Source organism: Chitinophagales bacterium (genome assembly GCA_041392475.1).
In the GTDB taxonomy this organism is placed as follows: domain Bacteria; phylum Bacteroidota; class Bacteroidia; order Chitinophagales; family UBA2359; genus JAUHXA01.
The window spans coordinates 3,517,962-3,575,632 of the sequence record JAWKLZ010000001.1 but is presented as its reverse complement, the minus strand read 5'-3'; the positions used below and the strand labels follow the sequence as shown (position 1 = coordinate 3,575,632).

Sequence of the window (57,671 nt, the reverse complement as noted above, 5' to 3'; positions counted from 1 at the left end):
GCAATACATATAGCAAGCCGTCTGCCCCAATTTTCATTCTCGTAGGCCCACTAATACCCGTTTTGAAAATCCCCAAATAATGCCCATCCTTGGCATCATATTTATTGATTCGATTGGTACTAAAGTTGGAAATCAGCACAATGCCTTGGTCTTCCAAAAATAAAATGTCTTGTGGCCAAGCCAAACTTTCACTGATAAACACTTCTGGATTTTCTCCATTTTCATCAAATTTCAATATTTGCCATGGTGGAAGATTGAAGTTACCCGCATCGCTGACATAAATTTCTAAATTCTGAGCCAAAAGACTTGAAAAAGAAGCTACTACTAGAAAAACTGCTGTCAAAATTAAGGTTGAAAATCTCATTTTATTTGATTTTACTGTGTGATTTCAACCGATCCGAAGGGCAATTTAAAACAAAAAAGTGTGAGTTTTAGATATTGAAAGGATAATTTTCATTCATCACTCATTATTTTATTTTCTAATTGGAAAAATGAATTATGAAACTACATAAATGGGGAATCTTCAACTTTTAATGGTGATTGATTAAGCGAAAACTTTGAAGTCAACAAGTGAGGAAACAAAAAAACTCCCTCCACTGCTATCTGCAATGAAGGGAGTAAACCTAATTTTATCAACCCTAAAAAATTCTTCTTGTTCAAACTCTATACTGTTTCAACTGTTGCCAAAGTTGGCAAAGTTTCCACTTAGTTCCCAAAATCCTCTGTGTCTCAGTGCTTTTGTGTTCAAACCAAAACGGCATCTGTCACATTCCGAAACACCAAGCCTTCTCCTTCAAAAGCATCAATCAGGACTTTACCTTCTCTATTTACATCCCCCTTCAATACCCGCATACTCAACTCATTGACCACATACTTTTGAATCACTCGCTTAATCGGACGTGCGCCAAACTGCGGCTCATACCCCTCTTTGGCAATCCAATCAATCGCCTCATTGGTGAACTCAATCTGCAAACCATTCTTAGCCGCCAAAGCCGTCACTTTCTTCAATTGAAGCTGGACGATGTTGCGAATTTGAGGCATCATCAATGGATGAAACATCAAAATATCGTCAATGCGGTTCAAAAACTCAGGGCGAACCGTTTGTTTCAATCGTTGCATCACCTCCGCTTTAGTTGTTTCGGCAGCCTCCTCCAATTGTTCAGGTTGGATACCTTCAAAATTGCGTTGGATGATGTCCGAACCGATGTTCGAGGTCATGATCACAATTGTATTTTTGAAGTTAGCCGTTCTACCCTTGTTGTCGGTCAAATGCCCTTCGTCTAGGACTTGCAGCAAAATATTGAAGACATCAGGATGCGCTTTTTCAATTTCATCCAATAGAATCACCGAATAAGGTTTGCGGCGCACAGCTTCAGTCAATTGACCGCCTTCTTCATAGCCCACATAACCTGGAGGCGAACCAATCAAACGAGAAACGGCATGGCGTTCCTGAAATTCCGACATATCAATTCGGGTCATCAAATGTTCGTCGTCAAACATAAACTCCGCCAAAGCCTTCGACAATTCCGTTTTTCCCACACCCGTAGTTCCCAAAAACAAAAAGCTACCAATCGGACGATTTGGGTCTTGAAAACCCGCACGGCTTCTGCGAATCGCTTCTGCCACAGACTGAATTGCTTCCTCTTGCCCGACTACACGTTTTGCCAGTTGTCCTTCAAGTTTAATCAATTTGTCACGTTCACCCTCCATCATTCGAGTGACGGGAACACCTGTCCACTTCGATACAACGGCTGCAATTGCTTCTGCATCAATTTCCTCCCTCAACATTCGACCTTCTCCCAAATCTTCCAATTTTGCTTCCAAAGCTTGAATTTCTTTCTCCGCAGCTTGGATTTTGCCGTATCGAATCTCGGCTACTTTCGTATAGTCGCCCATTCGCTCAAACTGCTGCGCTTGGATTTTGAAGTCTTCAATGGCTTTCTTTTGGGTTTGAATGTTGTCAATCAACACCTTTTCGCTCTGCCATTTTGCCTTCAATCGGTTGCGTTCTTCGCTCACATTGGCGATACGCTCATTGATAGAATCCAATTTGGCATCGTTGCTTTCCCGCTTAATCGCTTCTCTTGCAATTTCCAATTGCATCAATTCACGCTCTTTTTTGTCCAATTCTTCGGGCATGGAGTCAATCTCAATCCGCAAACGGGCTGCTGCTTCGTCAATCAAGTCAATCGCCTTGTCTGGCAAATGTCGCTCGGTAATATAGCGGTCAGAAAGCGTGACGGCTGCAATGATAGCATCATCTTGAATCCGCACTTTATGGTGATTCTCATAGCGTTCCTTCAATCCTCGAAGAATCGCAATGCTGTCCTCCAAAGTCGGCTCGTCAATCACAACAGGCTGAAAACGCCTTACCAAGGCCTTGTCTTTTTCAAAATGCTTTTGGTATTCGTCCAAAGTCGTTGCTCCAACTGCTCTTAGTTCACCCCTCGCCAATGCGGGCTTCAAAATATTGGCAGCATCCATCGAACCTTCCGATGCGCCTGCGCCAATGAGTGTGTGAATCTCGTCAATGAACAATACGATGGTTCCGTCCGATTCGGTGACTTCCTTCACGACAGCCTTCAATCGTTCTTCAAATTCGCCTCGGTATTTTGCACCTGCCATCAATGCGCCCATGTCGAGTGCATAAATGATTTTGGACTTCAAATTTTCGGGAACATCTTGGTTAACAATTCGATAGGCGATACCTTCTGCAATCGCTGTTTTACCCACCCCAGGATGTCCAATCAAAATCGGGTTGTTTTTGGTGCGCCTCGCCAAAATTTGCATCACTCTCCGAATCTCCTCATCTCGTCCAATCACAGGATCGAGTTTACCCGAACGAGCCATTTGATTCAAGTTTTTGGCGTATTTATCGAGCGCATTGTAGCTGCTTTCGGCGTGTTGATCGGTGATTTTTGAGCCTCTGCGGAGTTCGTGTAATGCCGCTTTGAAGTTGCTTTCCTTGATGCCCAAATCCTTCAATAGCTTTGAAGTAGAATCGCCTACTTTCAATAAAGCCCAAAACAAATGCTCCAAGGAAATGTATTGATCACCAAACTCTTGCGCCAGTTGATTGGCAGTCATAATGACTTTGTTCCAAGCGTCAGAAGTATATTGTTTCTCTGTTCCGCTTACTTTCGGCAATTTACTCAGTGTTTCTTCTACTTTTCCCAACAAAATGTTTTTGTTAACCTCCATTTTGTTCAGCAAAAACGGAACAACATCTTGGTCGACTTCCAATATTCCTTTGAGAATGTGGGAGGTATCAACGTTGGGATGACTACCATTGAAGGCGACTTGTTGTGCCGCTTGTAGCGCATCCAATGCTTTGATGGTGAAATTGTCTTGTTTCATATTGTTAAATTGATTTTTTACTTGTTGTTGTTTGGTGTATTGAAGTCAATTGTTGTGCCATTGAAGAAAATCAGAAAAAATGGCAGTGAAAACTTTTTTTGAATGACAAAAAGTCACTTTGTATCTCGTTGTCTTATTTTCAGTAACTCTTTGCAATATCGCTCAATAGAGTAAAACTCTCTATTTATCAAAGCATTGTCTCTCATTTTGAAGTACTTCTCATCACTCATCTCGATTATCTGCTGTATGGCGGATAGGAAATCTCCTTTTTCTTTACAGAGAAAACCATTTTGTCGATGTTTCACAAACTTGTTATTTTCTCCCACATCACTTGCAAGAACTGGCACGCCAGCCGAAAGATACTGCTTGGCTTTGAAGGCAGATTTGGAACGATTGAAGGGGTGATTGACCATTGGAGAAATACCGATGTCAAATTTGGAGATTTCAGGGTACAGCCAATCATCTGATTGCCAATCAAGGTGAGTTGGAATGACCAGTTCTACATTTGGTGTTTGTTCGAAATAGTTTAGGATTTCGGGAATATCAGTTTTGTTTTTAACTCCAATGAGACTCAATTTTACAGGTTGTTGTATCTTTTGAAGTTCAGGAAAAAACAGTTTGAACATGCTTGTTTTGTGAGAAAATGCTTTTGATATTTCTTTACCATTTCCGAAATCTCCAACCCAACCAATATGTATTTTTTTGTTTCTTTTCGTCTTTCTGATTGTATGATTTTTTACAGGTGAAGTAAGAACAAATACGTTGGGATTGAAGGGTGTACAATATTCTTTGAGGGCATCACTGCCCACTGAGACTTTTTCACAGTTCCTCAGAAAAAAATGAAGGGATGCACTGTTTTGTCTCAAATATTCTGCATCGTCAATATCATATAGTGTATTTTTGGGTCGAAGGGAAATGAGCAACTTCAAAGCTTTTGCATACCAACCATTGCTACAAATTTTTTGAATGACAATCAGTGAATTAGGTTTGCGGAACAAAAGTGCAGCGAAAAATACTCGAAAAAACTTCCATAATCCATTTGCAGATCTATCTGGATAAATAAAATCATATTCAATACCCATATTTTTTGCTAAATACTGCAATGGCAATTGCCCTCGATAACGGGTACTTGGACAGTCTAAATGGTAATGAGCAAACCAATAAATGTGTTTGATATTCGATTGAATTTTCATGGTACTTGTAAATAAAAAAATCCCCTCTTTTATTTTTCAAGCTTGTTATTTAACTAGTTGTGATTGTATAAACCACTTTCTTTTCTTTTGTCCACCAAGTCCCGCAACTTTACAAAGGTGCTTAACTGCCCTATTTTGCGCTCGTCCAATGCCACCCATTCAATCCAGCCAATCTGCATGACCACATCGTATTCGCCAATCAAACTATCCAACAATATAAAAACTGCCATTTTTTCTTGGTCAGAATCTTCAAATCCTCGGATGTTCAATTCAATTCCCAAAGTATCGTCCACTTCTGCAAACCGAAAATAAATGTCCGAAACATCCATTTCTACGTCACCCATTTGTATGGTCAAATCCTCTGTATCAATCCTTTGGCGAAAGGCTACAAATTCCCAATGTGGATGTTTGGGAGCTTGCTCAATTAGGCTAATCACACTTGGAAAAACATCTCTAATGCCGTCTGCCGAAAGGGTGAATTGCTTGACTTCTCCCTCCAATATCGGACTGAATTCAAAGGCCAAATCTTCGCTGATTTCCTTGATTTTTGCGTCCAACTCGACAAACAGTTCCTCTCTCAAGGTATCTTCTTCGGTGCCATAGTAGAACGTGTGTTCATTGGCTATGAACCAGTTCCAGAATTCTGCTATTTTTGTATTGTTCATTTTTTATTCTCTTTCTCATTCACCAATTTCTTAAACACCGACTTCGTAAACCGCACAAACTCCTGCTCGGCTTTGTCGAATCCAATCCATTGATAGTGATTCCCAAACGGACAAAGGGGAGCGTTTGGTTCGCTCCCCGATTTGAGTTTATATCTATTGGGGTCGGAAAGGAAGTCCGACATGTTTACCCGTTTCATTGCAGTATTAATTTTTGTCTGATATCCCTGTACCCATCTTCCTCTAAAGACATTATTTTCTCCCTCCAATCGCTGCCATTGTAAAAAACAGTATAATCATCATTCAATAAAAAATCATTATCCTTTTGAGTTGAATCATCAATTTTAGAACTTACTAACAAATTAATATCAATATTAGCCTCTGCAATATTAAATTTATTTGACAAAGAATGTTGAAGAGCTTTAAGTTCATACAGATCACTTATCACATAATAATGCTTTTTAGATAGGTTGATTTTTTTAAACAACTGAATTTTATTATTTTTGTAATATCCTCCTATAAGAGTAATTGTTTTCAGTATTCCACTTATCATTTCGGGACGAATAGTTAATTTTTTATTCCTTTGAGGATATTTAGTTCCCTTCTTTAAATTATTAATATTTTCTACATCTGCATTCTCTTCAAAAGAGGTTAAATTAACATCTTCCCCGATAAATCTTGACAACACTTCTTCCAGTTCTTCCTCACCAAAACCATTATAGATAGGTTTCAGTTTTTCAAACAAAATTAATCCTTGACTATACTTATTCAAATATTCAAAATAATCTTTGTTCAAAATACCCTTATTAGAACTGTCTAACTTCAATTTCTCATTTATTGCATTGATTTTATTTTCAAATAAATGAATATTGCTTCTTAAAAAAGAGCTTACTTCAGCATTCGTTAAATACTTTACCAAATCTATCTTTTTTTCTGAAACTCGCAGTATAGCTTTGTCATCAGAAAAATAAATTACCCCAATAGATAATTTTTCATCTGTGATAGAATTTGTTTTTGCATACAGAATACTGATGTAAGATTTCATATACTACCTATAATTTGTTCATTAACAATCCTTATTAAAACCTCTAATCTCTCACCACTCGAAAGATATGCTATTATTTTGTCTTTCAAGCCTTCAATACGTTTCCAATCAACAGGTAATTGACTATAAACTGAAGAAACAACAGCATCTACATCCATTTTTTGTATCTTTTCAATAAATGCTATTGCTATTTGTCTTCTTTCCTCTAAAGTTATGTAACTCAATATATCATTAAAAAATTGAGTCCCAAATAGCTTGCCCTTTATATCTGGCAAGAATTTTTCGTTAAAAATTCCAAGTCCGTGTTCTCCATCAAAAGCAAAACCGTGGTCAAAGGCAATGATTTGCTTTTTATTTCCAAAAGGCATTGTCAATAAATTATAATTATTGGATCGCCCAGGTGCAAAGTTGCTTCCGCCTTTTCCCCTATCTGTATTGCCTACCCATAAATCAAAAATAGCAACCCGTATTAAATCTTTCGGGTTTTCAAATTTTTCAAAATCTTCTGTTTTTGAGATTTTGTCTAACTCTGTAACCAATTGAGCATTGGGAAGTTCCTTAGAGCCAAAACAAATAATACCAGGTTGTGTATATAATTTGTTTTTTATTAAATCCTCTTTGTTATAAGAACCTGCTTTGACTTCAACGAAAGCGATGTTTGGTGTAGGAATCTCCAATTTGCGTAATAGGATACTACAAATTGCTTCATACACCAAACAATCAATTTCGATTTTTTTTGGAGAAACTCGGTATTTGCAAAAATATATTTCACGGTCTGTACATATAAACTTCAATGGGCTGTGTCCGTCAGTCGGTATTTCTTCAATCAAATAGGCAGTTTCTTTTTTAGGTATCATGATTTGTATTCTTAAAAATCAAAACTAATCCCCTGTGCCAAAGGCAACTGCGTGCTGTAATTAATCGTGTTTGTTTGACGACGCATATACGCCCTCCAAGAATCAGAACCCGATTCACGTCCGCCTCCTGTGTCTTTTTCACCACCAAAAGCACCGCCAATTTCAGCACCCGAAGTACCGATATTCACATTCGCAATCCCACAATCAGAACCCTCATGTGACAAAAAACGCTCCGCACTTCTCAAGTTGGTGGTCATAATAGCAGAAGACAAACCTTGAGGCACATCATTTTGCATCGCAATCGCTTCTTCAATCGTACTGTACCTCAATAAGTATAAAATCGGCGCAAACGTTTCGTGTTTCACAATATCATATTGTTCAGCTACTTCTGCAATACAAGGTTTTACATAGCAGCCCGATTCATACCCTTCACCTTCCAAAACGCCCCCTTCCACAAGCATAGTGCCGCCTGCTTTTTTGATTTCACCAATCGTATGCAGGTAACTTTTCACTGCATCGTGGTCAATCAAAGGCCCCACATGGTTGTTTTCATCCAATGGGTTGCCAATACGAATTTGTTGGTACGCATTCGCCAATTTTTCTTTCACCGTATCGTACAGACTTTCATGCACAATCAAGCGACGGGTAGAAGTACAACGCTGCCCGCAAGTACCAACTGCACCAAAAACAGTTCCGATAAGCGTCAAATTGAGGTCGGCATCTTCTGTCACAATAATCGCATTGTTGCCGCCCAACTCCAACAAACTGCGTCCCAATCTTGCCGCTACGGTTTGACCCACGATTTTGCCCATCCTCACCGAACCCGTTGCAGAAACCAAAGGCACACGAGGGTCTGTCGTCATCATTTCACCCACTTTGTAGTCGCCCACTACCAAACAATTGATACCTTCTGGCAAATCGTTTTCCTTCAATACTTCCGCCATGATGTTCATACAAGCGATTGCAGAAATTGGAGCTTTTTCGGAGGGTTTCCACACGCACACATCACCACAGATCCAAGCCAAAGCCGAATTCCATGCCCATACTGCCACAGGGAAATTGAAGGCAGAAATAATGGCCACTACACCCAAAGGATGCCATTGTTCGTACATTCTGTGTTTGGGTCTTTCGGAGTGAATCGTCAAGCCATACAATTGACGCGACAAACCCACTGCAAAGTCGCAGATGTCAATCATTTCTTGTACTTCCCCCCAACCTTCTTGCAGGCTTTTGCCCATTTCGTAAGATACCAATCTACCCAATTCATCCTTGTATTGACGCAATTTTTCGCCGTATTGTCTCACGATTTCGCCTCTTTTTGGAGCAGGCATCATGCGCCAAGTTTTGAAGGCAGCTTGTGCCTTTTCGATTACTTTGTCGTAGTCCTCACGGGTAGCAGTGCTTACTTTTGCAATCAATTCACCGTCCACAGGCGAATAAGAAGCAATCACATCTCCACCTCCTTCTATCCATTCTTGTCCTGTTGAAACTCCAGAATTTAAGTCGGTTATTCCTAATTTTGTCAAAAAATCCGTTGAAATAGCTGTACTAGTCAAGCTCGGCATGGTTTTTATGCTTTTTAAATTGTTGTAATTAGACTTAAAACCACTAAAATCCGTTAATGGTTTTGGGACTGCAAAATTAGACAATAATTCTGCAAACAGTTTGCAGATATGGTAAATTCAATATAGTCCGAAAAAGTCTATTTTTGCAGCTTTGATAAACAGAGAATAGACTTGTCTTTGTATTGAGAAATATGCTGAGATGATTCTAAACATTGAAAGTATTCTACAACAAGCCACCTAAAAAAGAACCGAAAATATTGAATATCATGTACTTTAGATTATTACTTTTTATTTGTTTAAGCCTATTTTTTTTTCCCTCTAACTCCTTCGCCCAAATCCGCCAAAACATCTACGGTGGTACTGGCAATGAAAATATCAATTCTATCCTGCCGACTAACAATGGTTTCATGTTGGCTGGCTCGACAACAAGTAGCGGAGCTGGACAGGCAGATGTATTGGTGATGGAAATGGACAACAATGGCAATATAGTGTGGGCAAATACTTATGGCGGAATCAATGATGATACAGCCTACGATATCACAGTTACCAACGATGGAGGTTATGCGGTTGTAGGTAGTTCAAAAAGTATTACTCCTTTCAATGAGCAAATTTATGTGTTGAAAATCAAAGCGGATGGTAGTATTGTTTGGCAAAAATTTATCGGTAATGACAATAGTACCGAAAAGGCTTATGCTATTTTGCAGGTCTCTGCTAATGGGTATTTGTTAGGAGGTTCATTGCAGAGCAACAACAACCCACCAAATGCTTGGGTAGGTAAACTTCGATGGGATGGACAGACTCTTTTGTGGTCTAAAGCATTGGGCAGCACAGGTTTTGAGGCTATTTATGATTTGCAGGAAAAAGCAGACGGGACAATCGTGGCTTCTGGTGTTGAATCGAGTTTTACAGGCAATGGCGAGAACATGCTGGTGCTGGACATTGATGAAGCCAACAATGGTACTTTGCTGCGTGCCTTGTCAATTGGGAGTGCTAATCGAGACATTGCATATCGAAATATTTTGACGAGTGATGGAGGTTATTTGTTGTACGGAAAAACGCTAAGCTGTGGAGGCTCAACCTTCAATGAAGTAGTCGTAAAATTGGATGATACAGGAGCGTTGTCATGGACAAAAACGCTGGGACCAGCCAATGAGGATGTGATTGTAGATATGGTAGAAATGCTAAATAGCGATTATGTATTTGCTTCTTCAGTTAAAAATGGCAGTCACCTTGACCTTCAATTAACTCAAACAGATGTACAGGGAAATGTATTGAATGCATATAGGTACGGCAGTACAGGTAATGAATCGGTGAAAGTTCCTGAATCTGCTAAAAAAATGGTTCTGATGGGTACAAGTATTTTGATGGCTACAACTACCAATGGTTTTACTGCAAATGCAGAAGATCTATACCTTTTACAAACAGACCTTCAAAGCATAGATGACTGCAATTCAGAAGTCCTCAATATCAGTAGTTCAAATTGTACATTCAGCAATACAGCTATCAATCCGAATTTTAGCAATGTACCGCTTCCTATTCTTCAAGATATTCTCATTTCACCTCAATCAGCAATTTTTCAGTCAAAGTCTGTTTGCTGCGATTTGGAGGCAGAGGCAACTCAAAATCAATTGACCGTATGTGAAGGTGAAAGTGTTGGTTTGAGTGTAGAGGTTCTCAATGCAACGGGTGATCTCACGTATGAATGGTTGCCAAATAATGACTTAGATGATGCTTCGGCTGCAATGCCACAAGCAAGCCCAATGGTAAACGGCACTTACTCTGTGACGGTTACAGACGGTGCGGGTTGTACAGCTACGGCTTCCATGATGGTAGATGTTTTGGGAAGGCCAATGCCTGATTTGGGCGACCCTATTGACGAATGTGAAGGAACAGATGTTGTATTGACTGCTGGCGGCGTTTTTGCAGGTTATTTGTGGCAAGATGGTTCTCAAACTGCTACTTTTACTGCAACGGTTTCTGGTACTTATGCTGTAACGGTAAGCAATGCAGATGGTTGTACGGCAATGGATGAGGTGGAAGTAAATTTTGCTGCAATGGTCAACCCTACAATTGACTTGGGACCCGATACTTTGACGATTTGCGAAGGCGAAAATACGGTTTTGGATGCAGGAAATGGTTTTGAATCGTATCTGTGGTCGGACGCTTCTACGGTTAGTCAATTGACGGTCAATCAAGCAGGTACATACTCCGTTACCGTTTTTACCGATTGTGGCAGTGGCAGTGATTCGATTGTCATCGAATTAGAAACCTGCGAAAACCCTGAACCCAATAACCCACAACGTGTCATTGTACCAACGGCTTTCTCTCCAAATGGGGATGGAGTGAATGACCAAATTCTTCCTGTATTGAATCAAGGTGTGGAATTGATTAAATTTGCAATTTACAACCGTTCGGGTGAGCCTGTATTTGAAACCTCCAATCCTCTGGAAGGATGGGATGGGATATTTAAAAATGACAAACAAAATGTGGGCGTGTATCCCTACTACTTGGAAGCAGTGGATAGAAATGATCAGGATAAACCTTTGTTGGTGAGAGGAAATATAACTTTAATTTGGTAGTTTTGGGAATTGCAAAACCTTGAAATAAAATAGATGTCAGTCTTTGGTATTCATTTTTTTTCTATATTGGCATGTCATAACCGAAAAACGAAAAAAGTTAAATTTCCACTCCAATGATGAAAAACTCCATTCTCTCCTTTTTTCTTGTTGTTTGTTTGTTTTCCAGTTGTCGGCAAGTACCCGACTCCAATTTGCAAACCGAATTAGAGGGTTTACAAACCCAGTTACAACAAAAAACGACTGATTTGGCCAATCTTCGAAAAGAAATGTCATCCATCGTTTCGGCACAACAAACGCCATTGGTTCACCTTGTATTTTTGAAGGTAAAAGACGATATTTCGGCAGAAGATAAAACTGCTTTGATGAACACATTGAAGAGGTTAGCCGACATTGCAGAAGTGAAAAATTTGCATGTAGGAGATTTCGAAGATTTGGGCGATGAAAGGGCTTTATCGGATTATGATGTGGTAATGCAAATGGGTTTTCAAACGAAAGAGGATTACCAAAAATACCAAGCAGATGAGCGACATATCCAAGCCAAAGCAGCCATGAAGCCTTTTTTGGCAGGGCCGCCAGCGACCTATGATTTTGTGGTGGAATAGTAGAATTCTGTGAGCATCAACAACTCTGTATTCCTAAATCTAATTCGCCCTCCAAAAATAAGGCGTGAACAAAATCAAGACGGTGAACAATTCCAATCTTCCAACAAGCATCAAAAACGACAAAAACCATTTGCCCACCGATGATACACCACTAAAATTATCCATCGGGCCAATCGTACCAATCCCAGGGCCTACATTTCCTAAGGTCGTAGCAACAGCACCCATTGAAGTAGGCAAGTCCAAGCCTACCATGCTCATAATGATAGTACTGATGACAAATACATTGAGGTACAATATCAAGAATACCAAGACATTGGTGACAATATTGGGCGTCAATCGTTTTCCATTGACGGTAAGTGGAACAATGGCACGAGGATGTAATAAACGTTTGAATTCAAGCATTCCGTTTTTGACCATCACATAATGTCGAATCATTTTGATACCGCCACTTGTAGAACCTGCAGATGCTCCTAAAAACATCAACGCGAAACAAATAACTGTCAAATAAGGTGCCCAGCTTGTGTAGTCGGCTGATACAAAACCCGTTGTAGTTATCAAAGAAACAACTTGAAATAAAACATCTCGGAAAACTTGCTCGAAAGGGGCTTCTCGTACACTGTAAGCGCCTAAGGTGATGAGAAAAGTCATGAGTAGAGAAACAAATAGATAGGTTCTAAACTCTTCGCTCTCCCAAATCTTTTTGGGCGCACCCTTCAATCCAAAATAAATCAAGGAAAAGTTGGTGCCTGCAAAAAACATAAAGACTACCAAAACATATTGAATGAAAGGAGAGTAGTTAACAATACTGGCGTTTTGGGTAGAAAAACCACCAGTGGCCATTGTAGTCAGTGCATGGTTGATGGCATCGTAGAAAGACATTCTTCCTGCAATGAGCAAGAGCATCAATGAAAACGTCAGAAAAACGTAAATTCCCCACAAACGTTTTGCTGTTTCTTTAATACGAGGGTGCAGTTTATCGGAAGTAGGCCCAGGTGCTTCTGCAACGAACAAATCCATTCCACCAATTCCCAAAATGGGTAAAATAGCAATAGTGAGTACGATAATCCCCATTCCTCCAATCCATTGCGTCATACTTCGCCAAAAAAGGATTCCTTTCGGCATCCCTTCAATGTCGTTTAAAATAGATGCCCCTGTAGTTGTAAACCCCGACATGGTTTCAAAAAAAGCATCGCTAACATCTGGGATTGATCCACTGATTATATAAGGCAACATTCCAAATAGAGACATCACCACCCATCCCAAGGTCACGACCAAATAACCTTCACGTTTGCGAATATTAGGAGGAGTATTTGTATTTTCTTTGAATTTCCACAATGCGCCTCCAATTACAATGCTAATGCCGCTGGAAATCAACAGGGTGTAATGGTCACCGCTATGAAAATAAAAGGAAAAAGGAAGGGCAGTAAGCATCAATACCCCAACAATTAGCAACAACACACCCAACAAATTGCCTATAATTCGGAAGTTTATCATTTAACTTATCAATTGAATAGCCGTTCAATGGTACTGATAGCGTTGGGCATTGCAAAAACAACTACTTTATCTCCTTCAGCAATGCGAAAATCACCTCTTGGAATATGACTTTCATTACCCCTAATCACCCCACCAATCAGGGCATTTTCAGGAAATGACAAGTTTTTGATTTCTTTTTTGGTGACAGCTGAATTTTTTTTCACCACAAATTCAATTACTTCTGCATCTACACCATGCAAGCTTGTAATGTCTTCAATTTGCCCCCTTCTGATGTAGCGGAAAATATTGTTGGCAGCAATCAATTTGCGGTTAATCAAAGTGTCCACCCCAATGTTTTGGGAGAGGTGAATGTATTCGATGTTTTCGACCAAAGCAATCGTACGTTTTACGCCATGTTTTTTTGCAATTAGGCTGGTGATGATGTTGGTTTCAGAGTTTGGTGTCACTGCAATAAAGGCATCCATTCCTTCTAATCCTTCTTCTTCAAGAAGTTGCACATCCCTGCCATCACCATAAATCACCAATGTTTTAGGGAGTCTTTCTGCCAAATTGTAGCATTTTTCCTGATTGTTTTCCACCAAAATCACCTGATACTTATCTTCAAGCATTGAAGCAGTCAATCGCCCAGTGATTCCGCCACCCAATATCATCACTCTTTTGACCGAAATAGGTTCTTTTCCCGTTACTTGCAGGATGGTATCAATGTATTTTTTCTGTGTAATAAAGTAAACATGATCATTCACCTGAAAAACCGTATTGCTTCTTGGAATGATGGTTTTTTGCTCACGAAGAACTGCAATAGGCTGAAATACCAAGTCGGGATTGAGGTGTGCCGTTTCCAAAACAGAAAGATTGATGATAGGAGAATTGCTATCGAGGGTAATTCCAATCAAAAACAATTTACCTTGCTCAAACTCAAAAACATCGGTCAATGCAGCTCGATTGATAAGTCTTGAGATTTCCTTTGCAGCCAATTTTCGAGGAGAAATAAGCGCATCGATACCAAGTTGTTCAAAAGTTCCAACATGCTCTGGCAAGGTATATTCTTCATGATCTACTCTGGCTAGGGTCATTTTTGCGCCCATTTTTTTACCAAGAATGGCTCCAATCAAATTGTTTTCCTCCGATGAAGTGACAGCTACCAATAAGTCCGCTCGATGTACTTCGGCTTCTTGTAGGGTTTTAATGGAAGTGATGTTTCCCTTTAGAACAAAAACATCCAAATGTGATTGTGCGTAATCCAATACTTGTTGATTGGTATCTATCAATATAATATCTTGCGATTCACTCGCCAACAAACGTGCAAGGTGAAAACCCATGTCTCCAGCACCTGCAATAATGATTTTCATAAGTGCAAAAATACAAATAATCACTTAGAGATAGGTGATAAAAGCTACTTATTCCAATATTCGTGGAAGCGGTGTAAGCGTTTATTGAGTTTTGCTACTTTTTTATCAATAAAGCGGTCTTCCGCCTTCACATAATAAGGGAATGGGCGGCGAAGCTGTTGAAATTCAATATCTTTAATGATTAATAGGCTTTCTGACATTCCTGAGTTAGGGGCATATTCTGTACCATCAGGATCCATTGAAATGTGATCTTTGACAATGTTTCCAACCTCTGCTGTCAATATAAAATCTTCCTTCAGCACAATTCCCGCATCTTTCTCTAAATTCTTATTCAAGAAAATACCTTCGTACGTTTCTTCTAATATTTTTTTAGAATCCTCACTATAAAAAAAATAGACTTTGCAGAAATTAAAATTTTGTCGAAAAGCATCCATCAATTTTTTATTTTTTTCCTTTTGATCCATTTCTACCTGGTTTGCCATTTTTAAATAGCCATTTTTTTTGAAGGCATCAATAGTATTTTGACGAGTTTTCAAGCGCACCAATAGTGCGCCGTTCTGCAATTTTTGAATATTAGAAATCGCAGTTGCTTTGTCACGTATAGGGTCTTCTTCTCCCATCAGTAGGCTTGTTTTGTAATAGTCGTCGAGATTTGATTGCCCAAACACATTGATTCCTAATAGCATCCCAAGCAATAAAGTCCATAAGCTAAAATTTTTCATACGGTTAAAATCATTTTTAAAAATCCCCTCGCTAAAGGGAATATACAAACATTTTCTACAAACCCAAAATATTTTTTACTCAATCACTAGCAACTGTTAGTTGATTTTCTTAACTTTGCACTGCTATTTTAGTATATGCCTAACAACAAACACATTAAACAAACGTATTATGGTTGGACAACAAATGAAAGTTATCAAACAAGTAGGAACACAATGTCCTCGTTGTCAGTCTGCACACATTATCAAGAGTGGACGCGTAAAAGACCGACAAAGATTTTTGTGCAAAGATTGCGAATACCATTTTACCGTCAATAAGATGGGAAAACGAATAGACGATTATTATGTAGTGAAAGCTCTTCAATTATACCTTCAAGGAATGGGATATCGCCAAATTGAGCGTATTTTGGGGGTAAGTCATGTAACGGTGATGAAGTGGGTCAAACAATATTTTAATGAAGTGCCACAACGCCAACATGAAAACGTTGAATACGAAATAATGAACGTAGATGAACTGTCTCAGTATATGCAAAATCGAGAAAATTTGGATGGTTATGGCTATGTGTTGACACATCTGGGCTGCAAAATGCTTGTTATTAAATGGCAAATTGAAGAAGCTGCTTAGACTTTAGACCAATGTCATTCAATTAAGCAAAAAATATCCTCTAATGCGAACAGTGTATTTGGAGATTATCTCGGAATTTTTGATGTGAAAACTTATTTCGGGTTGTATAGAGAGAGAGAAAGTAACGAGGAGATAGGTAATTTGCTATGATATTTTATAATGTGTAGACATGTAGAGTCAATAAAATCAAACAGAAGTTTTCCTTGAATAAAAAAGATTCAGTGCTTAATATGGAAAACTTCTGTTTTTTGAGTTTGAAGTTTTATTAACCCTGTCCCAAGACCCGCTTCACCCTCAGCAACAATTCGCTCAAGCTAATGGGTTTTTTCACAAAATCCTCTGCTCCTTCTTGAAAAGCAGTCAATATCACCTCTTTTTGGTCTAAGGCAGACACGATGATAATCGGAATTTTTTTGTTCACTGCCTTGATGGCACTCAGGAGTTCGATACCTGAAATATAGGGCATCATAATATCCGAAATCACCAAGTCAAAATCTTCTTCTTGGATGGTTTCCAGCGCATCTTCCGCATCTGTTGTCGCAAAAACTTTGTAACCTTCTTTGGTCAGCATCGTTTTGATGGCCTGCAACATAATGACATCGTCATCTACAACTATAATTTTCATTGGTATGAAATTGTATTTATATTTGAATAAGGTTTAGTTAAAATTTAATGGTAAATTCAAATCACAAAAATAGTTAAATACTTATTATTGAGCCTATATTTGGGAACTGAATTTGAGCTTTTTAGGCCGATTGGGTTAAATTGGCTAATTCATCTTTTAGCTGCTCATGAGCTATCCTACAAACTTCGTCAATTTTTTTAATTTGACCACCTATCTCGTCTAAATTTTTCTGTTCCCAAGCATTATTTTCCACTGTTCGACACAATTCCACTGTTTCTGCCAAACCCAAATAACCACAAGTAGACTTCAATTTGTGAGCAGATTGTTTGACTTTCTCCCAATTTCGATGCTCAAAATCACCCATCAGCGTAGCAATTTCTTGTGGCATATCTCGAATCAATGTTTCCAAGAAGGTGATTTTCACGTCTATCTGTCCACTTGTCAAAGTATCTAGGTACTCAAAGTTGATGATTTTTGGAGATTTTGTCTGTGGTTTTTGTGCCATTTTAGGAGCAGCATCTTTGTTTGTAGCATAATCTTGTGAAATCGCACTCAATTTGTCCGCCAATATTTTGTTCAATTTTTTATATAAAATATTAGGGTCAATGGGTTTCGCCACAAATTCATCCATTCCCATGTCAAAACATTTCTGGGCATTTTTCTTGAAGGCGTGTGCTGTCATCGCAATGATTGGAATATCCTTGGTAGGGCTTGGAAACTTATTGCGAATATACTCAGTGGTTTCATAACCATCCATTTCGGGCATCGAAATATCCATCAAAATGACATCATAAGCCGAAAATTCTTGGAGCATGTCAATTGCTATCCGACCATTGTCTGCAATTTGTAGGTTAACATTGGGTGACCATTTGTGAATCAAATCAGTTGCAACCAATTGATTGAGTTTGTGATCTTCGACCAACAAAATATCTATTTTCTCCCGCACATCTTGCACCACATCTTTTGAACTCACATGCTTGATGTTGTTGTCAGAAGTGTAAACCATCGTCAAATCATCTCGCTCATTAGAGCCCTTAGAATCGTTGGTGACAACAGCGTATTCGGATTCAATGTATTTCTCAAACTTGATGTGAAAACTAAAGGTAGAACCTCTTCCATATTCACTTTCCAATTCCATTTCACCGCCGAAAAGTTCTACAATCTTCTTGACAATACTCAAGCCTAGACCCGTACCGCCTCTATTTGCAGCACCATGTGCTTGTTCAAAACTCTCAAAAACAGTAGCCTGTTTGTCTTCAGGAATACCAATACCTGTATCTCTAACCGAAAATTTGATTTCCGCAAATTCGCTCGATTCATCCAATACTTCTACACGTATCAATACCTCTCCTTTATCGGTGTATTTGATGGCGTTGCTTACCAAATTGTTAAGTACTGAATACAAACGAACCGAATCGCCAATTACTTTATCTGGTAAACTCACATCCAACTGTGTGAAAAGGTTGATTTTGTTTTCTTTTGCCTTGTATTTGTGTTGTTGCACCAGATCTTGAATCAAATCTTGAATACGAATCGGCTGCAATTCCAATTCCAACTTACCTGCTTCAATTTTAGAAAAATCAAGAATGCTGTTTATCAACTTCAATAAGTTGTCAGCAGAAAGTTTCAAGGCACGGATGTATTCTTGTTGTTTATTGGTCAAAGCAGTATGCTCCAATAAATGGGTCATGCCAATCACGACATTCATAGGAGTACGAATCTCATGACTCATATTGTCTAAGAACTGACCCTTGAGCATTGCAGAACGTTCGGCTATTTGCTTAGCCTTCTCCAATTCTTGTGTTTTTTTTCGAATGGTGACATCTCGAATCATTCCGTGATAACCCGTCAATTCCCCATCAATCGAACGCCAAGCAGTTGAAGTAAACAAACAATCCAATACCGAACCATTTTTTCGCTTCAGTCTGGCTTCAAAATCTTTTACTACGCCCGTTCTTTCCAGTTCCTCATTGAAGATATCTAAAGATTCTTTGTCATCAAATAAGGATTCTTTGGTAAGGCTCGTAAATTCTTCTCTCGTATAACCAAACATTTTAAGGAGCGACTGATTGAAGTCAGAAAATTGACCTTCTGGAGTCGTGATGTAAATGGCATCTTGTGAATCTTCAAAAACGTGGCGAAACCTTTTTTCACTTTCCTCTACCTTCAATTGCATCCGCCTTCTCTCGATGGCGTGCAATACAGAGCGAGTCAGCGAACTGGTGTCAATTTGACCTTTTACCAAATAATCTTGTGCGCCCATTTTTACGGCTTTCACACCCACGCTTTCATCATCCAAACCTGTGAGTACTACAATCGAAACTGTATGAGGAACATTTTTAATGGCCTTTGTAAGTGTATCAAAACCAGAACTATCAGGCAAGCTTAGGTCCAATAGCATGATATCGAAGCGTTTTCCTTGCTTGACATGCTCCAAACCTTCAGATAAGCGTGTAGCATGAACTAGGTCAAAATCTATTGAAGTAGATTCTCTAAGAAAAATTTCTACCAGTTTAGCATCTCCTGGGTTGTCTTCTATCAATAATATCTGAATTCTTTCCATTTAACTGAAATTTCAAGTTTTGTACTTATTGGGGCTTAGCCATATTAAATACGAATGTGTGTGATTGATTTTACTGTACCTCAGAAGGTAGTCGCACCATTGTCAGCCAAAATTGTTCAATGGCAATAATGACTTCAATAAATTTGTTGAAGTCAACAGGTTTTGTGATATAGCAGTTTGCATGTAAATCATAGGCCTTCAAAATATCTGTCTCAGCATTTGAGGTTGTCAGTACAACCACAGGAATTCGCTTTAAACTACTATCTGACTTAATGGTTGAAAGTACTTCTCTTCCATCTTTTTTTGGCAGATTTAAGTCCAACAAAATTAGGTCGGGACGAGGTTTATTCTCATATTTCCCTTCTTTTTGTAGATATAAAATAGCTTCAGCACCATCCATTACTACATTTAAGTTAGAAGAAATCGTTCCTTCTTTCAAGGCTTCTTTTGTGAGTCTTACGTCGCCAGGATTGTCTTCAACCAGTAATATTTCAACGGTTTTGTTTTCTTTCATCGGTGTGATGGATTAAAATATAGATACGATCGATTTAATTTTGTTGGGCAAATAAATTCTTATCAATTAATGAATTGAAAAAAAAATTGCATTTGAATATTCATTTCAAAAATATCAACTACTATGCCACATATTTTATTATTGTTTCTTTTACAGAAAAAAAGTAGTTTCGTAGTTGATTTTGAGATAAACCAAACGTATTTGTTATGAATAAATTTGTTTATGTATTGTTTTTAGGGGGGCTATTGATGTTGTGGAGTTGTAAAGGTACAAAAACAACTAATCAAAAAACAACAAAAAAAGACATTATAAATACTGATGTACCAGCTATTAATAAATTTGTACCTGCCACTGATAAACTGCTTTATGAAGATACCGAAATTATCAAAAAGATTCAAGTGATATTATTTTTGAATAACTATCAGACAGGGAGGGTTAATGGGGAAATGACTTCGGAAACCCTTCGTGCATTGACTGCCTTTCAGCAAGATAACAATATCAAAGTAGGAGACAGGTCTGCTACTACACTCAATGCAATAGGGGTGAAACGAATGGATTTTGATGTAACTACTTTACAGCAGGTTTTGAACCAAAAAGGTTTCGATGCAGGCGTAGTAGATGGGATATTAGGCCCCAGAACAAGGACTGCCTACCAGACTTTTTTGCGTAAAAATAATTTAAAGGGTTTGGGCTTGACTGAAGATATAAAAGTTGCATTGATGCAAAGTATTGAAGCTAAAAAAGAAACCAATACGAATCAAAGTTCCAGTTTTGTACCTCCAAAATCCAACCCAGCTCCAATGCCAAAACCTACAGCAAATATTGACATTCAACAAGTACAGCAAGCCTTGATGAGGAAAGGGTATGATCCCGGCGATATAGACGGCATTTTGTCACCACAGACGCAAGATGCCTTGTTTAAATATCAAGTGGATAAAAAGCTGCCAATTGGAGGTTTCAATGAGGATACGATGAAGTCACTTGGACTTTGAAGGGAAGGGCTTATAGTGAATACTTGATTTCCAATTTATTTTAGCATTATGGTAGGATTGTCTTGGATTTGTTTCAATATTAGTCTTGCGATAAGGTTTTGTGTTTCATCCTCTTTTTCTCATTACATTTGTGTTACGAAAACTTAGTTAGATTCGTTCAGTATATTTATTAGTAGTTAATTTCTAATCTCCAACATTTATGAAAAAATGGATTCGGCAGTATTGCTATTTATTGATGGTCATTTTGGTGTGCAGTATATTTAGTTTTTGTGCCAAAGACGAAATGATATCGGATGACCCCAATGCGATGCTGGATTTTGATAAAGATACCCTAAAGTTTGATACTGTGTTCGTAACCATGGGTTCTGCAACCGAAGAACTGAAGATTTATAACCGAAGTGATAAGAGGGTAGTAGTATCGGCAATTAGTTTGGGGGGAGGAAATGCATCTTTTTTTCGTCTCAATGTGGACGGCACGCCAACTACTGATGCCCGTGATGTAGAAATATGGGCAAATGACAGTTTGTATATTTTTGCAGAAGTAACCGTGGATCCCAATAACGAAGCCATGCCTTTCGTGGTAGAAGATTCTATACTGTTTAACATCAATGGAAATGAACAGAAAGTGCGATTGCAGGCGTGGGGTCAAAACGCTCATTTTTATGGGCCAGATGCGCCCAATGGTGCAATTGTTTGTGATACAACTTGGACGAAAGATTTGCCGTATGTGATTACCGATAGTTTGGTGGTAGCTCCTGACTGCCGATTGACTATTGAAGCGGGTACGAGGGTGTATTTACACAATCAAGCTGCCTTAGTGGTAAAAGGTTCGCTACAAATCAATGGTGGATTGGACAGTGCAGATGTGGTGCGTTTTCAAGGTACTCGATTGGATAGTAAATTTGGAACAGAGTTTTATCAGCGAATACCAGGGCAGTGGTTTGGAATCGTATTCAGTCCAGGAAGCAAAGAAAATTTTATCAATGGGGCATTGATTCGCAATTCTCTTTTTGGAGTATTGGTGGATACCTTCAATAATGTAGGAAATCCCTCACAAGCTGCCACACTAACCCTTCAAAACAGTATGATTCGTGATGTAGGCTGGGGAATTGTTGGAAGCGATAACACTATTTTGGGAATCAATACGGTGGTGTACAACTGCGCCTTCAACAATGTCTTGCTCACTCGTGGAGGTCGCTATAAGTTTGCCCATTGTACGTTTGTGAATACGTCAACCCGCTATATTGGTCATGAGCAACCTATTTTGCTGTTGAATAATGTAAATGCTCAGGCAGGAATAGTTTATCAAATGGATACACGTTTTTATAGTAGCATCTTGTATGGTTTAGGGGCAGCAGTTGAAGAAGAAATCGCACAGGATACGGTTATTTTGGAAGGTGCAAATTATGGTTTGAAGTTCAATAATTGTTTGTTGCGAACTACCATTGGAAGAGATAACCCTGCTTTTATGAATTGCCTTTTTCAAGAACAATTTGGCGCACAAGATACTTTGTTTGCGGATTATTTCTTCGATATTGATGGTTTTGACCTTCGCCCCAACTCAAATTCTCCTCTTATTGGTAAAGGTTTGACCCAAGGTGAATTTGTGGCTTTACTAGGTGACACCATTCCTTTTGAAGCAGTAAAGTTAGATGCAGATGGAAAACTGCGGGATGAAATGCCTGATATGGGAGCGTATGAGTTTTAGAATTTGGGTAAGCTATCACATAAAAAAATAAACGGACTTTCTTTTTATAATTTTTAATCAGTACCTTTGCAGCCTGAAAATGAAAGTAGTTTTTTATAAGGATACTTATACTACACAAAGTGCATGATTAAAATTTTGAAGAGTATGCGGTTATTCAGATTGTTAGCAATGTTTTTGCTGTTTTTTACGATTTTCTCTGGGCAGAATAGTTATGCATCAGGAGATAATCATGGGCATGATGGAGACAAGAAACTGGATATTGGTGAAATGATTATGCACCATATCGCAGATGCAAATGAGTGGCACTTATTAGGAGATATCTCTATTCCCCTACCTTGTATTGTTTACCATCCCGAAAAAGGTTTCGACTTCTTTTTATCAAGTGTTTTCCATCACGGACACAACTCTTATAAGGGATATGTGTTGGATCAAGGAGTATTGAAGTATGTGAATGATGCTAGTTTTCCTCAAGAGTCGGTAGAGGTAAGTGTATTGGGACATAAAGTCCTGCCTAAAGAAATCGTTGAGAGTTTTGCTACGGGAGAAGAGATGGCAGAAAGCTATGTGTTGTACAATAACAAAGCTTACGAGGCAGATCGAACAAGTTTCTATGACTTTTCGATTACCAAAGTAGTCGCTACTATGCTATTGGCATCGTTGATTATGATGTTGTTGTTCACATATATTGCCAAGTCTTACAAGAAAAATCAGCGTGCTCCAAAAGGATTTCAAAACTTAATAGAGGTTTTGGTGACTTTTGTGCGCGATGAAATCGCAAAACCAGGAGTAGGAGACAAGTGGGAAAAATATTTTCCGTTCTTGCTCACTCTATTCTTTTTCATCTGGATTTGTAATATGTTGGGTTTAATGTCGCCTATTGGTAGTCCAAATGCTACTGGTAATTTGATGGTGACAGGAGCTTTGGCATTGATTACTTTTATCATCATTGTGACTTCTGCAAATAAGCATTATTGGTCGCATATTTTCAATCCTCCTGGTGTACCTGGATGGGTTAAAATCATTTTAGTGCCGATTGAGGTGGCTTCAATGTTTATCAAGCCTGCTGCTTTGATGATTCGTTTGTTTGCGAACATGACTGCAGGACACATCATTATTCTTAGTTTGGTGGGAATCATCTTCTTGATTGCCAACTTGGGAGGAGATGCTGCTGGCTGGGGGACTTCTATTTTAGCAAGTGCTTTCATGTTGTTTATGAACGTGTTGGAGTTGTTTGTAGCAGCCCTACAAGCGTATGTGTTTGCTATTTTGGCTTCGGTATTTATTGGACAAGCAGTAGCAGAACCACATCATCATTAAAATTGAAGAGGTCATTCGGAAGATGTCAAGTGTCGGTTTAGTGTAGTAAAAACGAAGACCAATTCCTTGTTCTTAGATTTATGACTTCTATTATGAATACGAAATTCTTTTTTTCACCATAAATTTTTACCAAAATGGGTTTATTAGCACTATTGCTTTTAGAAATTGGTGGTAGCATGTCCGCTTTTGGTGGAGCTATCGGGGCAGGTCTTGCAGCTCTTGCTGCTGGTATTGGCATTGGTCAAATCGGCAAAGGTGCTGTTGAGTCAGTAGCTCGTCAGCCAGAAATGAGCAACGATATTCAAGGTAAAATGATTATTATGGCGGCACTTATTGAAGGTGCAGCTCTTTTTGCTATCGTTGTTGGACTTTTGACTTTGTTCGTTTAATACTGACAAGGTTAAAATTAAAGTAATTATTACCCCTTGGAACTGCTCTTACAACGGATGGTTGATAGAGCAGTTCTCTTCTTTTTTTGAAAAAAATACAACAAATTAAAAATAAAAAGTGGAAATGGTATTTTTAGCATCTTTACTAACACCCGATTTGGGAATTTTCTTTTGGACAGTATTGATTTTTATCGTTCTTTGGACTGCATTAGGCAAGTTCGCATGGAACCCTATTTCAACTGCATTGAAAGATAGGGAGGGACGTATCGAAAATTCTTTGAAGCAAGCAGAGATTGCTCATGAGGAAATGGCTTCTTTGAAGGCAGATCACGAAAAGCTGCTGCAAGAGGCTAAAGAAGAGCGTTCACGTATTATTCGTGAAGCGAAGGAAATCAAGGATGAAATCATCAGTGAGGCTCGTGTGAAAGCGAAAGAGGAGGCTGCAAAAATTGCCGCATCTGCCAAGGAAGATATTCAAAATGAAAAAATGGCTGCAATCATTGAAGTGAAAAACTTAATTGGACAATCTGCTATTGACCTAACCAAAGGTTTGTTGTCTCGTGAGTTAAGTGATGTAGCTGCACAGGAGGCATATGTTGCCAAAGAAATCGAAAACTTGAATCTAAACTAGAAATGTGTTTATGTGTGTGAGTGTTCAAGTATTTATGTACTAATAGAAAGCGTAAATACTTACGGAGACACAAACACAACTATCAGCAAAACACAAAAACACAATAAAATTATGTCTGTTTCTAATATAGCATCAAGGTACGCTAAGGCATTGATGGATTTAGCCATAGAGCGTGGAGAATTGTCTTCTGTTCACAGTGATGTGGAGTTGCTTGACAAGGCATTGGCAGAAAACCCAGATTTACAGATATTGTTGAAAAGTCCTGTTGTCAATACAGATAAAAAACAAGCGATTCTCAAAAAAATATTTGGTGATATTTTCAATGAAACGACCAATGCATTTATGGGACTAATGCTCCGTAAACGCAGAGAAGCTTATTTACCTGAGATCGTAGATGCGTTTATTAATCAGTATCGAACCTATAAGAGCATTACAACTGCTGAGCTAATAACAGCAGTTCCTGTGGATAATGCGGTATTGGATAAGGTGAAAAACACGGTCTTAGCGCACACAGGTAGAAAAAATATCGAACTGACAACGAGAATAGACAAAAGCCTTATTGGAGGGTTTATTCTCACTTTTGACGACAAACTATACGATTCCAGTATTTCGCACAAGTTGGCGAAATTGAGGAAACAATTCGTAGAAAACAAGTATATTAAAAAATATTAACATAAGTAATCTTTTAGTCCTATGGTTGAAGTAAGACCTGAAGAAATATCTGCTATTTTACGACAAGAATTATCTAGTTTCAGATCGCAAACTGACCTCGAAGAGGTAGGTACGGTATTGCAGGTAGGTGACGGAATTGCACGTATCTATGGTTTGACCAAAGTTCGTGCTGGTGAATTGGTAGAATTTGATAATGGTACAAAGGCAGTGGTATTAAACCTCGAGGAAGACAATGTTGGGGTAGTATTAATGGGATCATCGGAAGGTATCCGAGAAGGATCTATCGCTCGACGAACAGGACAAATCGCTTCTATCGATGTAGGCGAGGGTATGTTGGGAAGAGTAATTGACCCACTTGGAGAACCTATTGATGGTAAAGGGCCAATCACGGGTAAACGGTATTCTATGCCATTGGAGCGAAAAGCTCCTGGGGTAATTTTTCGTGAGCCTGTAACCGAACCATTACAAACAGGAGTCAAAGCGATTGATGCGATGATTCCGATTGGTAGAGGTCAGCGTGAGTTGATTATCGGTGACCGTCAAACTGGTAAAACAGCGATTGCGATTGATACGATTATCAATCAAAAAGAGTTTTACGAAAGAGGTGAGCCTGTTTACTGTATTTATGTAGCAACAGGTCAAAAAGCTTCAACAGTTGCTTTGATTGCACGTACTTTGGAAGAAAATGGTGCAATGCCTTATACAGTGATTGTGAATGCATCCGCATCCGATCCTGCACCTCTTCAATTCTATGCACCACTTTCAGGTTGTGCTATTGGAGAGTTTTTCCGTGATACAGGCCGTCCTGCTCTGATTGTATATGATGACTTGTCTAAACAAGCAGTTTCTTACCGTGAGGTATCTTTGTTGCTTCGTCGTCCTCCTGGTCGTGAGGCATATCCTGGAGATGTATTCTACTTGCACTCTCGTTTGTTAGAAAGAGCTGCAAAAGTGGTAAACAGTGACAAGATTGCCAAAGATATGAACGATTTGCCTGAGAGTTTGAAGGGCATCGTGAAAGGTGGTGGTTCTTTGACCGCACTGCCAATCATCGAGACGCAAGCAGGTGACGTTTCTGCCTATATTCCAACCAACGTTATTTCTATTACCGACGGACAAATTTTCTTGACTACTGACTTGTTCAACTCTGGTATTCGTCCTGCAATTGACGTAGGTATTTCAGTATCTCGTGTGGGGGGGAATGCTCAGATCAAAACTATGAAAAAAGTATCGGGTACATTGAAGTTGGATCAAGCACAGTTTAGGGAATTGGAAGCTTTCTCTAAATTTGGTTCCGATTTGGATGCTGCTACAAAAGCGGTTTTGGACAAAGGTGCAAGAAACGTGGAATTGTTGAAACAACCTCAATATTCACCTTTATCTGTTGCAAAGCAAATCGCAAGTGTATATGCGGGTACTAAAAACTTACTTAGAACTGTACCTGTTGATAAAGTACGGGACTTTGAAACTGACTATTTGTTGAGTCTCGAAAAAAGATTTCCTGATGTCTTGAAGAAATTGGGTGAGAAAAAAGGTGCATTAACACCTGAGATTGAGAAAACTTTGAGAGAAGTAGCATCTGAGACTGCAGCGAGATATTCTAAATAATTTTGAATTTTGAATGGTGAATTTTGATAGAAACAATAGTCAAAATTTACCATTCATTATTTTTTGTAGAATTTGAATTTTCCAATATATGTCTGGACAATTAAAAGAGATAAAAACGCGAATTAAATCTGTGGGTACAACCCAACAGATTACAAAAGCGATGAAATTGGTGTCTGCTTCAAAATTGAGAAGAGCGCAAGACCGCATTATCAAAATGCGCCCTTATGCACTCAAGTTGAACGAAATATTGGCAAATATTGCAGAAGCAGCGGAAGGGGATGTAAATATTGAATATGCCAAGCAACGCCCAGTAGCCAAAGTATTGTTTGTAATATTGACTTCAGATAGAGGACTTTGTGGTCCTTTCAATAACAATGCTGGAAAGTTGGTGACAGAATCAATCGAAGAAAAATATCCTCAGCAATTTGCAGCAGGGAATGTAAGCATATTGTATATGGGTAAAAAAGGTTTTGAGCTTTTCAAAAAGAACAATCAAGTTAACCACATCAAAGAACATATTAATATTTTTGCTGATTTGAATTTTGATAATGTGTCGGAGGTTGCTGAATATGTGATGAATGCTTTTGTCAATAAAGAATACGATACAGTAGAGGTTGCTTACCACCGTTTCAAAAATCAGATGGTACAAATACCTGCTATGGAGCAGTTTCTACCTATCCAAAAACTGGAAGCAGAAACTACTGGTCAAGAGGAGGAGAAAAAGATAAAACCTGATTTTGCTTTTGAGCCTAATAAGGAAAAATTGATTGAAGAATTGGCTCCTAAGATTTTAAAAACCCAATTTTACCGCTATCTTCTGGAAAATAATGCGAGTGAACATGGTGCTAGGATGACTGCAATGGACAATGCAACCGAAAATGCAGAAGAACTCATCAAAGATTTAACCGTTAAATACAATCGTGCAAGACAGGCTGCAATTACAACGCAGATTGTAGAGATTGTTAGTGGTGCGGCAGCATTGCAGGGCGAATAAAATTAAGATAGATAAATCAATATAAGTAGCTAATGACAGTTACTTATTGACAAGATATAAAACGCCTTCAAGTAGATTTCTACTTGAAGGCGTTTTTTTGTTTTTTGAAAAACACAACTTTAGGCGGTCTCAATAGAAAATTCAGCTATTCTCGGTTTAGAATAAAATAAATATGATAATATACGAAAAAATGTTTATTTTATATAGATGATGGATAAAATAATATCAAAGTTACGAGAAAAATTTGCAGAAATAGAAGACCATCGTTCCCATAATATCAGTTATGAATTAGAAGATTTATTGAGTATAGGCTATGCCATGTTTTCGTTGAAAGATTCTTCCTTATCTCGCTTTCGAGATTTATATCCTGTACGTAGGGAGAACCTCAAACGGGTCTATGGTATTGAAAAATTACCAGGAGATACTGCTTTTCGAGGAGGCTTAGACGGCGTATCGCCTTCCGATATTGAATCTATCTTCAAAGTACCTATAAATATTTTACGAGAAAAAAATGTATTCAAAAAACGGCATGTTTTAGGGTGTTATACAGCTGTGAATTTTGACGGAACAGGACATTTTTGTTCCAACGCACAAAGATGTCCTTATTGTTTGGTAAAGACTATGGAAAATGGGAAACAACAGTATTACCATCAACTTCTTGGATCAGCAGCCGTACACCCTGATGAGGCTACAGTATTCTCTATTGCTTGTGAGGCAATAGTTCAACAAGATGGTTGTGAAAAGAATGATTGTGAGCAAAATGCAGCTAAACGGCTCATTCCCAAGGTTTGAGCCTTACTTTCGAAAGAAAAGTTAATAGGAGTTTTTGATGCTTTATATGACACAGGACCTCATATTAAATGCTTACAAGATGCAAATATGAGCAATATTATTGTCTGTAAAGGGCAAAATTTCGTACAACTACAAGTAGCAAAACTTAGGCAAAAAGAAGAGCTTCAATCTCTTACTTGGCAGAAAAATGGTAAAACCTGTACCGCTTATTTTACCTCTGATTTGATACTCAATGGTTCACATACAGACATAAAAACTAACTATTTTGAGTATGAGCAAGTAGATAATAAAACCAATGAAATAGTATTTAGAGGAAGTTGGATTACAGACTTACCTATTGATAAAAAGAATCTTGCCGAGTTAGTGGCAGTTGCAAGAGCCAGATGGAAGATTGAAAATGAGGTTTTTAATACGCTTAAAAACCAAGGTTATCATTTAGAACACAACTATGGTCATGGACACAAATATTTGGCTACTAACTTTGCCTTACTGACTTTTTTAGCTTTTTTTGTCGACCAAATAGTTCAGCATTTAGACATCTTTTTTCAGAAAGCAAAAAGCAAATGTTCTTCCTTTGCAAGTTTGTGGGAAAAAGTTAGAGCTATCTTTTATTTAGTGCCAGTTGTGTCTATGGAGGCGATTTACAAATTTATTGTTGAAGAAAAACAACTTGACATTCCGCCTTTAGAGTAATTTTGTGTCATAGTTTTGTAAACCGAGAATGGCTGTACCTTTCTTTGAAAAATTACACGCATAGATTATACGTAGTTTTACCACGAACTATTGAACCCAAGTCACTCCTTGAATTTGCATTTGAACTTGAATTTTTATTACAGGTGAATTACCTCGCCATAAGCCGCCGCTGCTGCTTCCATCAATGCCTCACTCATGGTAGGGTGGGGGTGAACCGATTTAATGATTTCGTGGCCAGTCGTTTCCAATTTTCGGGCTACAACTACTTCTGCAATCATTTCCGTCACATTTGCGCCAATCATGTGTGCGCCCAAAAATTCACCATATTTGGCATCAAAAATCACCTTCACAAAACCTTGAGGATGACCCGCAGCTTTGGCTTTGCCAGATGCAGTAAAAGGAAATTTACCCACTTTCACTTCAAAACCTGCTTCCTTTGCTTTTTCTTCGGTGTAACCTACAGATGCGATTTCGGGACTGCAATAGGTACAGCCAGGAATGTTGTGGTAATCCAAAGGTTCGGGATGGTGTCCTGCAATTTTTTCAACGCAGATAATTCCCTCAGCAGAAGCAACGTGCGCTAAAGCAGGGCCAGGAACGATGTCGCCAATGGCATAGACTCCTTTCACATTGGTTTGGTAAAATTCATCTACCAACACCCGATCTCTGTCTATTTTGATGCCCAGTTCTTCCAATCCAATGTTTTGGATATTGGAAGCCTGACCGACTGCCGAAAGCACTACATCACACTCGATGACCGTTTCAGTACCTTTTTTATTGTCCACCAAAGTAACTTTGCAGTTTTCTACACTTGTGTCGACTTTATTTGCAGAAGTATTGGCAAGTACTTTGATGCCTTGTTTTTTGAAGTTTCGGGTCAATTCTTTGGACACATCTTCGTCTTCAACAGGTACGATGCGGGGCAAGTATTCGACCAGTGTTACCTCCGTACCAATCGCATTGTAGAAGTAGGCAAATTCTACTCCAATGGCTCCTGCACCTACAATAACCATACTTTTGGGCTGTTTGGGCAAACTCATTGCCTCTCGGTAGCCAATGATTTTTTTGCCATCTTGAGGCAGTGAAGGCAATTGACGAGAACGTGCGCCTGTTGCCAATATGATGTTTGAAGCGGTGTATTCAGTGGTTTTGCCATCTGCATCTTTTACCGCTACTTTGTTGGCAGCTATTAATTTACCATCACCATTGAGGACAGTGATTTTGTTTTTTTTCATCAAAAAACTCACTCCTTTGCTCATGTCACCCGCTACACCTCGGCTTCTTTCAATCATTTTGTCGAAGTCTGCTGTGGCTTCTCCCACACTGATTCCATACGTTTCGGCATGTTGAAGGTATTCAAAAACCTGTGCACTCTTCAATAGGGCTTTGGTGGGGATGCACCCCCAGTTCAAACAAATACCTCCCAAGGATTCCCTTTCTACGATTGCGGTGTTTAGCCCCAATTGGCTCGCACGAATGGCTGCTACATATCCGCCAGGTCCACTTCCTACAACGATTAAGTCAAAAGAATTTGCCATATTTTTATTTGCGTTTTGTGTTTTGCTTCAAAAAGGCTGCAAAGATACTGAACTAATCAAAATAAAAATGAGGATTGAAGTGAAAATGAAGGAACATAGTTTTGTTCAAGATTTTAAATGCCTATTCAAACAAATCATCCAAAGTCAAGTCTTTTGTAATTAGTCCGATGCTATGTTGGTTTTTCTTCAATCCAAAAGTCGTAACCATCATATAGAAAAGCTGTTTTTTAGTTTTAGTGACTTGTTGAAAAACACCCATTTTCTTTCGCAATTTTGAGGCATACTCTTTGGTGAGTGTAAATTCTTCCTTGTAAAATTTAATTTCAAAGAGATTGATAACATGGTCATTTCTATCAATCACCAAGTCAATTTGTGCGCCTTCTGCATTTTCTGTTGCCTTTTGGTAGAAAGCAGCAGATTCCGAATAAATACCTGAAATACCAATACTTTTCTTTATTTGAGGAACATGCTTTAAGCAGATATTTTCGTAGGCATAGCCTGACCATGTTTTCCAAGATTGCGTTTGACTCATTTTTTGCCATATATTTTCCTCCTCATGTACTTTGTTTTCAATAAAGTAAAGGTAAAATAAGGAATATTCATCAGTCAAACGATAGAGCAATTTGCGTTTTTTCCTACCAAAGGGATAATATTTGGAAATAAATCCCGAAGCTGTCAATTCCTCCAAAACCTTGCTCAATCCTCCTCCATCCGAAAGGGGGGTATGTTGGATCAATTCTTGTCGAGTCAGTCCGCTATTTTTTTGAGCCAAAGCCCGAATGACAGCAATGTGGTTGTCCGCATTTTCGAATAAAGCAGGGTATAATCTCGAAAATTCATCGTGCAAAATTCCTGCATCTGAAAAGCAGATTTGGTCAATGTTTTGGGTTGCACTCAAGCCCGCTTCAATCTCACTCAAATAATGTGGAATTCCTCCCATCGCCATGTACAATTGGAGAATTTGATACCTGTCCAAAAATACCTCTCTGGCCTTTAAGAATGCCTCTGTTTCAGGTAAATCAAAGGGTTTCAAGAAAATGCGTTTCGTGATGCGGTTGTGTAAGCCTCCCTTGTTATTGACTACTTTTTGAATCATCCATGAAGCTGCTGAACCGCAGATAATCAAGACGATGTTTTGTCGGTCTGCCCAACTATTCCAAAAATACCCCAAGGCTCTTAGAAACCCCGACTTATTGGTTGCTAACCACGGGAGTTCGTCCAAAAAAACAACTTTTCTTTTATCTTCCTCCAATGATTCTAAATGTCGAATCAATAAGACAAAAGCATCTAGCCAATCTTTGGGTTGGGTTGTGGGTGAAGTGGTGATACTTACCTTCTCCAATTGAATTTTGAAGTTTTTCAACTGTTCCTTTTGCGGTGCATCTTGAATCCCAGTTATTTCAAAGTCAAAAGTATAGTCAAAAAAAGAGCGTACCAAAAAGGTTTTTCCAACCCTACGGCGACCAATGACTGCCACCATTTCTGCCCGTTTTGAAGTCCATGCTTTCTGAAGTTGCTCTTGCTCTTTTTGCCTTCCAATCAGTTGTTCTTTCATATTTTTATTTATAGCTCGCTGATAAAGCATCAAAGTACATCGTTTCAGCGAGCTATCCAAATAAGGAGGTGGGTTTTCTTTAATCTGTAGATTGGATTTATCTCAAAAATCTTTAACAAAGCTCACCGCCTCATCCACCGATACACCTCCAATGCACTAGATAGGTTCACCACTTTTGCGCCCAGTCTGAGCAGCATCAGTACTTGTTGAACAAAGATGATGAAGGCAATGACAAAAAAACTGCTCGTTGACACGTTGGAGTGCAATGTCCAATAGAGGAAATAGAGTAATCCAATGATACAAATATTGAAGAAGTACAAGCCATAAGTTTGTCGAAAATTTCGGAAGACCGTACCAAAAGCGTGTAGCATAGCTTGAATAGCGGATTGACTTTCGTGTGTCACCATTCGGATTTTGGCGTAATCCGACAAAGCACTGACTATACTTGCCAAAAATAGGTAGAGAACAATAGCGAATACAATACTCCAATAAATGGGTATTTCGCTGTTGAATAGGTCAAACCCATGAGAAACAATAAAATAGAGAATGCCGAAAACCAGCATGGCAGTGAGGAGGTGGAGCAAGAAAAAAAGCAGCGATAGCCTAAAGAAACGCCAAAAATACAGAGCAGATCCTTCCCAAAATTTTGGTTTTCCCGTCAATACATGGATAATTCCTCCATTGAGGAAAACGAATAAGAGGATATACAGAACGGACAACCATTGAAATTGACTCAATAAGGGCTGCAATAAATCACCGTGTGCGTTCATAAAATCTGTAAAAACGGTGTTGTCAAAACCCGTGATTATTTTCTGAATTTCAAAGGATTGCCCGATACTGTCCTTCAATACGCTGTGTAATGGCAAGGCAATCACCAATCCAAATAAAAGATTGCAGCCATAGAGTATCCCTACAATTCTGAATTTAGAAAGGGTATTGAACAAGCCTTGTATATATGCAGAAATTGTGTTCAATTTTTATTGTTTTATTGTGGAACTGTGGGGCGATGTAAATAGTTTTCTTAATTCAACCATTCAACCATTCAACCATTCAACCATTCAACCATTCAACCATTCAACCATTCAACCATTCAACCATTCAATCCCGATGAAAAATCGGGATTTCGCTATCGCTCAACTATCACTCATACCTCAACGATTCAATCGGATCTACTTTCGATGCTTTCATTGCAGGATAGATGCCCGATACCAAACCGACAATTACACAGAGTACCAACCCGCCAATGATCCATTTCCACGGAATGATAAACGGTCCACCTAAGAGCATCGAAACTCCGTTGCCTGCTGCAATGCCCAAAACGATGCCCAACAGTCCACCAATTTGGCAGATGGTGATGGCTTCCACGAGGAACTGGGCAAGAATGGTGCTGCGTTTTGCGCCAACGGCTTTGCTGATGCCAATTTCACGGGTACGCTCTGTGACCGAAACCAACATGATGTTCATCAATCCAATAGCACCTCCCAATAAGGTGATGAATCCTATCATGGTTGCAGCAGCGGTAACATAACTCGATTGTTCGACCAACATATTTGATAGCATATCGCTTTTGGAAATGTCAAAATCGTCTTCTTCATTGAAGCGAAGTTTGCGAATCGTTCGCATCAATCCAGTTGCTTCCGAAACAGCTGCATCTAAACCATAGGTATCATTGACCGAAATCGTCACTGCATAACTTTTGCTATCTGATCCATAGACTGCCCTTGCATTGAGCAGTGGTATAATTGCCACATTGTCGCTACTAAAAATGCTGCTCGAACCTTTTGGAGCCAATACGCCTACGACCTTGTATTTTCTGTTGTTTACAGACACAATTTCATCCACAGCCTTTTCTGTTGTTTTAAACAATTTTTTGGCAACATCGTTTCCGAGCAAAACAACACTTCTGCCGCTTCCTGCGTCCATTTCCGAAAAATTGCGCCCTACTTCAATGTCATATCCACTGACTGTTAGGTAGTTTTCGTCCCCTCCAATCAATTGAATCGTTGGGTTTGTTTTTTCAGATTCATATTTGAGCGTACTGCCATAGCTGACCACATTGGAGATGGAAATGGCAGCAGGGTAGGTGTAGCGTTCTTTGAAGTCGAGAGCTTGATCGAGTTCAAAATCTTTGTAATTTTTTTTTGCCGCCCTTCCTCTTCTGCCCACATGAATGCCGCCCCCTTTTTTGCGGATAGTAAAGTTGTTGGCTCCCATTGTTGCAAAATTGGATTGAAGAGAGGCTTTGATACCGTCAGCAGCGGTGAGTATGCCTACTAAAGCCATGATTCCGAAGGCAATAATCAGAAAAGTAAGGACTGTTCTGAGAAAATTTCCTTTGATGGAAGTGAGTGCTAAGGCTATATTGTCACGTAGAGTCATCTGTATGTTGATTTATTGAATGGGATTTAGATTCATGAAAGTGGGTATCTTTGGGTTTTGAATAGACACAAAGATAGTGGCTTGTCATAAAAAAATAAATCGAGGGTGTGAAAATAAGATAAAATTCCTATCTTTGCGCTCGCTTTTTCTATATGATTCAAAATGAAGAATTGAAGTAATGGTCAGAAATTATGAATTGGTAGTCGTTATTACCCCCGTGCTGAAAGATGCAGAGCAAAAAGAGTTGGCAAACGCTTATGTAGAGTTGTTAACTACTTATGGTGCCGAAATCGTTGAGAAAGATTTTTGGGGTTTAAAACAATTGGCATACCCTATTAAGAAAAAAACGACTGGGGTATATATGGTTGTAGAGTACATAGCAGACACAGAAATCGTGGCTAAAATGGAATTACAACTCAAAAGAGATGAGCGTGTGCTTCGGTTTTTGACGACTCGATTGGATAAATATGCCAAAGAGTACAACGAAAAGAAACGTCAAGGATTGGTGGGACGCAACAGAAAGAAAAGACCTGATGAAAAAAGATCAGAGGACAAAAAAGTTGAAAACAATTAAGATTCAAAAGCAAGGCAACCTAATTTTGGCATTTATCCATTGGTGAAAAGCCAGCCAGCTAAAATTAGCAGCCTAAAAAGTAGAGTTACTATAAAATATGGCATCTAGAAAACCAAGAAACGCAAATCAAGAAGTTCGATTTTTAACTTCTCCTAAAATTGGTCAAAGTCAAAAGAAATATTGTCGCTTCAAAAAAAGCGGGATTCAATACATTGATTACAAAGACCCTGAGTTTTTGAAGAAATTCTTGAACGAGCAAGGTAAAATTTTACCAAGACGATTGACAGGTAATTCCTTGAAATTCCAAAGAAGAGTGGCGCAAGCGGTCAAAAGAGCAAGACACATTGCTATCTTACCTTATGTAACCGACTTAATGAAGTAGGTTGGTAATCAATAATTGGTTTCTTCAATTGGATTCGGTTGGAGAATATATGTATTTTTGAAATAAATTTTATAAAGTCTGTAATATACCATGGAAATCATTTTATTAGAGGACGTAGAAAAATTGGGTTATCGTTTTGATACCTTGACGGTGAAAGGTGGTTATGGTAGAAATTATCTGCTTCCCAACAAATTGGCTATTGTTGCGAATCGTGCGAATAAAGCAACGATTGCTGAGCGACTTCGCCAAATCAAGATGAAAGAGGATAGATTGCTCGCCAAAATTGAAGAAGTTGTTGCCAAAATCAATGCAGCTACCTTAAAGATAGGTGCAAAAGTAGGTACAACGGATAAGATTTTTGGTAGTGTCACCAACCTTCAATTGGCAGAGGTCATCAAAAAACAAACTGGAGTGGAGATTGACCGCCGAAAAATCATTATCCCCGAAGAAGTGAAGGTCTTAGGAACTTACACCGCAACAATTGATTTTGGACAAGAATCGAAATACGATATTGAATTTGAAGTTGTATCTGAATAGCAAGGTGATAGAATGATGGTAGATTCGTCTGCAAAATCATTCCTTCAATGCTTGTTCATTTATATAGATTCGCCCTTAGAAAGTAGTATTATTTTCTAAGGGCGATTTTTTTTTTGTAAAAATGAATAATATAGTTTTCTCTAATACACCACAATTTTTCGCACTGTAGTTTCTCTTCCTACTTCAATCTGCAAATAATACACCCCTACCTTCAATGCGCTTGTATCGAGCGCGTTAGCGGATTGTGGCAGGCTTAGTTGTTGCCCCAAACTGTTGTATAAAGTCAGTGTGGGCGGTTCGTTTATCTGTGGAATGTCCACAAATAGCGGTGTGTTGTGAACAGGATTGGGATAGACCAAAAGCCCCTGTTCCCATTCGTAGGCTTCAATGTCGGTAACTTCTGCTACTTCAATGTTTTCGCATTTTTTGAAGGAATCGCATAAGTTGGTGGCGGTCAAACAAACTTCATACACTCCAATCGCTTGGTATTGATGAAAAGTCATTGCAGTCGTATCTGTGCTGCTATCTCCAAATTCCCAAAAGTAGCTATCGGCATTTTCGGATTGATTGTCAAATTGGTACAAACCCAAGCCTGTATCGGTAGCATCAAATTGGGTGTTGGGGTAACAGTTTCCTAAGCTGTCGGTTTTGATAAGGGTAAGGTCTAATCCTCCTCCAACAATAGCAAAACCTCCTTCCTCTAAAACCATAATGCTTTCTGCCCTCGTGCCTGTAATTGTCGTATTCATATTGTCGTAAACCTTGTTGAGCAATGTATTCCCCATTTTATCTATCACCGCTAGTCCAATGATTCTTAGGTTGTTTATTATTCTACCATTGTATAATAAGACATAATTCTCTCCATATTGTTGAATATCTTGTATTTCAATATTGTAAAGGTATTCTTGATTGAAGGGAATATCCAAAGGCAAAAAAGACTGCAAAGAACCGTCAGGGTTGAGGGTCATTAAGTAGGGAATCCCTATGTATTCTCCTTTGGGTCTTGACATTCCTGCAGTGACAATTTCTCCTGCTGCTGTAATGACCATATTGTCAGATGGATATTGTATAATGTACTCGACACCATTGTATTGAGGGATAATTAGTTTGTAGTAAAGATATTGTTTCCAAAGCATTTCTCCTGCCGAATTGACCTTGGTAAATCCAGGGTATTGATATTGAGTGGCAGAACCGTCATCTACAATGGTCATCAAGACAAAACCCCCATCTCCACTGTTTTCAATCGCAAAACTTTTCTGCATACCGTAATCCAAAGGAGGAAGGGTATTGCAGTAGGTATGAAGCCACTGTCGTTCACCCTGTGCATTTAGTTTGATCAAAAAAGGAACATGGAAATCATAGCCTTCAACGGGGCTTAGTGTAGCGTGTTCAAAACTATCTCCAAAAACAAAATAGTCTCCTTCTTCGTTCTGTACTGCATCTCGGGCATGGCTTTGGGAAAACTGAGAATTTTCATGGAAGGGAAAATCCAACAATTGATATTCCCATTGTATTTCTTTATCTGTATCCAAAAGTGTAACAGCCGCTTTTTTAGGAAAATCGGATAGATTGGTTTGGAGGAGGAGGGATTCGTTATTGGGAGTGTAATAAAAATTATTTGAACGATAGTTACTAGGGGCTTCAACCCATAATAATTCACCCTCATTATTAATTTTGACTATTAGACCACCTGCATATATGATAAAATTTTTACTCGAATCTCTGAAAAAATTACCGCCCCACCACCCTATATCATAAACTTTTACCCATCCTTGAGCATGAATTTTAAAGTTAAATGCAAATAATAGAAATATTATTATATATAATTTAAACATTTTGATGATATTTTTTGATTAGGATTCTATAAGCCCAAATGGCATCCATTCTTCTCGTGTATCTGGAGGTACGGGATTAACTACATAATCCCTTACACAAATCCACCCGCTGTATTCTCCAGGATTAGGGTCACTATTGAAGAGGATGTCTCCTTTTTTGGGCTTTCTGTCGTTGGATGTGTTGTATAAGTCGCTTACCAAATTAAACATCTTAGGTTTGGTAGTATCGCCGTCTTCAGGTATATAAGAATTCACCTTAATAAAATTGTCCTCATTGTTGTTAGCTGCCAAATAGTAGCCAAATTCAAAGTGTAGAGAGCCTTCCTCTACTGCCCCTCCATTGTGCATAGCCCCTTGACTTGCCAACCCTATTCGCTTCAAGTTTGGTGTATTCTCGGAGGTGAAATAATTCCAGGTATCATTGTCGTCCAACATGATTTGCCAAAGTGTTCCTTTCTCATTCGTTTCTACCTCGTATTCCTGAAAGCCAAGAACTGTTCTGAAACCTGGTTGTCCAAAATTGATCATCTGAATTAAGTTTTAGAAGTTAAGTTGTTTATTACGAATATAACTTATTTTTTTGTGAATTATTCTGATAATCAGAAATTATTTTTTTGCATATTTATAAAAAAATGATAATTAAATAACTTGTTTCGCATATTTATTTTTGTAAATTGAATTTTTTAATGCCTGTTAATTAGGTATAAAGGAAGAATTGTTATTTTTCTATATAAAAAATAGGCGAAAAAAGGAAGAAAAGTATTGGAGGGTGCATCCCAAATTGTCATATTTTGAAAAATTATTTGACAACTGGTGACGATGCTACGCACCTCAAAACATTTTATCTTCCACACTCTACAAACGGGGTCGGAGCTACGCTCCTGATACGCAATTTCTTAGGAGCGTAGCTCCGACTCTGTTTGTAAGACATTATTGAAGGAGTCAATAAAAGGTACAGCGTACCGACACCACCTTACGACAATTTGGGATGCACCCGTATTGGAGAAAGCAAAAGGTATCTAAACAAGCTTACAGAACTTTATTTCTCCCCTCTTGTTTCCGCATTATAATTTATCTTTGCATTTTTAGTTTTAAGTCTTCGATTCGATATGATAGAACTACCTGTAATTTCCCAAAAACCAGAACGTCAAAGAAAACCCTCTTGGCTCAAAGTCAAATTGCCCATTGGGCAAAGCTATAAGAATGTTCGCAAGATTGTGGATGAACACAAGCTGCACACGATTTGTCAAAGCGGCAACTGCCCAAATATGGGCGAATGTTGGGGAGCAGGTACGGCTACGTTTATGATATTGGGAAATGTCTGTACCCGTTCTTGTTCGTTTTGTGCAGTCGCTACGGGTCGTCCGCCCGAATACGATGAAGACGAACCCCGCAGGGTAGCAGAGGCAGTGCGATTGATGGGGGTCAAACATTGTGTGATTACCTCGGTCAATCGAGATGAACTCAAAGATGGCGGTTCTACGATTTGGGCAGAAACAATCAATGAAATTCGCCGTCAAAGTCCTTCAACTACTTTGGAGACCTTGATTCCCGACTTCAAAGCCAAATGGGACAATTTGTACCGTGTATTGGAAACCCGTCCAGAGGTGGTTTCTCACAATATGGAAACGGTGAGCCGACTCTATCGTTTGGTGCGTCCACAAGCGAGGTATCAGCGGAGTTTGGAGCAAATCCAACGGACAAAGGATTTTGGGTTGAGAACCAAATCGGGTTTTATGTTGGGATTGGGTGAAAAAGAAGAAGAAGTGTATCAAATATTAGAAGACTTGAAAAATCATGGCTGTGATGTGGTCACGATTGGTCAATACCTACAACCGACCAAACATCATTTGGAAGTTGCCGAATTTGTGCATCCCGATATTTTTGCGAAATACAAAGAAGCTGGTTTGAGAATGGGGCTTCGATATGTAGAAAGTGGGCCATTGGTTCGGTCATCTTACCATGCCGAGAGGCATTTGTTATAGATTCTCCAACTTTTGATGTGGAGCAGCAGCAAAACTTCAGAAGTTTTACTTTCGGATTGGGTCATTTATGAGGCTGCAAACTTCCGAAATCGAATACACCATCTTTTTTATTTTTCTTATCTATACATTGTGTTTAATTTATTGGACACTCAATTTATGTAAATTCATATATAAGGGCATTTTTTAATGCCAGTAATTGAATGATAATTGCTCACCTTTGACGCTACTTAGTCCAAAAATGTATTTTCCTTTCTAATCATTTATGCTATTGACAATTTGGCTTTTATGCTTCAAAATTTTCACACAAAATGGAATAGGTGTAGGCAAGATTGAAGTAGATTTTATTTCAAATGTCATTAAATTGTCATGAAAGTAGTATTTTGCAATTCAATTGAGGCTACGGCATTATTTGAAATAAGTTTCAAAAAAAATGTAATAAAAATGTAAAAATCGAAAATTTGGAAAAGTTTTTGCAGTAAGCATCATCGATTGTATGAATCATTGGAACTTTCCAAATAGAAGAATAGCTTAAGGATTGAAGTGAATATTTTCCATTCAATAAATAATTCACACCTTACTCAGTACTTTTTGTATGTAGTATTTTCAATGATGTATCCCACCCAAATATCCAATACAGAACACCCTTTCAATTAGTAGTTTATACTATTTTTTATTTTAAATACTACGAGTGATGAAAAATAAAAAACAGGTGCTCATCATAGACGATGATCAAAGTACCCGTATGCTTTTGGGGTGTCTGCTAAGTCAAAAATATGACATTGCTACACAAAACAATGGATTAGAAGCTATGGCATGGTTAGGTAAAGGAAACATTCCTGATGTGATTTTACTAGATGTAAATATGCCCCGCTTGAATGGCCCTGAATTTTTGCAGAATATCCGCACTAGCGGATTCTATAGAGATATTCCTGTGATAGTTGTATCGGGAATTGAACGGGAAAAAATGATGAGAAGACTTTACGAACTGGGTACAAATGATTTTGTACGCAAACCTTTCAAACCAAACGAGTTGTTTGAGAAAATCGAAAATGTTTTGACCCTTTTAAAACCATTACACTATGAGTAATTTGAATATTATTTATCGAAAAGCAGCCAAAAAAGGTGTGGTTAATCCAAGAGTGGAGAGTGAGGCGGAAGATATCTTGTTTGTTGGAATCAACAATCCGCAGACTTTTTTAGGAATGACAGAATCTATGGATAAGTCCGAATACCAAATCACTAATATTAACAACTCTTTTAAAGCATATACATGGTTAGAAAATTACACTAACAGAAATTATAAACAACCTTGTGCGATTATTTGTGATTTGAATTTTTTGGAGGAAGATGATTATTTGTTGTTGTCTAATATTCAGAACAACAAACAATTAAGCTTGATTCCTTTCTTGTTGGTATCAGATAAACCTGCAAGCATGGATTCTATGAGTGCATTGAAGAGAGGTATTGATGATTTTTATGCTGCTCCTTTCAATTGGGAAGACCTCAAAAATCGGATTCAGTTTTTGAACATGTTTAAAGCAGAACGTTCCAAGCTGAATTTGACAGAAGATAAAGGGTATGAAGAACAAACTCCTACTTCAAAGCGTGCTTTTGATATCCTATTTGCAGTTACTGCATTGATAGCATTGAGTCCTGTATTGTTGCTTATTGCTATGCTTATCAAATTGGAGTCGAAAGGAAAAGGAAAGGTGTTTTATTCTTCAAAGCGAATTGGTAGCGGCTACAAAGTATTTGACTTTTACAAGTTTAGGTCAATGCGAGAGGGAGCAGACAAAGAGTTGCAAAAATTATCACATCTGAATCAGTATGGTGAAAGCGGTGATGCGAATGAGAATACATTTGTAAAACTGAAGAATGATCCAAGAGTTACCCGCATAGGGCGACTTATCCGCAAAACGAGTTTAGATGAATTGCCGCAACTCCTGAATGTATTGTTTGGTGACATGTCTATCGTTGGGAATCGTCCGCTTCCAGTATATGAAGCTGAACAATTGACAAAAGATGAATGGTCACAAAGATTTTTGGCTCCTGCTGGCATCACAGGGCTTTGGCAAGTGACTAAAAGAGGAAAAGACAATATGTCGGTGACAGAACGCATGGAATTGGATATAGAATATGCAAAACGATTTTCACTGTGGTACGATTTGAAGATAATCTTTAAAACCATACCTGCAATGTTTCAACACGAAGCAGTATAAAACCACTACTCCAAAAGACAACTAACCTTAAACCGACTCTTAGAACCAATAAACCCTAATTGTTTAATTAAAATTGAAGTTTCTATCATTCCAAATATTTAGGTCATGAAAAAGAACAGCACTCAACCATTGGTTTCCCTGATAACTATTAACTACAACCAAACCCAAGCGACCTATGAATTGCTTCAATCGCTTAAAAATATTAGTTACCCAAACTATGAGGTGATTGTAGTAGATAACAATTCTAAGGAAAGCCCTAAACCCTTGATTAACGCACTCTTTCCCAATGTGACGGTTATTTTGAGCGAAAAAAATCTTGGATTTGCAGGCGGCAATAACCTAGGGGTTGAGGCTGCAAAGGGAGAGTATCTTTTTTTCGTGAACAACGATACAGAAATGACCGAAAATGTGATTGAGAAACTTTTGACATTATTTGAAGATATTCCCAATCTGGGAATGGTTAGCCCCAAGATATGTTATTACGATGAACCGAATCGCATTCAGTATGCAGGTTTTACACGAATCAATCCTTATACTGCTCGCAATACCACGATTGGAGAACATGAAATAGATGAAGGGCAATATTCCAAACCTGTCCCAACACCTTATGCTCATGGTGCAGCAATGATGGTCAAACGGGAAGTAATTGATCGTGTAGGATTGATGGCAGAAACTTTCTTTTTGTATTACGAAGAATTGGATTGGTGTGAACGCATTCGCAAAGGAGGTTATGAAATATATGTAGAACCCAATGCACTGATTTACCACAAGGAGTCTCTTTCGGTAGGAAAACTGAGTGCTTTGAAAACCTACTACATCACCCGCAATCGTATTTTGTTTATGCGTCGCCATGCTTCAAATCTTCAATGGCTTGCTTTTGTTTTGTTTTTGGTGTTATTTACGATTCCTAAAAATTTGATTTCGTATGGCTTACAAAGAGATTTTAAACAAATCCAAGCTTTTATGAAAGGTATTTTATGGAATTTTTACCATCAATCAGGAGCAGATTTTGAAGCCAAACTCAGTTTGCGTTGATTTTTAAAACCCTATTTTTTACCACTATTTTAGTTAAAACCATAAAAAAAGAAAACCAAAACGACAACAAATATTTATTGTAAAAAAGCCTAATAATCATGTTTGAGTATATTTACATATTATTGCATTTGATTCTGTTTTTGTTTTTAGTATTGCCGTTTGTCAATGTATGGATGGCACAATTCAGAAAACAAGAAAACATCCCAGAAATCATTCCTGTGGATGAGGGGGAAGAATTGTCGCAAATGATGGCTCAAACTTCAGCAGAACTCACGATAGAACCAACAGAGCAGGAAGCCATTGAAGCTATAGAACGGGATTTTGCATGTATCATCACTGCTTACAAAAACGCTGATATTGCAGTGCCTTTAGTAGAGTCTTTGTTGAAGCAAAACTATGGAGAAGTAAATGGAAATAAGCACTCAATTTATTTAGTTGCAGATGAATGTGATATTTCAAGGGTATCTATTGTTGCTCAAAACTGGGACAAGGAAAAGGTGATGGTATTGAAGCCCGAAGAACCGCTTAGACTGAAGGCTAAATCCATTATTTATGCGATGGAACACTTCAAAAAGGCGCATGAGGTGACAGCAGTTTTTGATGCAGATAATTTGGCGCATCCCAATTTTTTGGCAGAACTGAACCGTTATTTCCATGCAGGTTTTGAAGCAGTACAAGGACAACGAACTGCCAAGAATTTGGATACAGTATATGCTTGTGCGGATTCGACAGGTGAGATTTACAAAAACTATATTGAGCGTTATGTGCCGTATCTTTTGGGTTCATCCTCAGTGATTTCTGGTTCGGGAATGGCAGTAGATACGAAACTATACTGGGAATACTTGAACAGTAAAGAGATTCAACAAGGTAAGACACAGTGGAAAAAAATGCTACAAGAAGATAAGATTCTACAAAACCACTTGTTGAAGCAAAATGTGCGGATTGCTTATGCCAAAGACGCGATTGTGTATGATGAAAAGGTGACAACAGCAGAACAGGTTGAAACCCAAAGGACTCGATGGTTGTATTCTTATTTTCAGAACATTCCCAACTCCTCCAATATTTTGTGGAGAGGTGTCAAGAATTTTAGTTTCAATCAATTATTGTTTGGCTTGATTACTCTCACTCCACCTTTGTTTTTGTTGGTATTTGTTGCTGTTTTTATCGGATTGTTAGACATATTGATAGCCCCTTTTGGAACATTGATATTGTATGCAGGATTGGGTATTTTTGGTTTGAATGTGGTTTGGGTGCTACACTTATCTAAAGCTCCCAAAGCGGTGTGGAATAAACTGTGGGCAATTCCTTTGTTTGTGCTTAGGCAAATAACGGCTCTGTTCAAAATGAGCAATCCGAATAAGAATTTTAAACACACGGAACACACCCGCAAGTACGATATAAAAGAGGTGATAAGTGATGTTGGAGAATAACAATAAATGAAAATTTTGACTTTTAATTACCTAAAGTCATGATGCCATGAAAAAAAGCAATTCACCAATTACCATCCTTTTTGGTATGCGGACAATCAGTTGGAGGGGTTTGGGCTTACCTTTTTCAATTGTTTTAAGTCGCCAAAAGTTGGTAGGTGGATTGCCTTTCATAGGAAATAAAAAAGTAACAATTCGTCAAGTTTGGTACAGGCGGTTGTAAGTATGTAGTTGATTGGGCTTGGCTATATAACACAACCTGTCTGTACTTAACCTGACTATCATAAATATCTTCTGAAACAGTAAAACAACGTACAAGGGCTATTGTACGATTGATTTACCAGATTAATGACTGTTTCAGTTTTGAAAAATCATTGAAGTGATACCACTTCAAGCTATTATGTTCAGCGCAGGCTTACTAAATTCTGTATAGGATTGGGCTTGACTGTCCAGAATGAACCGTCTGCGCTTAACATGACAGTATTTTTCAAAAAAAAACACGGAATAGACTCGTACTATTCACTTTATTAACCACGATTTTACCACTGTTTTACTTAACCATCAGGCATTAGGTGTGGGTTCGCTCACATCTTTTGCCTGTTTTTTATTTTATAGCTTTAGCTAAAAATTATAGTGTAAATAATCAGTGATGAATAAACTATTGATAATTTCTATTTTCTTCAATGTGGTGTTTTTGTTTTGTTTGGTCAAAGTCGTCAATGGACTTGGAGGTGTTTCTTACCTACTCTTCAAAGTTCGTGGCGGTGCAGGTTTCACAGGTATGTACGAACACCGCAAAAATTTGTTTGAAATGTTACCAAAATCAACAGGTGAAATCATTTTTTTGGGAGATAGCATTACGGCAGAATGTGAGTGGGCAGAGTTATTTGATAATGAGAAGATTAAAAATAGAGGGATTAGCGGTGATACCGCATCAGGTATTCTAAAACGCTTAGGGTCAATCCTTGAAGCAAAGCCCGATAAGTTGTTTTTAATGGTGGGAGTCAATGATTTAATCTATGGAAATGAGCGTGATTTACTCCGAAATTATGAGCAATTATTGCAGCAACTCACAGACAATCTGCCTGATACCCAAATAATTGTTCAGAGTATTTTGCCTATCAATAGTCAAGTCCGAAAAATGAATATAGAAAATAAGACGATTCTGTATGTAAATCAAAAAATAAAGGACTTATCAGATAAATTTGGCTTGGTTTATGCAGATTTGTACGCAGTAATGGCAGATGACCAACAGCGACTCAAAGCTGAATATACACAGGACGGAATTCACATCAATGGCAGTGCTTATTTGGTATGGAAAACTGTCGTTGAAAAATGGATAGAAGACTGAATGGCTTGATTGTTGAATAAAAAATCATTCAACCGTTGGCTAACTGCAACTTGATATTTCTCCCCCTTCAAAAAAATGCATCAAATTCTAAGGTTCTAAATATATTTTGGTGGACCAAAGATACTTCGCCAATCTAAGTATGTGGCGAGGCAAATATCCCACTACCATCGACCATAGGAAACTACTCAAAGTCTCAACAAACAGAAGCTAAAGTCATGTTATTTAACAGTTTACCTTTTTTAGTGTTCATTTCTGTATTTTTGCCTATCTATTTTGCATTAAAAGGCAGAGCACGTTTATTGTTCTGTTTAGTGGCAAGTTATTTCTTTTATGGATGGTGGGATGTGCGTTTTTTGAGCTTAATCGTACTTTCTACGGTGATTGACTATGCATTGGGTTTGAAGATAAGTCAAACAGAAGAACAAGCAAAAAGAAAGAAGTTCTTATTGATCAGTGTTTTCATGAATCTCGGCGTTTTGGCGTTCTTTAAATACTTCAATTTTTTCACTGATTCTTTTGCCGAATTGATGCAGAACGTTGGTATAGAAGCATCTTTCAATACCTTACACATTATTCTTCCTGTAGGCATTTCATTTTATACCTTTCAGTCTATGAGTTACACGATTGACTTATATTGGCGAAAAATTGATGTAGAGCCAGATTTTATGCGGTTTGCCACTTACATCTCCTTTTTTCCGCAATTGGTAGCAGGTCCGATTGTAAGGGCAAGTGATTTATTGCCGCAATTCCGAAAAGACCACAAATTTGACTGGAATAATTTTACAATGGGTTTGGGGCAAATGTTGGTCGGTTTCTTCAAAAAAGTAGCCGTAGCCGATTCCTTGTCATTGGTCGTTGATCAGATATTCACCTCACCAGCAGGTTTTTCTTCTTTAAATTTAGTTGTGGGAGTCATTTTTTACTCCTTTCAGATATACTGTGATTTTTCGGGTTATTCCGACATAGCCATTGGATTGGCCCGCATCATGGGTTTTCACTTTCCGATGAATTTCCGTACACCTTATTTCTCCAAAAATTTCAGTGAATTTTGGACACGTTGGCACATTTCCTTGTCGAGTTGGTTGCGAGATTACCTCTACATCCCATTGGGTGGTAATAGAGGCGGTAAATGGTTCACGCATCGCAACTTGATGATTACAATGTTATTGGGAGGTTTGTGGCATGGTGCAAGTTGGACTTTCGTGTTTTGGGGCTTTTTGCATGGATCATATCTAATTATTCAACGAATCGGCAGTCCTTATGTAGCTAAAATCGAACATTCCCTACAGATTCCGCAATGGTTGAGCAATGCATGGTCTATTGCATTGGTATATTTTTTGACCTGTTTTGCGTGGATTTATTTCCGAAGCCCTGACTTTGCAACTGCAAATGCGGTTATTTCAGGCATTGTCGCTCTGCAAGGAACGACCTTGGTGAATATGTTTTGGATTGTGCAAGGCTTTCTATTGATAGGTATGTTGTTGGTGGTTGAGATAGTGGATGCAAAGGTGGATTTGCCGCAAATTGCAGAACGAAGCCCTGTTTTTCAAATCGCTTCTTATGCCTTGATATTGTGGAGTATTGCACTGCTTGGCACTTTTGGACAATCACAGTTTATTTATTTTCAGTTCTAAATCGCAGATTTTATAGATTTTAGGATTACGCAGATGAGAATTGTAGATAATAGAGCTACACAGATATTTCTAATCCAACTATGCAACCATTAAGCAATTCAACCATACAACCATACAACCATACAACCATACAACCATACAACCATACAACCATACAACCATACAACCATACAACCATTCAACCATTAAGCAATTCAACCATTAAGCAATTCAACCATTAAGCAATTCAACCATACAACCATACAACCATACAACCATTAAGCAATTCAACCATTCAACCATTAAGCAATTCAACCATTCAACCATTCAACCATTCAACCATACAGCAATTAAGCAATTCAACAATCAATCAATGAAAAAAGTAATATGGGTTATCGCATTGGTCGCACTCGTTTTTGTGGGTGATAGAGTAGGGGGGATGATGCTGAAGTTTCTCACCGATCACAGCCAATTTCGTTATTCTCGACTCTACAAAGGCAAGGGAGAAAGCGATATTTTGTTGGTAGGAAATTCGAGAGGATTGGTTTTTTACCAGCCTTATATAGAAGAAATCACTGATGCTAAAACCTTCAATATTAGCTACAATGGGATGCACATCAGCTTGGCAAGGGTCTTGATGGAAGATTACCTCGAACGCCACAAAGCTCCAAAGCTCATCTTGTTTGAAGTGAGTATGGCGGATTATAGCGATGAAAAATTGATACCCAGTTTTGCGCTACATTCCGAAGAATCGAAAGGCATTGATTCTTTGATTTTTCACTACGACCCAACTACTGCATGGGCAAGCAAGGTCAGTCATTTGTACCGCTACAATAGCGAAGTTTTTCAGCGAAGTTTGTATTACCTCAACAAAAGCGATAAGTTTTGGCTTTTGGATCGAAAAATCAATGACAATGTGATTGCCGAATTGGGGGAAATGGAACAAGTGGAGTTTTCATTGAAGGAAGAAAGACAAGAAGAATTGAAGCGCATCGTAGATTTGTCTAAAAAATATGGAACGGATATTCGCTTGGTGCTCAATCCTTATTTTCCGCCTTATGCCGATAAAATTGTCAACCTCGAAGCATGGAAGTCACAGATTGAAGCATTGACGGGTGAGAAAGTGTATGACTATACAAGAGCAATTGCCGATTTCACGAGTTTTGCAGATTATACACACTTGAATAAATATGGCAGCAAAATGTATATTGAGCAGTTAAACAAAGACCATATTTTTGAAGTGGATACGGAGGCAGTCGTGTTAAGGCTTAAACCTTAGTCCGCATAAATCCCTTGCGCTACCTTCCAATTCAATTCTTCATCAAAAATGGCTTCAATAGGTATTTCAAAACCTTCAATGACACGACTTTTGATGTAGCCGTTGTCTGATTTGAAAAGTGAGTTAATATTCGTGGTTTTCATCTGAAATACATTGTTCTACAAACTAATCTACATCGCTTGGATTTACAATCCAACAATACTCCTTTATACCATGCACTACATAATCTTTAAACTTGGTATTTCTATCTGCTTTCTATATTGAAGGTCTGACGATTGATTCCACAACAAATCATTTTCATTTGACCTTTCCCTTATTGACCAACTCCTTAATTTTGCTTACTTTTGTAAAGACTCCAATTAACATCACATTCAATCCTAAAACAAACGTATGAGTTGGTTTAAACGTGTCAAAGAGGGTATTACGACAAAGACAGCAGAAAAGAAAGAAACACCTGATGGTGTGTGGTATAAGTGCGACCATTGCAAAAAGACGATGGCAATGCGGCAGCACCGTGAGAATGTATATGTCTGTGAACATTGTGATTACCATGCCCGCATAGGTTCTAAAGAATATTTTAGCATATTATTCGACCATGAGCAGTATGAAACCTTATTTTCAGAGATTCAATCAACGGATTCTTTAGGCTTTACAGATAAGAAAAGCTATAAGCTAAGATTAAAGCAAACCAAGCGGAGTTCAGGTTTGGATGATGCAATCCAAGTAGCTGTTGGCAAATTAGATGGATACTCCTTAGTTGTTGCAGCGATGGACTTTACATTTATCGGCGGTTCGATGGGTTCAGTCGTAGGAGAGCGGATAGCTAAGGCGATTGATTACAGCGTTGAGAACAATATTCCTCTTTTGATTATCTCCAAATCGGGAGGCGCACGAATGATGGAATCGGCCCTTTCACTGATGCAAATGGCCAAAACTTCTGCAAGACTTACTCTTTTAGCTGAAGCCAAATTGCCCTATTTTTCGCTGATGACCGACCCTACAACGGGTGGCGTTTCTGCATCTTTTGCCATGTTGGGAGATTTAAACTTGGCAGAACCCAAGGCGTTGATTGGTTTTGCAGGGCCAAGAGTTATCAAAGAAACCATCAAAAAAGACCTGCCCGAAGGCTTTCAAACCTCTGAATTTCTGCTCGAACATGGATTTTTAGACCTCATTATTCACCGCAAAGATTTAAAAGCGAAGTTGGCGGAACTTTATGCGTACTTTCGGAATTGAGTCAAGACAAGTTGTTTGGATTTTCGTCTTTTACTTTCATTTCAATATAGGTCATTATGGAACAACTACTCTATTTTATTGTCTTCATCATTTATATCGTTTACAGTTTCTACCAAAGCGTTCAGAAAGAAAATAAGAGCAAAGAAGTGGTAGAAGATTGGGAAGGGCAGCCAGAGGCCGATGAAAAGAGTATTGAAGAAATATTGTCAAAATATTTGGAGCCCAAAAAGGAGGTCAAACCTGAACCTGTTGTCGAGCAAAAACCTGAACCAGAGCCTGTTTCTGCAAAAAGAGCAGACGATAAATCCTTGAAGGAGAGTAGGCGAGCTTTTGTGCAAGAACTGAGAGAGATTCCTCAAGCCAATACGTATCGAGACAAAGAACGCAGAAAAATAAGGATTGACGGGGAAGATCAGGATAGTAAGGGAAAAACCTTGTCGCCTACTGAAGAGTTGAATCAACGTCTGGAGAAAGAGCGAAAGGAAGGAAGAGAATTGTCGCCCAAAGAAGAATTCAATCAGCGTTTGGAGCAAGAACGAAAGGAACAACTCGCAAAAGGCAAAGAACTTTCAGCGGTCGAGGAATACAAAATATTGGCGGCTGAAAGGGCAAGAGAGCGTGATGATTTCTTATCCTCCGTTAATTTGCAGAGAGAGAAGGTCATCATCAAAGACCAGAAACAGCTGGATGATGTGAATAAAATCTATGGTGAAAAAGAAGTCACAGAAAAAAGACGCTTCAAATTCAATGCAAAAGATGCCATTATTTACCAAGTTATTATGGAGCGAAAATTTTAGTTTACCATCAATTTTTTGGTGATGCTCATCTTATTAGATTTCATTTGAAGTAAATAAAGTCCTTTGGCAAAACTACTTACATCTACAACCTGCTCATAAGTTCCTTGCGTATTTTCAAAAAACTGTTCGAACACTACTCTACCCGCATAATCCGATAATTGAAGTGAGTAAACATCGGATGTTTCTGCTTCAAATTCAATAAAAAGTTGGCGAGAAACAGGATTGGGATAAATTTGAAGAAAAGCTGAATGACCTGAAATCGCCTCTTCAATATCTGTAATGTTGCCTTTGATTTTGGCCACGAACAAATCACTACTTCCATTGGAGTTGAGGATATTTCCTCCAATATTGATGCTCCTTGAAAAACTTCCTGTCAAGTAACAATTGCTATTTTCATCTATCACAATCGCCGTTCCTTCATCGTAGCTACCGCCTGTTGTGTTGGTTGTCCATTGAAGCACACCTTCCGAATTGTATTGCAGCAAAAAGATGGCACCTGTGTTACTTGAATTGGCTTCAAGGGTATCTTCCTCTATAACAAACATTTCGCTGAAAACGCCTGTGATGTGACTATTGCCATTTGCATCGGCTGCAATTCCCAAGCCTATATCCGAATCATTTCCACCTCCTTGTCTAACCCAAGCAAATGTACCATCGGTATGGAGTTTGGCAACGTAAAAATCTGTGCTTCCAACAGATGTAATGGTTTCTTCTCCAAAATAAGCCGTATCTTCATAAGAACCTGTTATGTAGGCGTTTCCACTTGCATCTATATCCATAGCTACACCCAAATCGGTGTAAGCACCGCCAGCATTATTTGCCCATAAAACTGTACCACTTTCATCAAATTTTGCTGCAAATAAATCAAAATCACCATTAGACATCAAAGAATTCTCACCCAACTTTGTTGTGCCATTGAAGAAACCTGTTAGGTAATAGTGATTGTCATTGTCCAACACAATTGCCTGTGCGCTATCATAGTGATCGCCCCCGTATTGTCGAATCCACATTCTTTGTCCGTTGGTATCGTATTTGGCTACAAAAATATCGAAAGTTCCTTTGGAAATAAAGGTGAAAGGCATACCATTGTCACCAATAGGAGCGGTGAATCGTTCTGAAAAACGCCCAGTTACGTAAGCATTTCCAGCAGCATCTACTGCAATACCATAGCCAATATCACTACCTGTGCCACCCAGTTGTTTGACCCATGCCAAAGTGCCATCTGCTTCGTACTTAGCAATAAAAATATCATCATCAAAAAGGTCTGCGGCATATAATTTATTGCCTTCAAAATCAATAGTATCACGGAAATATCCAGTAATATAAACATTGCCATCACTATCGGTATCTACACCATAAGCTTCATCATTGGCTTTACTACCTGCCTGATTTGCCCACTGCAATACGCCCGTTGCATCATATTTGGCGATAAATAAATCCGTTCCACCAAGTGATGCCAATTCTACACCTTCTAATTGAAGTGTATCCGAAAAAATGCCTACTACAAGGCTATTGAAGTCTTTATCTATGCTAATATCCATACCAGAGTCGTATTTCGACCCTCCTGCTTGTGCCAACCATTCCACATCTTGTGCAAATACTGTTGTTGTCCAAGTAGCGAAAAAAATCAAACACACCCAAAATCTATTCATATTCATTCACTGTTTTTGAAAAAGAGGCTGCAAGATAATGAAAAGCCTTGTATTTAGGCAGATTAGTTTGCAGTCGTTGTGGAGAATCGACAAGATTCACGTCACCTACCCAAACGGTTTTGTGAATGGAAACGTTGTGTAGCAATGGGGAAAAGTAAAGCAAATTCAATTTCAAAACTCTTAGGTGAGTTCAAATAATTCCTTGTAAACAAGTACATTGAATTCAAGAATTGGCTCATTTAATATTTTAGTTTGCCGAAGAGTTTTGAAGAAATTGCGGGATGGTATGATAGTGCAATTGTGAAATAGAGGAATGGCAGAATTTAACCTTCAATGTAAAGCATAATTTTTTATCGAACAACAATTCTTCCAGAAGAAACACGTTTGTTGTTGTGAAGAATAAAGTAAAGGTAAAAGCCTGAATCTAAATTAGAAACATCAATTTGTGCTTCGTTTTTATATATTTTGGATTGATATTTTACCTTGTTGCCAATGAGGTCAAATACTTCAATTTGATGCTCTTTTTGATTGGGGTTTTGAAATTTGATAGTCGCATAGTCGTGTGCGGGGCTGGGGGAAACAGAAGAGGAAACAGTGACATCAGAAACGCTTTCTACCATTGCAGTTGGAGCAGAAGAAGACCGTGGACTTCCCAGAAGGTCATTTACAAACAGCAATGTCATAAAGAAAAAGAAGGTAAAAATTGGTTTCATGATGGGAATGTTTTTTGGGTAATAATTATTTACATAGTTTTCTTTTGATGAAAAGGCAAAATAAATGTTTTGTTAAGTTTGTAGTATATAAACCACTTTAACAACTACCAAGTTTATATTAGCTCTACTTTTCATAAGCAATTTTCTTACCATTTTTGAAGTATATACTCCTTAATGATGCACTTTGGATGTTATACCCCTATAAAAATGGCTTTATGACGAAAATATTACCAAAAAAGAAGGTGTAACTTTCTGCTTCTGCAATAATCTATATACAATGGTGTTGTTAATTTTGGTTTGAATGACAAAAATAAATAAAACAAATGATTTTTTTTCGGTTAATACTCTTCTGTTGTTCCTTTTTCTGGGCTGCTAATACATTTGCCCAAAATCTTGCCTACTATCACGACAAAAGAAATCAGTTTTGGGTATTCGACAATGGTGAATACCACAAGCTCGATCACATCCCTGCAAGAGATGTGTTGTTGGGAGGCGATTATTTAATCTATGTAAATGGTCGAAATGAAATGATTTTTTACAAAAATGGGCAAACGCAGATGATTGAGTTCAATGTGAACAATTCTTATATGCCGACCAATTATTTTTTGTTCAATCAGCAGACAGGTGGAGGGATTCAGATTATTCATGATGAAAAAAGGCATAAAGTTGCTTTAGGATTTGATATTGAATATGCACTAGGTGACAGTATTTTTGCCTACAAAGATTTCGATAGATACTTAAAAGCCTATTATCATGAAGAAGTAGCAGAAATTACGAATGAACCACTTATTAACTTCAAAGTGAGTGACAACAGTGTGGCGTATGCTACACAAAGTGAAATGTTGTATCTATTTTATGATGGAAAGATCGAAGCCATTGCAGATAGGATTCCCAATGACTACTATGTGGGCAACAATTTTTTGGTGTATCTCAATCCCTTCAATGATTTGGTGGCGTATGATGCAGGAGAAACCCACGAACTAAGCAGCTTTTACCCGCCCAAAAGTTACCGAGTCGGCAACAATATTGCAGCTTTTGTGACCGATGAAGGTTATTTCAAGGTCTATTGGCAAGGTGAAACGCAAGAATTGCTACCTTTTCCTCCCAAACAATACCAAATCGTGGACAATACGCTGATGTATGTGGACGATAGGGGCTACCTCCATGTTTTTTACAAAGGGAAGGATAAAACGCTGGAAGCATACGAACCACAATACATCAAAATGTTTGACGGAATAGTGGTTTATATGGATTTGGACGGTCGTTTGAAGGGTTTTTATGAGGGGAAAAAAGTGGAAATTTCGGATCGGATTGTGGAGAGTTTTGAGGTGATGGGAAGGGTTGTCTTGTATCAAGTACTGAATGGGGAAACGATGGTGTTTTTTGATGGGCGGAATTATTGAAGTAAATTTCCTATCAAAGGTTTTTTGTATTTGTCATCTGAATCTATGTTTTCTTTTCGCAATAAATTTATTGCAAAAGTTCTAACTTCAGAAAAAACTTTGGTGACTACGCATTTTCTCCTAAAAAGAGATATATATAGACTGTACAATAATGCGTGAAATTCACATGAATTGATTTTTTTTTTTTGGGGGGGTAGTCATGCCTTGAAAAATACTTCTAATCACTTGGGAAAAGCCAGTGATTAGAAGTATTCTAACCATTGAAATAAGCCAGAAGCGGAATTCGGGGAAATTCGATGGTTTATGAACTACTCAAGCTAAAACACTACCTTCAATTTCAGTTCTTTATCTCCTCTTTTTATTTTGATGGTTGTTTTATCTCCTACTTTGAACTGCGCCAAACCTTCCATATAGTCATAGATGTCATTCACTTTTTTGTCACCCATCTCGATAATTACATCACCATTTTGCATTCCCGCATTGGCAGCGGGCCGTCCTTCAATCACACTATCCACTTTCATACCTTCCACAGTTGACACATAATCGGGCATGACACCCAAGGTGACTTTGAAGTTAGATACCTTGCGTCCTTCACTATCATCTTTGGTTTTGGTGAACTCCAATCGACCTTTGTCATCCATATTTTCAATCAATTGCAACATGAAGTTGCCAATGCTATAAATTCCTTCATAATTCACCAAGTTGCTATCGTCCTCAGGTTTGTGGTAATCATTGTGTTGTCCTGTGAAAAAATGCAAAACAGGAATATCTTTTAAGTAAAAAGAGGTGTGGTCTGACGGGCCTACACCGCTATCACTCGATTTTATTTGAAGGCTATCCACGTCAATTTTAGCCAGTTCTTCCTTCCAAATTGGAGTTGTTCCCGCACCACTGATGGCCAATACCCTCTCTTCATTTAGCCTGCCAACCATGTCCATATTGAGCATATAATTCACCTTAGTCAAGTCAATTGTAGGTGAGTTGGTATAGTTTTTAGAACCAAACAAACCCATTTCTTCACCCGAAAAACCGATGAATAAGTAATTGTAGCTTTTTGCTTTTGAAGTCTTTAGGTGTTCTGCCAAATAAAGCATTGCAGCCACGCCGCTTGCATTGTCATCTGCACCATTGTGAATCATTTTTTCCTCACCCGTATATCGAGAGCCAAAATGCCCATAGCCCAAATGGTCGAAATGTGCGCCAATTATTATCCATTCTTCTGCGCCATTGTCGAGAGCCGCCACCACATTTTTACCAGTTCTCGGTTCTCCTTCCTTCAAATGAGGGTTGGAATTGAAGTTGAAGTCAAAGGTGTGAAACCATGTACTGTCCATTCCTTTGGGCTGCAATCCCATTTCTTCAAATCGCATGGCCAAATATTTTGCAGCCATGTCTTCTCCTTTTTTGCCTGTTTCCCGTCCTTCCAACAAATCGGAGGAAAGAAAAGCCACATCTATCTGAATAGCTTGCAATTTCTGTTCTTTGCTTGCGGTCTTTTGTGCTTGTATTGTAGTGCATTGAAGCATGATCCAACAAGAAACAAAGAGGATGAAATTTTTCATATATAAATATATTTTGAAATTCTGTAAATTTTGTTGCAAAGTTAAAGAACATTCACGTCAAATCAATTCGCCTTTTTGCGAACTCTCCTGTCAATCGCCCAATCAATATACCCAATATTGCTCCTGCAAAGATGTCTAACGGAAAATGAACTCCAACATATACTTGTCCATAAGCAATGCTTGCTGCCCACAATAAGCCTATCGGCAACAGCCTTTTATATTCTTTCCCGAAGAGCATGATAAAATAAACTACAATGGCAAAATGGTTGGTCGCATGAGAAGAGACAAAACTTTTGCCCCCTCCACAAGGCACTAAGATTCTGATGGTATCCATTAAACTGGGGTCATTGCAGGGACGTAACCTGTTGACCAAAGGTTTGATAAGCCCACTACTCAACTGGTCGCTCAATACGACTGTTATTACGGCAAACAATACAATCACCCAAAAGTTTGAGCGATAGTTGTAAGCTAAAAAAGTAAGTAGAAATAAATACAGTGGTGCCCAAAAATATTTTTCCCGCCAAAAAGGGATAATTGCATCCAATACAGCATTGTGTAATATCCCATTGAGGAGGTGAAAAACTTGGTAATCCAACTGCAATAACAAATCAATCATGCACTTAACCGATTGTAGTAGACAAATCTGAAATCTAAAAACTATCTTTGGTAAACAGGTAACTTGATTTTTTCACAAAAATAGTACAAACATGAGCTACGAACAAACAACCGTGAGCCCTTATTTGACTTTTAAAGCGAACCAATGTCTTTCTACAAAGAAGAAGCATTGAATGGAAAATTAAAACTAATGAACTTTGAAGGTGCGGCAGTACATGTAGCTGAAGAACATAAAAATAGAATCGTACATGCTACACTTAATTTTGGGAAATACTATATCATGGCTTCAATTATGCCTGACCAGCCTGTGAATTGCGACAATGGAAATAGTATTTCGATTGCTATCGCAAAAATTGAAGAAGGTGAACAATACTTCAATAATTTGTCGGGAGGCGGAATAATGATTATGCCTTATTATTATTTTTTTTTTGGAGCGCAA

Annotated in this window: 54 protein-coding genes (2 of these 54 cut by a window edge); 29 read left to right on the top strand and 25 right to left on the bottom strand. The window is 38.4% G+C overall.

Annotation, left to right across the window (positions count from 1 at the left end; translation table 11 throughout):
- The 8 genes from R3E32_13375 to R3E32_13340 form a co-directional block, all read right to left on the bottom strand.
- Positions 1–364: the start of a T9SS type A sorting domain-containing protein gene (locus R3E32_13375; protein MEZ4885718.1), read on the bottom strand. Its footprint begins 758 nt before the window's first position; 364 of the gene's 1,122 nt are visible here — the first part of the coding sequence; it begins with the start codon at positions 362–364; its stop codon lies beyond the left edge, outside the window.
- 380 nt (positions 365–744) lie between these two features.
- A complete protein-coding gene (clpB, locus tag R3E32_13370; protein ID MEZ4885717.1) occupies positions 745–3,357 on the bottom strand; it encodes an ATP-dependent chaperone ClpB in 2,613 nt (870 codons plus the stop codon).
- Positions 3,358–3,470: 113 nt separating this feature from the next.
- Positions 3,471–4,550 (bottom strand): glycosyltransferase, encoded by a 1,080-nt coding sequence (locus tag R3E32_13365; protein ID MEZ4885716.1) that lies wholly within the window; start codon positions 4,548–4,550, stop codon positions 3,471–3,473.
- A gap of 53 nt (positions 4,551–4,603) precedes the next feature.
- Complete coding sequence (locus R3E32_13360) at positions 4,604–5,215, bottom strand: hypothetical protein (protein ID MEZ4885715.1); 612 nt, start codon at positions 5,213–5,215, stop codon at positions 4,604–4,606.
- Entirely contained in the window at positions 5,212–5,412 is a 201-nt protein-coding gene (locus tag R3E32_13355; protein MEZ4885714.1) for a hypothetical protein, read from the bottom strand. The genes R3E32_13360 and R3E32_13355 overlap by 4 nt, the downstream gene beginning before the upstream one ends.
- The gene (locus R3E32_13350; protein MEZ4885713.1) at positions 5,409–6,257 is read right to left on the bottom strand and encodes a hypothetical protein; all 849 of its coding nucleotides are present in this window, start codon (positions 6,255–6,257) and stop codon (positions 5,409–5,411) included. The genes R3E32_13355 and R3E32_13350 overlap by 4 nt, the downstream gene beginning before the upstream one ends.
- On the bottom strand, positions 6,254–7,114 hold the full coding sequence (locus R3E32_13345; GenBank protein ID MEZ4885712.1) for a HipA family kinase: 861 nt from the start codon (positions 7,112–7,114) through the stop codon (positions 6,254–6,256). Before R3E32_13345 ends, R3E32_13350 begins: the two co-directional genes overlap by 4 nt.
- Before the next feature lie 11 nt (positions 7,115–7,125).
- A complete protein-coding gene (locus tag R3E32_13340; GenBank protein MEZ4885711.1) occupies positions 7,126–8,679 on the bottom strand; it encodes an aldehyde dehydrogenase family protein in 1,554 nt (517 codons plus the stop codon).
- Positions 8,680–8,945: 266 nt separating this feature from the next.
- Here R3E32_13340 and R3E32_13335 point away from each other — a divergent pair, with 266 nt between their 5' ends.
- Both R3E32_13335 and R3E32_13330 read left to right on the top strand, forming a co-directional pair.
- Entirely contained in the window at positions 8,946–11,258 is a 2,313-nt protein-coding gene (locus R3E32_13335; protein MEZ4885710.1) for a gliding motility-associated C-terminal domain-containing protein, read from the top strand.
- 113 nt (positions 11,259–11,371) lie between these two features.
- Complete coding sequence (locus R3E32_13330; protein MEZ4885709.1) at positions 11,372–11,860, top strand: Dabb family protein; 489 nt, start codon at positions 11,372–11,374, stop codon at positions 11,858–11,860.
- Positions 11,861–11,899: 39 nt separating this feature from the next.
- Here R3E32_13330 and R3E32_13325 read toward each other — a convergent pair whose 3' ends face one another.
- Genes R3E32_13325 through R3E32_13315 form a run of 3 tightly spaced genes read right to left on the bottom strand, consistent with a single transcriptional unit; the run spans position 11,900 to position 15,425 of the window.
- A complete protein-coding gene (locus R3E32_13325) occupies positions 11,900–13,354 on the bottom strand; it encodes a potassium transporter TrkG (GenBank protein MEZ4885708.1) in 1,455 nt (484 codons plus the stop codon).
- An 8-nt stretch (positions 13,355–13,362) separates the two neighbouring features.
- Entirely contained in the window at positions 13,363–14,703 is a 1,341-nt protein-coding gene (trkA, locus tag R3E32_13320) for a Trk system potassium transporter TrkA (protein MEZ4885707.1), read from the bottom strand.
- 44 nt (positions 14,704–14,747) lie between these two features.
- On the bottom strand, positions 14,748–15,425 hold the full coding sequence (locus R3E32_13315; GenBank protein MEZ4885706.1) for a hypothetical protein: 678 nt from the start codon (positions 15,423–15,425) through the stop codon (positions 14,748–14,750).
- Positions 15,426–15,594: 169 nt separating this feature from the next.
- Here R3E32_13315 and R3E32_13310 point away from each other — a divergent pair, with 169 nt between their 5' ends.
- On the top strand, positions 15,595–16,047 hold the full coding sequence (locus R3E32_13310; GenBank protein MEZ4885705.1) for an IS1 family transposase: 453 nt from the start codon (positions 15,595–15,597) through the stop codon (positions 16,045–16,047).
- A 265-nt stretch (positions 16,048–16,312) separates the two neighbouring features.
- Here R3E32_13310 and R3E32_13305 read toward each other — a convergent pair whose 3' ends face one another.
- From R3E32_13305 to R3E32_13295, 3 genes are all read right to left on the bottom strand, one after another.
- Positions 16,313–16,672: a response regulator gene (locus R3E32_13305; GenBank protein ID MEZ4885704.1), complete on the bottom strand. Its 360-nt coding sequence runs from the start codon at positions 16,670–16,672 to the stop codon at positions 16,313–16,315.
- A gap of 121 nt (positions 16,673–16,793) precedes the next feature.
- The gene (locus R3E32_13300) at positions 16,794–19,235 is read right to left on the bottom strand and encodes a response regulator (protein ID MEZ4885703.1); all 2,442 of its coding nucleotides are present in this window, start codon (positions 19,233–19,235) and stop codon (positions 16,794–16,796) included.
- Between the two features lie 70 nt (positions 19,236–19,305).
- Positions 19,306–19,749 (bottom strand): response regulator, encoded by a 444-nt coding sequence (locus R3E32_13295; protein ID MEZ4885702.1) that lies wholly within the window; start codon positions 19,747–19,749, stop codon positions 19,306–19,308.
- A gap of 206 nt (positions 19,750–19,955) precedes the next feature.
- Between R3E32_13295 and R3E32_13290 the strand changes: the two genes are divergently transcribed.
- The 10 genes from R3E32_13290 to R3E32_13245 all read left to right on the top strand — a co-directional run bounded on the left by R3E32_13290 (position 19,956) and on the right by R3E32_13245 (position 29,545).
- The gene (locus R3E32_13290) at positions 19,956–20,741 is read left to right on the top strand and encodes a peptidoglycan-binding protein (GenBank protein ID MEZ4885701.1); all 786 of its coding nucleotides are present in this window, start codon (positions 19,956–19,958) and stop codon (positions 20,739–20,741) included.
- A 199-nt stretch (positions 20,742–20,940) separates the two neighbouring features.
- Positions 20,941–22,449, top strand: coding sequence for a hypothetical protein (locus R3E32_13285; GenBank protein ID MEZ4885700.1), 1,509 nt, complete (start codon positions 20,941–20,943; stop codon positions 22,447–22,449).
- 144 nt (positions 22,450–22,593) lie between these two features.
- Positions 22,594–23,766, top strand: coding sequence for a F0F1 ATP synthase subunit A (gene atpB / locus R3E32_13280; protein ID MEZ4885699.1), 1,173 nt, complete (start codon positions 22,594–22,596; stop codon positions 23,764–23,766).
- A 134-nt stretch (positions 23,767–23,900) separates the two neighbouring features.
- Positions 23,901–24,155: an ATP synthase F0 subunit C gene (atpE, locus tag R3E32_13275; protein MEZ4885698.1), complete on the top strand. Its 255-nt coding sequence runs from the start codon at positions 23,901–23,903 to the stop codon at positions 24,153–24,155.
- 124 nt (positions 24,156–24,279) lie between these two features.
- Positions 24,280–24,786, top strand: a complete 507-nt coding sequence (gene atpF, locus R3E32_13270) for a F0F1 ATP synthase subunit B (protein ID MEZ4885697.1) — start codon at positions 24,280–24,282, stop codon at positions 24,784–24,786.
- Positions 24,787–24,897: 111 nt separating this feature from the next.
- The gene (gene atpH, locus R3E32_13265; protein MEZ4885696.1) at positions 24,898–25,458 is read left to right on the top strand and encodes an ATP synthase F1 subunit delta; all 561 of its coding nucleotides are present in this window, start codon (positions 24,898–24,900) and stop codon (positions 25,456–25,458) included.
- Between the two features lie 21 nt (positions 25,459–25,479).
- On the top strand, positions 25,480–27,066 hold the full coding sequence (gene atpA, locus R3E32_13260; GenBank protein ID MEZ4885695.1) for a F0F1 ATP synthase subunit alpha: 1,587 nt from the start codon (positions 25,480–25,482) through the stop codon (positions 27,064–27,066).
- Between the two features lie 88 nt (positions 27,067–27,154).
- Complete coding sequence (gene atpG / locus R3E32_13255; protein ID MEZ4885694.1) at positions 27,155–28,060, top strand: ATP synthase F1 subunit gamma; 906 nt, start codon at positions 27,155–27,157, stop codon at positions 28,058–28,060.
- Positions 28,061–28,267: 207 nt separating this feature from the next.
- Positions 28,268–28,852: a hypothetical protein gene (locus tag R3E32_13250; protein MEZ4885693.1), complete on the top strand. Its 585-nt coding sequence runs from the start codon at positions 28,268–28,270 to the stop codon at positions 28,850–28,852.
- A gap of 87 nt (positions 28,853–28,939) precedes the next feature.
- Positions 28,940–29,545, top strand: coding sequence for a hypothetical protein (locus tag R3E32_13245; protein ID MEZ4885692.1), 606 nt, complete (start codon positions 28,940–28,942; stop codon positions 29,543–29,545).
- A 137-nt stretch (positions 29,546–29,682) separates the two neighbouring features.
- Here R3E32_13245 and lpdA read toward each other — a convergent pair whose 3' ends face one another.
- From lpdA to R3E32_13225, 4 genes are all read right to left on the bottom strand, one after another.
- On the bottom strand, positions 29,683–31,083 hold the full coding sequence (lpdA, locus tag R3E32_13240; GenBank protein MEZ4885691.1) for a dihydrolipoyl dehydrogenase: 1,401 nt from the start codon (positions 31,081–31,083) through the stop codon (positions 29,683–29,685).
- Between the two features lie 121 nt (positions 31,084–31,204).
- Positions 31,205–32,638, bottom strand: a complete 1,434-nt coding sequence (locus tag R3E32_13235; GenBank protein ID MEZ4885690.1) for an ATP-binding protein — start codon at positions 32,636–32,638, stop codon at positions 31,205–31,207.
- Positions 32,639–32,760: 122 nt separating this feature from the next.
- Positions 32,761–33,612 (bottom strand): hypothetical protein, encoded by an 852-nt coding sequence (locus R3E32_13230; protein ID MEZ4885689.1) that lies wholly within the window; start codon positions 33,610–33,612, stop codon positions 32,761–32,763.
- Between the two features lie 166 nt (positions 33,613–33,778).
- The gene (locus tag R3E32_13225) at positions 33,779–35,017 is read right to left on the bottom strand and encodes an ABC transporter permease (GenBank protein ID MEZ4885688.1); all 1,239 of its coding nucleotides are present in this window, start codon (positions 35,015–35,017) and stop codon (positions 33,779–33,781) included.
- 178 nt (positions 35,018–35,195) lie between these two features.
- On the opposite strand from R3E32_13225, the gene rpsF reads away from it, so the two are divergent.
- The 3 genes from rpsF (at position 35,196) to rplI (ending at position 36,510) form a co-directional block, all read left to right on the top strand.
- Positions 35,196–35,591, top strand: a complete 396-nt coding sequence (gene rpsF / locus R3E32_13220) for a 30S ribosomal protein S6 (GenBank protein MEZ4885687.1) — start codon at positions 35,196–35,198, stop codon at positions 35,589–35,591.
- Positions 35,592–35,688: 97 nt separating this feature from the next.
- Positions 35,689–35,973, top strand: coding sequence for a 30S ribosomal protein S18 (rpsR, locus tag R3E32_13215; protein ID MEZ4885686.1), 285 nt, complete (start codon positions 35,689–35,691; stop codon positions 35,971–35,973).
- Positions 35,974–36,063: 90 nt separating this feature from the next.
- A complete protein-coding gene (gene rplI / locus R3E32_13210; protein ID MEZ4885685.1) occupies positions 36,064–36,510 on the top strand; it encodes a 50S ribosomal protein L9 in 447 nt (148 codons plus the stop codon).
- A gap of 140 nt (positions 36,511–36,650) precedes the next feature.
- On the opposite strand, the gene R3E32_13205 is transcribed toward rplI, so the two are convergent.
- Both R3E32_13205 and R3E32_13200 read right to left on the bottom strand, forming a co-directional pair.
- Positions 36,651–38,345: a T9SS type A sorting domain-containing protein gene (locus R3E32_13205; protein MEZ4885684.1), complete on the bottom strand. Its 1,695-nt coding sequence runs from the start codon at positions 38,343–38,345 to the stop codon at positions 36,651–36,653.
- A gap of 18 nt (positions 38,346–38,363) precedes the next feature.
- A complete protein-coding gene (locus R3E32_13200; GenBank protein MEZ4885683.1) occupies positions 38,364–38,873 on the bottom strand; it encodes a hypothetical protein in 510 nt (169 codons plus the stop codon).
- Between the two features lie 599 nt (positions 38,874–39,472).
- On the opposite strand from R3E32_13200, the gene lipA reads away from it, so the two are divergent.
- The 9 genes from lipA to R3E32_13155 all read left to right on the top strand — a co-directional run bounded on the left by lipA (position 39,473) and on the right by R3E32_13155 (position 49,254).
- A complete protein-coding gene (lipA, locus tag R3E32_13195) occupies positions 39,473–40,330 on the top strand; it encodes a lipoyl synthase (GenBank protein MEZ4885682.1) in 858 nt (285 codons plus the stop codon).
- A 691-nt stretch (positions 40,331–41,021) separates the two neighbouring features.
- Positions 41,022–41,417: a response regulator gene (locus tag R3E32_13190; protein ID MEZ4885681.1), complete on the top strand. Its 396-nt coding sequence runs from the start codon at positions 41,022–41,024 to the stop codon at positions 41,415–41,417.
- Positions 41,410–42,549: a sugar transferase gene (locus R3E32_13185; protein MEZ4885680.1), complete on the top strand. Its 1,140-nt coding sequence runs from the start codon at positions 41,410–41,412 to the stop codon at positions 42,547–42,549. Before R3E32_13190 ends, R3E32_13185 begins: the two co-directional genes overlap by 8 nt.
- 105 nt (positions 42,550–42,654) lie before the next feature.
- Positions 42,655–43,584, top strand: a complete 930-nt coding sequence (locus R3E32_13180) for a glycosyltransferase family 2 protein (GenBank protein ID MEZ4885679.1) — start codon at positions 42,655–42,657, stop codon at positions 43,582–43,584.
- Between the two features lie 98 nt (positions 43,585–43,682).
- Complete coding sequence (locus tag R3E32_13175; protein ID MEZ4885678.1) at positions 43,683–45,014, top strand: glycosyltransferase; 1,332 nt, start codon at positions 43,683–43,685, stop codon at positions 45,012–45,014.
- A gap of 46 nt (positions 45,015–45,060) precedes the next feature.
- A complete protein-coding gene (locus tag R3E32_13170; GenBank protein ID MEZ4885677.1) occupies positions 45,061–45,234 on the top strand; it encodes a hypothetical protein in 174 nt (57 codons plus the stop codon).
- 426 nt (positions 45,235–45,660) lie between these two features.
- Entirely contained in the window at positions 45,661–46,362 is a 702-nt protein-coding gene (locus R3E32_13165; GenBank protein MEZ4885676.1) for a GDSL-type esterase/lipase family protein, read from the top strand.
- Positions 46,363–46,577: 215 nt separating this feature from the next.
- On the top strand, positions 46,578–47,996 hold the full coding sequence (locus R3E32_13160) for an MBOAT family O-acyltransferase (GenBank protein ID MEZ4885675.1): 1,419 nt from the start codon (positions 46,578–46,580) through the stop codon (positions 47,994–47,996).
- A 352-nt stretch (positions 47,997–48,348) separates the two neighbouring features.
- Complete coding sequence (locus R3E32_13155) at positions 48,349–49,254, top strand: hypothetical protein (GenBank protein ID MEZ4885674.1); 906 nt, start codon at positions 48,349–48,351, stop codon at positions 49,252–49,254.
- Here the strand turns inward: R3E32_13155 and R3E32_13150 are convergent.
- Positions 49,251–49,397 (bottom strand): hypothetical protein, encoded by a 147-nt coding sequence (locus R3E32_13150; protein ID MEZ4885673.1) that lies wholly within the window; start codon positions 49,395–49,397, stop codon positions 49,251–49,253. The two genes, R3E32_13155 and R3E32_13150, sit on opposite strands and share 4 nt — an antisense overlap.
- 247 nt (positions 49,398–49,644) lie before the next feature.
- Here R3E32_13150 and accD point away from each other — a divergent pair, with 247 nt between their 5' ends.
- The gene (gene accD / locus R3E32_13145) at positions 49,645–50,490 is read left to right on the top strand and encodes an acetyl-CoA carboxylase, carboxyltransferase subunit beta (protein MEZ4885672.1); all 846 of its coding nucleotides are present in this window, start codon (positions 49,645–49,647) and stop codon (positions 50,488–50,490) included.
- A 56-nt stretch (positions 50,491–50,546) separates the two neighbouring features.
- The gene (locus R3E32_13140; protein ID MEZ4885671.1) at positions 50,547–51,287 is read left to right on the top strand and encodes a hypothetical protein; all 741 of its coding nucleotides are present in this window, start codon (positions 50,547–50,549) and stop codon (positions 51,285–51,287) included.
- Here the strand turns inward: R3E32_13140 and R3E32_13135 are convergent.
- Both R3E32_13135 and R3E32_13130 read right to left on the bottom strand, forming a co-directional pair.
- Entirely contained in the window at positions 51,284–52,939 is a 1,656-nt protein-coding gene (locus tag R3E32_13135; GenBank protein ID MEZ4885670.1) for an SBBP repeat-containing protein, read from the bottom strand. The genes R3E32_13140 and R3E32_13135 overlap by 4 nt on opposite strands.
- A 350-nt stretch (positions 52,940–53,289) precedes the next feature.
- On the bottom strand, positions 53,290–53,652 hold the full coding sequence (locus R3E32_13130; protein ID MEZ4885669.1) for a T9SS type A sorting domain-containing protein: 363 nt from the start codon (positions 53,650–53,652) through the stop codon (positions 53,290–53,292).
- 323 nt (positions 53,653–53,975) lie between these two features.
- On the opposite strand from R3E32_13130, the gene R3E32_13125 reads away from it, so the two are divergent.
- On the top strand, positions 53,976–55,055 hold the full coding sequence (locus tag R3E32_13125) for a hypothetical protein (protein MEZ4885668.1): 1,080 nt from the start codon (positions 53,976–53,978) through the stop codon (positions 55,053–55,055).
- Positions 55,056–55,372: 317 nt separating this feature from the next.
- Here the strand turns inward: R3E32_13125 and R3E32_13120 are convergent, their stop codons facing one another.
- Together R3E32_13120 and R3E32_13115 are read right to left on the bottom strand one after the other, a co-directional pair.
- On the bottom strand, positions 55,373–56,617 hold the full coding sequence (locus R3E32_13120; protein MEZ4885667.1) for a M20/M25/M40 family metallo-hydrolase: 1,245 nt from the start codon (positions 56,615–56,617) through the stop codon (positions 55,373–55,375).
- A 52-nt stretch (positions 56,618–56,669) separates the two neighbouring features.
- Positions 56,670–57,233 (bottom strand): phosphatase PAP2 family protein, encoded by a 564-nt coding sequence (locus R3E32_13115; protein ID MEZ4885666.1) that lies wholly within the window; start codon positions 57,231–57,233, stop codon positions 56,670–56,672.
- Positions 57,234–57,377: 144 nt separating this feature from the next.
- Here R3E32_13115 and R3E32_13110 point away from each other — a divergent pair, with 144 nt between their 5' ends.
- On the top strand, positions 57,378–57,671 hold the 5' portion of the coding sequence (locus R3E32_13110) for a hypothetical protein (protein MEZ4885665.1). The gene runs 21 nt beyond the window's last position; the window shows 294 of its 315 coding nt (coding positions 1–294); it begins with the start codon at positions 57,378–57,380; its stop codon lies beyond the right edge, outside the window.

Bases quoted from the DNA above. Each gene is read 5' to 3' on its own strand.
- clpB (MEZ4885717.1), bottom strand. From the start codon at position 3,357: ATGAAACAAGACAATTTCACCATCAAAGCATTGGATGCGCTACAAGCG.
- R3E32_13365 (MEZ4885716.1), bottom strand. From the start codon at position 4,550: ATGAAAATTCAATCGAATATCAAACACATTTATTGGTTTGCTCATTAC.
- R3E32_13360 (MEZ4885715.1), bottom strand. From the start codon at position 5,215: ATGAACAATACAAAAATAGCAGAATTCTGGAACTGGTTCATAGCCAAT.
- R3E32_13355 (MEZ4885714.1), bottom strand. From the start codon at position 5,412: ATGAAACGGGTAAACATGTCGGACTTCCTTTCCGACCCCAATAGATAT.
- R3E32_13350 (MEZ4885713.1), bottom strand. From the start codon at position 6,257: ATGAAATCTTACATCAGTATTCTGTATGCAAAAACAAATTCTATCACA.
- R3E32_13345 (MEZ4885712.1), bottom strand. From the start codon at position 7,114: ATGATACCTAAAAAAGAAACTGCCTATTTGATTGAAGAAATACCGACT.
- R3E32_13340 (MEZ4885711.1), bottom strand. From the start codon at position 8,679: ATGCCGAGCTTGACTAGTACAGCTATTTCAACGGATTTTTTGACAAAA.
- R3E32_13335 (MEZ4885710.1), top strand. From the start codon at position 8,946: ATGTACTTTAGATTATTACTTTTTATTTGTTTAAGCCTATTTTTTTTT.
- R3E32_13330 (MEZ4885709.1), top strand. From the start codon at position 11,372: ATGATGAAAAACTCCATTCTCTCCTTTTTTCTTGTTGTTTGTTTGTTT.
- R3E32_13325 (MEZ4885708.1), bottom strand. From the start codon at position 13,354: ATGATAAACTTCCGAATTATAGGCAATTTGTTGGGTGTGTTGTTGCTA.
- trkA (MEZ4885707.1), bottom strand. From the start codon at position 14,703: ATGAAAATCATTATTGCAGGTGCTGGAGACATGGGTTTTCACCTTGCA.
- R3E32_13315 (MEZ4885706.1), bottom strand. From the start codon at position 15,425: ATGAAAAATTTTAGCTTATGGACTTTATTGCTTGGGATGCTATTAGGA.
- R3E32_13310 (MEZ4885705.1), top strand. From the start codon at position 15,595: ATGGTTGGACAACAAATGAAAGTTATCAAACAAGTAGGAACACAATGT.
- R3E32_13305 (MEZ4885704.1), bottom strand. From the start codon at position 16,672: ATGAAAATTATAGTTGTAGATGACGATGTCATTATGTTGCAGGCCATC.
- R3E32_13300 (MEZ4885703.1), bottom strand. From the start codon at position 19,235: ATGGAAAGAATTCAGATATTATTGATAGAAGACAACCCAGGAGATGCT.
- R3E32_13295 (MEZ4885702.1), bottom strand. From the start codon at position 19,749: ATGAAAGAAAACAAAACCGTTGAAATATTACTGGTTGAAGACAATCCT.
- R3E32_13290 (MEZ4885701.1), top strand. From the start codon at position 19,956: ATGAATAAATTTGTTTATGTATTGTTTTTAGGGGGGCTATTGATGTTG.
- R3E32_13285 (MEZ4885700.1), top strand. From the start codon at position 20,941: ATGAAAAAATGGATTCGGCAGTATTGCTATTTATTGATGGTCATTTTG.
- atpB (MEZ4885699.1), top strand. From the start codon at position 22,594: ATGCGGTTATTCAGATTGTTAGCAATGTTTTTGCTGTTTTTTACGATT.
- atpE (MEZ4885698.1), top strand. From the start codon at position 23,901: ATGGGTTTATTAGCACTATTGCTTTTAGAAATTGGTGGTAGCATGTCC.
- atpF (MEZ4885697.1), top strand. From the start codon at position 24,280: ATGGTATTTTTAGCATCTTTACTAACACCCGATTTGGGAATTTTCTTT.
- atpH (MEZ4885696.1), top strand. From the start codon at position 24,898: ATGTCTGTTTCTAATATAGCATCAAGGTACGCTAAGGCATTGATGGAT.
- atpA (MEZ4885695.1), top strand. From the start codon at position 25,480: ATGGTTGAAGTAAGACCTGAAGAAATATCTGCTATTTTACGACAAGAA.
- atpG (MEZ4885694.1), top strand. From the start codon at position 27,155: ATGTCTGGACAATTAAAAGAGATAAAAACGCGAATTAAATCTGTGGGT.
- R3E32_13250 (MEZ4885693.1), top strand. From the start codon at position 28,268: ATGATGGATAAAATAATATCAAAGTTACGAGAAAAATTTGCAGAAATA.
- R3E32_13245 (MEZ4885692.1), top strand. From the start codon at position 28,940: ATGAGCAATATTATTGTCTGTAAAGGGCAAAATTTCGTACAACTACAA.
- lpdA (MEZ4885691.1), bottom strand. From the start codon at position 31,083: ATGGCAAATTCTTTTGACTTAATCGTTGTAGGAAGTGGACCTGGCGGA.
- R3E32_13235 (MEZ4885690.1), bottom strand. From the start codon at position 32,638: ATGAAAGAACAACTGATTGGAAGGCAAAAAGAGCAAGAGCAACTTCAG.
- R3E32_13225 (MEZ4885688.1), bottom strand. From the start codon at position 35,017: ATGACTCTACGTGACAATATAGCCTTAGCACTCACTTCCATCAAAGGA.
- rpsF (MEZ4885687.1), top strand. From the start codon at position 35,196: ATGGTCAGAAATTATGAATTGGTAGTCGTTATTACCCCCGTGCTGAAA.
- rpsR (MEZ4885686.1), top strand. From the start codon at position 35,689: ATGGCATCTAGAAAACCAAGAAACGCAAATCAAGAAGTTCGATTTTTA.
- rplI (MEZ4885685.1), top strand. From the start codon at position 36,064: ATGGAAATCATTTTATTAGAGGACGTAGAAAAATTGGGTTATCGTTTT.
- R3E32_13205 (MEZ4885684.1), bottom strand. From the start codon at position 38,345: ATGTTTAAATTATATATAATAATATTTCTATTATTTGCATTTAACTTT.
- R3E32_13200 (MEZ4885683.1), bottom strand. From the start codon at position 38,873: ATGATCAATTTTGGACAACCAGGTTTCAGAACAGTTCTTGGCTTTCAG.
- R3E32_13190 (MEZ4885681.1), top strand. From the start codon at position 41,022: ATGAAAAATAAAAAACAGGTGCTCATCATAGACGATGATCAAAGTACC.
- R3E32_13185 (MEZ4885680.1), top strand. From the start codon at position 41,410: ATGAGTAATTTGAATATTATTTATCGAAAAGCAGCCAAAAAAGGTGTG.
- R3E32_13180 (MEZ4885679.1), top strand. From the start codon at position 42,655: ATGAAAAAGAACAGCACTCAACCATTGGTTTCCCTGATAACTATTAAC.
- R3E32_13175 (MEZ4885678.1), top strand. From the start codon at position 43,683: ATGTTTGAGTATATTTACATATTATTGCATTTGATTCTGTTTTTGTTT.
- R3E32_13170 (MEZ4885677.1), top strand. From the start codon at position 45,061: ATGAAAAAAAGCAATTCACCAATTACCATCCTTTTTGGTATGCGGACA.
- R3E32_13165 (MEZ4885676.1), top strand. From the start codon at position 45,661: ATGAATAAACTATTGATAATTTCTATTTTCTTCAATGTGGTGTTTTTG.
- R3E32_13160 (MEZ4885675.1), top strand. From the start codon at position 46,578: ATGTTATTTAACAGTTTACCTTTTTTAGTGTTCATTTCTGTATTTTTG.
- R3E32_13155 (MEZ4885674.1), top strand. From the start codon at position 48,349: ATGAAAAAAGTAATATGGGTTATCGCATTGGTCGCACTCGTTTTTGTG.
- R3E32_13150 (MEZ4885673.1), bottom strand. From the start codon at position 49,397: ATGAAAACCACGAATATTAACTCACTTTTCAAATCAGACAACGGCTAC.
- accD (MEZ4885672.1), top strand. From the start codon at position 49,645: ATGAGTTGGTTTAAACGTGTCAAAGAGGGTATTACGACAAAGACAGCA.
- R3E32_13140 (MEZ4885671.1), top strand. From the start codon at position 50,547: ATGGAACAACTACTCTATTTTATTGTCTTCATCATTTATATCGTTTAC.
- R3E32_13135 (MEZ4885670.1), bottom strand. From the start codon at position 52,939: ATGAATAGATTTTGGGTGTGTTTGATTTTTTTCGCTACTTGGACAACA.
- R3E32_13130 (MEZ4885669.1), bottom strand. From the start codon at position 53,652: ATGAAACCAATTTTTACCTTCTTTTTCTTTATGACATTGCTGTTTGTA.
- R3E32_13125 (MEZ4885668.1), top strand. From the start codon at position 53,976: ATGATTTTTTTTCGGTTAATACTCTTCTGTTGTTCCTTTTTCTGGGCT.
- R3E32_13120 (MEZ4885667.1), bottom strand. From the start codon at position 56,617: ATGAAAAATTTCATCCTCTTTGTTTCTTGTTGGATCATGCTTCAATGC.
- R3E32_13115 (MEZ4885666.1), bottom strand. From the start codon at position 57,233: ATGATTGATTTGTTATTGCAGTTGGATTACCAAGTTTTTCACCTCCTC.